At 63.2% G+C, this 57671-nt stretch carries 48 protein-coding genes (2 of these 48 running past the window's edge); 38 read left to right on the forward strand and 10 right to left on the reverse strand.

The window, feature by feature from the left end; genetic code table 11:
* The 6 genes in view from glyA to E3T27_RS14055 are tightly spaced (at most 33 nt apart) and all read left to right on the forward strand, a layout consistent with a single transcriptional unit that may run on beyond the window.
* Positions 1 to 69 carry the final stretch of a serine hydroxymethyltransferase gene (gene glyA, locus E3T27_RS14030; protein WP_134573448.1) on the forward strand. It extends 1260 nt beyond the left edge of the window, so only the last 69 of its 1329 coding nucleotides appear in the window; its start codon lies beyond the left edge, outside the window; its stop codon occupies positions 67 to 69.
* Positions 66 to 1286 carry a sarcosine oxidase subunit beta family protein gene (locus E3T27_RS14035; RefSeq protein ID WP_104196361.1) on the forward strand — a complete coding sequence of 407 codons (1221 nt, stop codon included), beginning with the start codon at positions 66 to 68 and terminating at the stop codon, positions 1284 to 1286. The genes glyA and E3T27_RS14035 overlap by 4 nt, the downstream gene beginning before the upstream one ends.
* A 33-nt stretch (positions 1287 to 1319) precedes the next feature.
* Positions 1320 to 1667 (forward strand): sarcosine oxidase subunit delta, encoded by a 348-nt coding sequence (locus tag E3T27_RS14040; RefSeq protein WP_104196360.1) that lies wholly within the window; start codon positions 1320 to 1322, stop codon positions 1665 to 1667.
* Entirely contained in the window at positions 1664 to 4612 is a 2949-nt protein-coding gene (locus E3T27_RS14045; protein WP_134573450.1) for a 2Fe-2S iron-sulfur cluster-binding protein, read from the forward strand. Before E3T27_RS14040 ends, E3T27_RS14045 begins: the two co-directional genes overlap by 4 nt.
* The gene (locus E3T27_RS14050) at positions 4605 to 5267 is read left to right on the forward strand and encodes a sarcosine oxidase subunit gamma (RefSeq protein WP_134573452.1); all 663 of its coding nucleotides are present in this window, start codon (positions 4605 to 4607) and stop codon (positions 5265 to 5267) included. The genes E3T27_RS14045 and E3T27_RS14050 overlap by 8 nt, the downstream gene beginning before the upstream one ends.
* Entirely contained in the window at positions 5258 to 6631 is a 1374-nt protein-coding gene (locus tag E3T27_RS14055) for an L-serine ammonia-lyase (protein WP_104196357.1), read from the forward strand. Before E3T27_RS14050 ends, E3T27_RS14055 begins: the two co-directional genes overlap by 10 nt.
* Here E3T27_RS14055 and E3T27_RS14060 read toward each other — a convergent pair.
* The 3 genes from E3T27_RS14060 to purU form a co-directional block, all read right to left on the reverse strand.
* Positions 6540 to 6935: a cyclodeaminase/cyclohydrolase family protein gene (locus tag E3T27_RS14060; RefSeq protein ID WP_233200619.1), complete on the reverse strand. Its 396-nt coding sequence runs from the start codon at positions 6933 to 6935 to the stop codon at positions 6540 to 6542. The genes E3T27_RS14055 and E3T27_RS14060 overlap by 92 nt on opposite strands.
* A 63-nt stretch (positions 6936 to 6998) precedes the next feature.
* On the reverse strand, positions 6999 to 9491 hold the full coding sequence (locus tag E3T27_RS14065) for a GcvT family protein (protein WP_104196356.1): 2493 nt from the start codon (positions 9489 to 9491) through the stop codon (positions 6999 to 7001).
* 58 nt (positions 9492 to 9549) lie between these two features.
* Positions 9550 to 10464 carry a formyltetrahydrofolate deformylase gene (purU, locus tag E3T27_RS14070; protein WP_134573454.1) on the reverse strand — a complete coding sequence of 305 codons (915 nt, stop codon included), beginning with the start codon at positions 10462 to 10464 and terminating at the stop codon, positions 9550 to 9552.
* A 120-nt stretch (positions 10465 to 10584) separates the two neighbouring features.
* Here purU and E3T27_RS14075 point away from each other — a divergent pair, with 120 nt between their 5' ends.
* Both E3T27_RS14075 and holA read left to right on the forward strand, forming a co-directional pair.
* Positions 10585 to 11268 carry a GntR family transcriptional regulator gene (locus tag E3T27_RS14075; protein ID WP_104196354.1) on the forward strand — a complete coding sequence of 228 codons (684 nt, stop codon included), beginning with the start codon at positions 10585 to 10587 and terminating at the stop codon, positions 11266 to 11268.
* Positions 11269 to 11360: 92 nt separating this feature from the next.
* A complete protein-coding gene (gene holA / locus E3T27_RS14080) occupies positions 11361 to 12416 on the forward strand; it encodes a DNA polymerase III subunit delta (protein ID WP_134573456.1) in 1056 nt (351 codons plus the stop codon).
* A gap of 29 nt (positions 12417 to 12445) precedes the next feature.
* On the opposite strand, the gene E3T27_RS14085 is transcribed toward holA, so the two are convergent.
* The 3 genes from E3T27_RS14085 to E3T27_RS14095 all read right to left on the reverse strand — a co-directional run bounded on the left by E3T27_RS14085 (position 12446) and on the right by E3T27_RS14095 (position 14488).
* Positions 12446 to 13072, reverse strand: coding sequence for a hypothetical protein (locus E3T27_RS14085; RefSeq protein ID WP_134573458.1), 627 nt, complete (start codon positions 13070 to 13072; stop codon positions 12446 to 12448).
* Positions 13073 to 13241: 169 nt separating this feature from the next.
* Complete coding sequence (gene rpsT, locus E3T27_RS14090; RefSeq protein ID WP_092339797.1) at positions 13242 to 13505, reverse strand: 30S ribosomal protein S20; 264 nt, start codon at positions 13503 to 13505, stop codon at positions 13242 to 13244.
* A 245-nt stretch (positions 13506 to 13750) separates the two neighbouring features.
* A complete protein-coding gene (locus tag E3T27_RS14095; protein ID WP_134573460.1) occupies positions 13751 to 14488 on the reverse strand; it encodes an alpha/beta fold hydrolase in 738 nt (245 codons plus the stop codon).
* 233 nt (positions 14489 to 14721) lie between these two features.
* Between E3T27_RS14095 and lepA the strand changes: the two genes are divergently transcribed.
* The 3 genes from lepA to hemW all read left to right on the forward strand — a co-directional run bounded on the left by lepA (position 14722) and on the right by hemW (position 18544).
* Positions 14722 to 16572 carry a translation elongation factor 4 gene (gene lepA / locus E3T27_RS14100; protein WP_104196351.1) on the forward strand — a complete coding sequence of 617 codons (1851 nt, stop codon included), beginning with the start codon at positions 14722 to 14724 and terminating at the stop codon, positions 16570 to 16572.
* A 5-nt stretch (positions 16573 to 16577) separates the two neighbouring features.
* Positions 16578 to 17228 (forward strand): DUF1990 family protein, encoded by a 651-nt coding sequence (locus tag E3T27_RS14105; protein WP_134573462.1) that lies wholly within the window; start codon positions 16578 to 16580, stop codon positions 17226 to 17228.
* A 92-nt stretch (positions 17229 to 17320) separates the two neighbouring features.
* Positions 17321 to 18544 (forward strand): radical SAM family heme chaperone HemW, encoded by a 1224-nt coding sequence (gene hemW, locus E3T27_RS14110; RefSeq protein ID WP_134573464.1) that lies wholly within the window; start codon positions 17321 to 17323, stop codon positions 18542 to 18544.
* Here the strand turns inward: hemW and E3T27_RS14115 are convergent.
* A complete protein-coding gene (locus tag E3T27_RS14115) occupies positions 18541 to 18948 on the reverse strand; it encodes a DUF4870 domain-containing protein (RefSeq protein ID WP_233200617.1) in 408 nt (135 codons plus the stop codon). The two genes, hemW and E3T27_RS14115, sit on opposite strands and share 4 nt — an antisense overlap.
* 463 nt (positions 18949 to 19411) lie before the next feature.
* Between E3T27_RS14115 and hrcA the strand changes: the two genes are divergently transcribed.
* The 10 genes from hrcA (at position 19412) to E3T27_RS14165 (ending at position 30663) form a co-directional block, all read left to right on the forward strand.
* The gene (hrcA, locus tag E3T27_RS14120) at positions 19412 to 20431 is read left to right on the forward strand and encodes a heat-inducible transcriptional repressor HrcA (protein ID WP_134573466.1); all 1020 of its coding nucleotides are present in this window, start codon (positions 19412 to 19414) and stop codon (positions 20429 to 20431) included.
* 79 nt (positions 20432 to 20510) lie between these two features.
* A complete protein-coding gene (dnaJ, locus tag E3T27_RS14125; RefSeq protein WP_104196347.1) occupies positions 20511 to 21617 on the forward strand; it encodes a molecular chaperone DnaJ in 1107 nt (368 codons plus the stop codon).
* Position 21618: 1 nt separating this feature from the next.
* A complete protein-coding gene (locus tag E3T27_RS14130; protein ID WP_104196346.1) occupies positions 21619 to 22359 on the forward strand; it encodes a 16S rRNA (uracil(1498)-N(3))-methyltransferase in 741 nt (246 codons plus the stop codon).
* A 19-nt stretch (positions 22360 to 22378) separates the two neighbouring features.
* Positions 22379 to 22756 (forward strand): HIT domain-containing protein, encoded by a 378-nt coding sequence (locus E3T27_RS14135; RefSeq protein ID WP_134573468.1) that lies wholly within the window; start codon positions 22379 to 22381, stop codon positions 22754 to 22756.
* Positions 22743 to 23846 carry a PhoH family protein gene (locus E3T27_RS14140; RefSeq protein ID WP_369831127.1) on the forward strand — a complete coding sequence of 368 codons (1104 nt, stop codon included), beginning with the start codon at positions 22743 to 22745 and terminating at the stop codon, positions 23844 to 23846. Before E3T27_RS14135 ends, E3T27_RS14140 begins: the two co-directional genes overlap by 14 nt.
* Positions 23843 to 24307 carry an rRNA maturation RNase YbeY gene (ybeY, locus tag E3T27_RS14145; protein WP_134548775.1) on the forward strand — a complete coding sequence of 155 codons (465 nt, stop codon included), beginning with the start codon at positions 23843 to 23845 and terminating at the stop codon, positions 24305 to 24307. The genes E3T27_RS14140 and ybeY overlap by 4 nt, the downstream gene beginning before the upstream one ends.
* On the forward strand, positions 24307 to 25638 hold the full coding sequence (locus E3T27_RS14150; protein WP_174722226.1) for a hemolysin family protein: 1332 nt from the start codon (positions 24307 to 24309) through the stop codon (positions 25636 to 25638). The genes ybeY and E3T27_RS14150 overlap by 1 nt, the downstream gene beginning before the upstream one ends.
* A complete protein-coding gene (gene era / locus E3T27_RS14155; RefSeq protein ID WP_134573470.1) occupies positions 25635 to 26552 on the forward strand; it encodes a GTPase Era in 918 nt (305 codons plus the stop codon). The genes E3T27_RS14150 and era overlap by 4 nt, the downstream gene beginning before the upstream one ends.
* Positions 26553 to 26979: 427 nt before the next feature.
* Positions 26980 to 27861, forward strand: coding sequence for a universal stress protein (locus E3T27_RS14160; protein WP_134573472.1), 882 nt, complete (start codon positions 26980 to 26982; stop codon positions 27859 to 27861).
* Between the two features lie 90 nt (positions 27862 to 27951).
* A complete protein-coding gene (locus E3T27_RS14165) occupies positions 27952 to 30663 on the forward strand; it encodes a cation-translocating P-type ATPase (RefSeq protein ID WP_134573474.1) in 2712 nt (903 codons plus the stop codon).
* A gap of 241 nt (positions 30664 to 30904) precedes the next feature.
* On the opposite strand, the gene E3T27_RS14170 is transcribed toward E3T27_RS14165, so the two are convergent.
* Together E3T27_RS14170 and E3T27_RS14175 are read right to left on the reverse strand one after the other, a co-directional pair.
* Positions 30905 to 31945 (reverse strand): hemolysin family protein, encoded by a 1041-nt coding sequence (locus E3T27_RS14170; protein ID WP_104196339.1) that lies wholly within the window; start codon positions 31943 to 31945, stop codon positions 30905 to 30907.
* Positions 31938 to 33305, reverse strand: coding sequence for a hemolysin family protein (locus E3T27_RS14175; RefSeq protein ID WP_134573699.1), 1368 nt, complete (start codon positions 33303 to 33305; stop codon positions 31938 to 31940). Before E3T27_RS14175 ends, E3T27_RS14170 begins: the two co-directional genes overlap by 8 nt.
* A gap of 863 nt (positions 33306 to 34168) precedes the next feature.
* Between E3T27_RS14175 and E3T27_RS14180 the strand changes: the two genes are divergently transcribed.
* The 4 genes from E3T27_RS14180 to leuA all read left to right on the forward strand — a co-directional run bounded on the left by E3T27_RS14180 (position 34169) and on the right by leuA (position 41606).
* Positions 34169 to 35389, forward strand: a complete 1221-nt coding sequence (locus E3T27_RS14180; protein ID WP_134573475.1) for a calcium:cation antiporter — start codon at positions 34169 to 34171, stop codon at positions 35387 to 35389.
* Positions 35390 to 35767: 378 nt separating this feature from the next.
* Positions 35768 to 37120 carry an alpha/beta hydrolase gene (locus tag E3T27_RS14185; RefSeq protein ID WP_134573477.1) on the forward strand — a complete coding sequence of 451 codons (1353 nt, stop codon included), beginning with the start codon at positions 35768 to 35770 and terminating at the stop codon, positions 37118 to 37120.
* Complete coding sequence (locus tag E3T27_RS14190) at positions 37117 to 39666, forward strand: DUF2156 domain-containing protein (RefSeq protein WP_241992260.1); 2550 nt, start codon at positions 37117 to 37119, stop codon at positions 39664 to 39666. Before E3T27_RS14185 ends, E3T27_RS14190 begins: the two co-directional genes overlap by 4 nt.
* A gap of 173 nt (positions 39667 to 39839) precedes the next feature.
* Positions 39840 to 41606: a 2-isopropylmalate synthase gene (leuA, locus tag E3T27_RS14195; protein ID WP_134573480.1), complete on the forward strand. Its 1767-nt coding sequence runs from the start codon at positions 39840 to 39842 to the stop codon at positions 41604 to 41606.
* Positions 41607 to 41706: 100 nt separating this feature from the next.
* Here leuA and E3T27_RS14200 read toward each other — a convergent pair whose 3' ends face one another.
* The gene (locus E3T27_RS14200; protein ID WP_198416537.1) at positions 41707 to 42384 is read right to left on the reverse strand and encodes a hypothetical protein; all 678 of its coding nucleotides are present in this window, start codon (positions 42382 to 42384) and stop codon (positions 41707 to 41709) included.
* Between the two features lie 772 nt (positions 42385 to 43156).
* Between E3T27_RS14200 and E3T27_RS14205 the strand changes: the two genes are divergently transcribed.
* From E3T27_RS14205 to E3T27_RS14260, 13 genes are all read left to right on the forward strand, one after another.
* The gene (locus tag E3T27_RS14205; protein ID WP_134573482.1) at positions 43157 to 44020 is read left to right on the forward strand and encodes a glycosyltransferase; all 864 of its coding nucleotides are present in this window, start codon (positions 43157 to 43159) and stop codon (positions 44018 to 44020) included.
* The gene (locus E3T27_RS14210; RefSeq protein WP_134573484.1) at positions 44017 to 45336 is read left to right on the forward strand and encodes a glycosyltransferase family 2 protein; all 1320 of its coding nucleotides are present in this window, start codon (positions 44017 to 44019) and stop codon (positions 45334 to 45336) included. Before E3T27_RS14205 ends, E3T27_RS14210 begins: the two co-directional genes overlap by 4 nt.
* Before the next feature lie 6 nt (positions 45337 to 45342).
* Positions 45343 to 46083, forward strand: a complete 741-nt coding sequence (recO, locus tag E3T27_RS14215; protein WP_104196424.1) for a DNA repair protein RecO — start codon at positions 45343 to 45345, stop codon at positions 46081 to 46083.
* A complete protein-coding gene (locus E3T27_RS14220; RefSeq protein ID WP_233200614.1) occupies positions 46080 to 46913 on the forward strand; it encodes an isoprenyl transferase in 834 nt (277 codons plus the stop codon). Before recO ends, E3T27_RS14220 begins: the two co-directional genes overlap by 4 nt.
* Positions 46914 to 46987: 74 nt before the next feature.
* Positions 46988 to 47686 carry a DsbA family oxidoreductase gene (locus tag E3T27_RS14225; RefSeq protein WP_134573703.1) on the forward strand — a complete coding sequence of 233 codons (699 nt, stop codon included), beginning with the start codon at positions 46988 to 46990 and terminating at the stop codon, positions 47684 to 47686.
* Entirely contained in the window at positions 47683 to 47823 is a 141-nt protein-coding gene (locus E3T27_RS16630; RefSeq protein WP_158251842.1) for a hypothetical protein, read from the forward strand. The genes E3T27_RS14225 and E3T27_RS16630 overlap by 4 nt, the downstream gene beginning before the upstream one ends.
* A 132-nt stretch (positions 47824 to 47955) precedes the next feature.
* Positions 47956 to 49134: a tRNA dihydrouridine synthase DusB gene (dusB, locus tag E3T27_RS14230; RefSeq protein ID WP_134573486.1), complete on the forward strand. Its 1179-nt coding sequence runs from the start codon at positions 47956 to 47958 to the stop codon at positions 49132 to 49134.
* Complete coding sequence (locus tag E3T27_RS14235) at positions 49127 to 50377, forward strand: deoxyguanosinetriphosphate triphosphohydrolase (protein ID WP_134573488.1); 1251 nt, start codon at positions 49127 to 49129, stop codon at positions 50375 to 50377. Before dusB ends, E3T27_RS14235 begins: the two co-directional genes overlap by 8 nt.
* Positions 50378 to 50505: 128 nt before the next feature.
* Entirely contained in the window at positions 50506 to 52371 is a 1866-nt protein-coding gene (gene dnaG, locus E3T27_RS14240; protein ID WP_134573490.1) for a DNA primase, read from the forward strand.
* A 220-nt stretch (positions 52372 to 52591) separates the two neighbouring features.
* Positions 52592 to 54220 carry an ABC transporter substrate-binding protein gene (locus tag E3T27_RS14245; protein WP_134573492.1) on the forward strand — a complete coding sequence of 543 codons (1629 nt, stop codon included), beginning with the start codon at positions 52592 to 52594 and terminating at the stop codon, positions 54218 to 54220.
* 96 nt (positions 54221 to 54316) lie between these two features.
* Positions 54317 to 55408 carry an ABC transporter permease gene (locus E3T27_RS14250; protein ID WP_134573494.1) on the forward strand — a complete coding sequence of 364 codons (1092 nt, stop codon included), beginning with the start codon at positions 54317 to 54319 and terminating at the stop codon, positions 55406 to 55408.
* 2 nt (positions 55409 to 55410) lie between these two features.
* On the forward strand, positions 55411 to 56490 hold the full coding sequence (locus E3T27_RS14255; protein ID WP_134573496.1) for an ABC transporter permease: 1080 nt from the start codon (positions 55411 to 55413) through the stop codon (positions 56488 to 56490).
* Positions 56490 to 57671: the 5' portion of a dipeptide ABC transporter ATP-binding protein gene (locus tag E3T27_RS14260; RefSeq protein ID WP_174722227.1), read on the forward strand. 516 nt of this gene lie beyond the right edge of the window; the window shows 1182 of its 1698 coding nt (coding positions 1-1182); its start codon is at positions 56490 to 56492; its stop codon lies off the right edge, out of view. Before E3T27_RS14255 ends, E3T27_RS14260 begins: the two co-directional genes overlap by 1 nt.

Below are 57671 nucleotides of genomic sequence, written 5' to 3' on the forward strand. Positions count from 1 at the left end.
CCGCAGCTGTCCGCCCGGCTTTCGCCCGAGCCTACAACCGCGACCGTCCTGAGTGGAGTCGCACAGTGAGCACCCAGCCTCTTCAGGAGCACCCGGAATTTTTGTGGCACAACCCCGAGCCCAAGAAGTCGTACGACGCCGTGATTATCGGTGGCGGCGGCCACGGTCTGGCGACAGCGTATTATCTGGCAAAAAACCACGGGATGACGAATATCGCCATCCTGGAGAAGGGGTGGCTGGCGGGCGGGAACATGGCCAGAAACACCACCATTATCCGTTCCAACTACCTGTGGGATGAGAGCGCAGCCATCTATGAGCAATCGCTCAAACTGTGGGAGATCCTGCCAGAAGAGCTTGAATATGACTTTCTCTTCAGCCAGCGTGGTGTCATGAACCTCGCCCACACTCTCGGGGACGTTCGTGAAAGCATCCGTCGAGTTGGTGCCAACCAACTCAACGGGGTCGACGCCGAATGGCTCGACCCGCAGCAGGTGAAGGAACTCTGCCCGATCCTGAACATCAGCGATAACATCCGCTACCCGGTCATGGGTGCCACTTATCAGCCGCGGGCAGGTATCGCCAAGCACGACCACGTGGCATGGGCGTTTGCCCGCAAGTGCGACGAACTGGGGGTCGACATCATCCAGAACTGTGAGGTTACCGGCTTCATCAAAGACGGCGACCGGGTCACCGGCGTGGAAACCAGCCGCGGCACCATTCACACCGGCAAGGTAGGACTGTGCGCGGCCGGGCACAGTTCATTGCTCGCCGAGATGGCCGGGTTCCGGCTGCCGATCCAGTCCCACCCGCTGCAAGCTCTGGTTTCCGAGCTGCACGAACCCGTGCACCCGACGGTGGTGATGTCCAACCAGGTGCACGTGTACGTGTCCCAGGCCCACAAGGGCGAACTCGTGATGGGGGCCGGAGTCGACTCCTACAATGGCTACGGCCAGCGCGGGTCCTTCCACGTCATCGAAGAACAGATGGCCGCCGCCGTCGAATTGTTCCCGATCTTCGCCCGGGCCCATGTACTGCGCACCTGGGGCGGCATTGTCGACACCACGATGGATGCCTCTCCCATCATCGGGACGACCCCGGTAGAGAACATGTACGTGAACTGCGGGTGGGGAACCGGCGGCTTTAAAGGAACACCAGCGGCCGGGCTGACCTTCGCCCACACCATCGCCACCGGGTCTCCGCACGCCCTGAACAAGCCGTTCTCGCTGGAACGTTTTGAAACCGGCGCCCTGATCGACGAGCACGGCGCCGCCGCCGTGGCTCACTAGAAACCGACCCATCAGAATCGTAAGGAGCACGCCATGTTGCTGTTTCCATGCCCCAACTGCGGGCCACGAAATGAAACCGAATTTCACTACGGGGGACAAGCCCACGTGGCCTACCCCGAGCATCCGGAGGAACTCAGCGACCGGGACTGGGCGGAGTACCTCTTCTACCGTCAGAACACGAAAGGGCTCTTTGCCGAGCGCTGGGTGCATGCTGTCGGCTGCCGGAAGTGGTTCAATATGCTCCGGGACACCGTGAGCTACGACATCACGGCCGTTTACCGTATCGGCGAACAGCCGCCAGCGCCGCGGCCGACGCGATCCATAACCGGCACCACCAGAAGCGCCGCTGTGCTCGCAGCATTGGAAGGAGCACAGCCATGACCCGTCAGTACGCCCAATCCAATCGGCTCAGCAGCGGTGGACGAATTGACCGCCGCACGATCTGCAACTTCACCGTGGACGGCGTTGAATATACCGGCCATCCTGGCGATACCGTGGCTTCCGCACTGCTCGCCGCAGGTCGCGTGACTGTCGGGAATTCCCTGTATGAAAACCGACCGCGGGGCATCATGTCCGCTGGCGTTGAAGAGTCCAACGCGCTGGTCAAGGTGGCGGGACGATTCCCGGGCCACGTCGCCGAATCCATGCTCCCCGCCACAACTGTGGCACTGGTTGACGGCCTCGAGGCTGAATTCCTTTCCGGCCTGGGCAAGCTCGACCCGAGCGATGACAAAGCGGTCTACGACAAGAAGTATGTTCACACCGACGTTCTAGTGGTCGGCGGCGGACCAGCCGGGCTGGCAGCGGCACGGGCCGCGGCCCGCACCGGTGCGCGCGTCATCCTTATCGATGACCAGCCCGAATTGGGCGGGGCGTTGCTTTCAGGCCGCGATGAGTACGTGGCGGAGGTGGACGCACTCAAGTGGGTCACTGACATTGCGGTCGAACTGGCCACCGTTCCCGAGTGCACGGTGCTGCACCGCACCACGGTGTTCGGCTCCTATGACAGTAACTTTCTCATCGCCGTCGAGAACCGCACCGACCACCTGCAGACGGCTCCGGCCGACGGCGTGTCACACCTGCGCATCTGGCACATCCGTGCCGAGCAGGTAGTGCTGGCGACCGGCGCGCACGAACGCCCGATCGTCTTTGAAAACAACGATCGCCCCGGCATCATGTTGGCTTCCGCTGCCCGCACTTATCTCAACCGCTACGGTGTGGCCGCCGGTTCCCGGGTTGTGATCAGCACCACGAATGACAGCGCATATCTGCTCGCCAGCGACCTGCGTGCGGTGGGGATCGAGGTGGCGGCGGTGGTCGACGCCCGGTCGGAGCCGTCGGCGCTCGCAACGCTCGTGGCCGCCGACTCGGGCGTGCGAGTTCTCTACGGCAGCGCTGTGGTGAACACCGCGGGTGAGGATCGCCTGGAGAGGGTCTCGGTTGCCTGCATCGATGCCGACGGCGTACCGGTGGGTGGCAGCGAGGAATTCGAGGCGGACCTGCTGGCAATCTCCGGTGGCTGGAGCCCCGTCGTGCACTTGCACAGCCAGGCCCAGGGCAGGTTGCGATGGGATCAGGACCTGGTCGGATTCGTGCCATCGACAGTGGTCCGCAACCAACAGGTCGTCGGCGCAGCTCGCGGCAGTTACGCACTGGCAGAGTGCGTCGCCGAGGGGGCTTCAGCGGGGGCGGTCGCCGCCGTCAACGCCGGATTCAGCACGAGCCACGCCGTTAATGCTGCCATCGCTGTACTAGCCCGCCCGGCTCGCCCGGCGCAGCCCACCGCACCGACCCGTGCCCTCTGGCTGGTCGGCGGGGTTGAAGGGACGGCATCCGACTGGCACCATCACTTCGTCGACTTCCAACGCGACCAGAGTGTGGCCGACGTCTGGCGGTCCACGGGGGCAGGGCTCCGCAGCGTGGAGCTGATCAAGCGCTACACCTCCATAAGCACCGCCAACGACCAGGGCAAGACCTCCGGCGTGAATGCGATCGGCGTCATTGCTGCGGCCTTTCGCCAGCAGGGCACTGCTGTCGACCCCGACATCGGCTCGATCGGCACCACGACGTACCGTGCCCCGTTCACGCCGGTGTCGTTCGTAGCCCTGGCTGGACGGCAGCGCGGGGACCTGTTCGAGCCCGCCCGCCGCACCTCCATTCACACCTGGCATGAACAACGCGGTGCCGTCTTCGAGGACGTTGGCCAGTGGAAACGGCCGAGGTATTACCCGCTGCCGGGCGAGGACATGGACGCTGCCGTGCTGCGTGAATGCGCTGCCGTGCGCGGTTCGGTGGGCTATATGGACGCCACGACTTTGGGCAAGATTGAAATCCGTGGTACCGGAGCGGGAGAATTTCTCAACCGGATTTACACCAACGCGTTCAAGAAGCTTGCACCCGGTTCGGCCCGCTACGGCGTCATGTGCACCCCCGACGGCATGATCTTCGACGATGGGGTGACGCTGCGACTGGATGACGACCGCTACTTCATGACCACGACCACCGGCGGTGCGGCGAAAGTGCTGGATTGGCTTGAGGAATGGCTACAGACCGAGTGGCCGGAGCTGGACGTGAGCTGCACGTCGGTGACAGAGCAGTGGACCACCATTGCCGTCGTCGGGCCGAAATCCCGCGCGGTGCTGGCCCGGCTCGCGCCTGAGCTCAACCTTTCCACCGAGGCCTTCCCATTCATGACGTTCCGGGAAACCGTGCTCGCCTCCGGCGTCGCGGCGCGAGTCTGCCGTATCTCGTTCTCCGGCGAACTGGCCTACGAGATCAACGTGCCGGCCTGGTACGGGCTCCAGATCTGGGAAGACGTGACCATAGCCGGAGCGGCGTTTGACATCACTCCGTACGGTACGGAAACCATGCACGTGCTGCGCGCGGAAAAAGGATACCCGATCGTCGGACAGGACACCGACGGCACCGTGACCCCGCAGGACGCGGGCATGGAATGGGTGGTCTCCAAGGTCAAGGACTTCATCGGCAAACGCTCGTACGAGCGTGCCGATGCGCGCTCGGAGGGCCGGAAACATTTGGTAAGCGTGATGCCCACAGACGGCACCATCCGGTTGCCGGAGGGCACCCAGCTCGTCGACGCAGATGTGCCCATCACTCCCGCCGCCGGCCCCGTTCCAATGCAGGGTTTCGTTACGTCGAGCTATCACAGTGCGGCTTTGGGCCGGTCCTTCGGGCTCGCGCTGATCAAGAACGGTCGAGATCGAATCGGCGAACGCCTGGTGGCTTTCGTCGGCACAGAGCTGGTGGATGTCGTCGTGGGGAATCCAGTACTTTTTGATGTCGAAGGGAAGCGCCGAGATGGTTGACACGATTGAAAGCACGGATGCCCAAACCTCGGCTGTCTACGAAACGCGCCCGGGCGCGCGCCGTCACAGTCCCGCGGAACACCTCTGGGCGGCTTTTGCTGAAACCACGGCAGGGGACGCCCAGGTCTCCCTGCGGGAAATACCCTTCCAAGCTATGGTGGGCATCCGTGTTGATCCGCTGTCTGCGAGCGGCCGCCGCATCGGCATCGTCACCGGCGGTCTGCCGACCGAATGTGGGCAGGTCGCCACCGGGGCCGACGCAACGGCCGTGCTGTGGTTGGGGCCGGACGAGTTTCTGCTGGTTGCCCAGGAGGAGGCCGTGGCTGGCACGCTTGCTGCCGAGCTGGCGGCAGCCCTCGGCGATGGAGCTGGACAAGTCGTCGATCTGTCCAGCAACCGCACCACTTTCGAACTTGCCGGTTCCGCTGCCCGGGCTGTGTTGGAGAAGAGCTGCGCGGCCGACCTGCATCCCCGGTCCTTCCAAACCGGCACGGCAATCGCGACCGTGATCGGTAACGTTCCGGTCGTCCTGTGGAAGACCGGCAATGAAACGTTCCGCGTATTCCCGCGAGCGTCTTTTGCCGACTACCTCGGTCGCTGGCTCTTGGACGGTATGCGTGAGTTTAAGGCAGCGAAGGGTAAACCATGGCGTTGAGCGTGTTGGACCTCTTTTCGGTGGGCATCGGGCCTTCCTCCTCGCACACGGTGGGCCCGATGCGCGCGGCCAAGCGCTTCGCCGAGGGGCTGGTCCGCGACGGACTGCTGGACGGCGTCGTGCGGGTACGGGTGGAGTTGTTCGGCTCGCTGGGTGCGACCGGCCGCGGCCACGGCTCGGACAAGGCCGTGGTTCTGGGGCTCCAGGGCCAGACACCGGAAACCGTGGACACTGCAACGGCGGACGACCGGGTGGCGGCGGCCGCGCTGGACGCGCGGTTGATGCTGGCTGGCCGGCACGGCATCGACTTCAACTTCACCGAGGATGTGCTCCTGCACCGGCGGAAGTCATTGCCTGCACATCCGAATGGCATGATCTTTCGGGTCATGAGCCACGACGGCGCTGTAGTGCGGGAGCGCACGTATTATTCCGTCGGTGGAGGCTTCGTCGTGGATGAGGAGGCCGTGGGGGTGAACCGGGTTGTTGTGGACGAAACCGTTCTGCCGTACCCGTTCACCACGGCCGATGAGCTTCTGGCTATCTGCGCCCGGGAGGGACTGGGTATCTCCACCGTGATGCTGGCCAACGAGCTCACCTGGCACACGGAGGTCGAGGTGCGAGCGAAGCTGCTGAACATCTGGTCCGTTATGCAGGCATGCGTGGCGGACGGGTGCGCTGCAGACGGTATTCTACCCGGCGGCCTGCAGGTCACTCGCCGGGCACCGGCGCTGTTCCGTGCTCTACAGGCGCCGGAGGACCCCGCTGACCCTCTGCGGGCGATGGAATGGGTCAACCTTTTCGCTCTTGCGGTCAACGAAGAAAATGCGGCAGGCGGCCGGATCGTCACGGCGCCCACCAACGGGGCGGCCGGCATTATCCCGGCTGTGCTGCACTATTACCTGAAGTTCGTCCCCGGGGCCGACGACGACGGCGTCGTGCGTTTCTTGCTGACAGCCGCGGCGATCGGAATTCTGTTCAAGCTCAACGCGTCTATCTCCGGCGCGGAGGTCGGATGCCAGGGTGAGGTTGGATCAGCCTGCTCTATGGCCGCTGGAGCCCTCTGTGAAGCGCTGGGAGGAACGCCCATCCAGGCGGAAAACGCCGCGGAAATCGGCATTGAGCACAACCTGGGTCTGACCTGCGATCCAGTGGGTGGGCTCGTACAGATCCCGTGCATCGAGCGAAACGCAATTGCCAGCGTCAAAGCCATCAACGCCGCACGGCTGGCCCTCTATGGGGACGGCAGTCACAAAGTGTCACTGGACAAAGCCATCAAGACCATGCGCGACACCGGCGCCGACATGATGACCAAGTATAAGGAGACGTCTCGGGGTGGCCTCGCCGTGAACGTGATCGAGTGCTGAGATAAGTTCCCTTTCTGTCCGGCAGACACCGGGAAGGGTCCACTACATCCTTACCGGGGACTGCGCGGCATCTTTGATTGCCACCACGTTGATGTCGATGTTCACCCGGGCTGCGGTGGTGGCCCACCAGCGCGTCCGCAGCGCTGATGATCCTTTGGACGAGTTTGGCGTACTGTTCGTATTTCGAGCCGGCGGTGTACCTGCCAACCCTGGCAACGAGTGCCGCCCCCTGAGCGGCGTGGATGGCTGCGCCGCCGCCGCCGGGGGTGGGCTCGCGTGAGGCAAGGCCTGACGAGGTAGCCATTGATTGTTTCTGAACTGATCATGTGTCTTGCTGAATATCAGCCCGGAATGGTCCGGCGGGGTGTTAGCCGCGCAGCCTGGTCATCGTGGGGTCGTACAGAGGATCTGCGGTGACCGTGGCCTGGATGCGCCGACCGAAGTACTCGATCTCAACCGAGTCCCCCACGCTGACAGCCGCAGGAAGGTACGCGTAGGCGATCGGTTTGGCGACGGTGTAGCCGTAGGCAGCGCTGGTGATGTAGCCGACCGTCTGGTCTCTGTAAAAGACCGGTTCTTTGCCCAGGACGATGCTCCGGCCGTCGTCGACCGTCAGGCAGCACAGGTGCCGCGCGGAGTTTTCCTCGCTCCGGCCTTCCAACGCTGTCTTGCCGACGAAGGATTCTTTGGCCATCTTCACAGCGAACCCCAGTCCGGCTTCCCAGGGGTCGTGCTCGGTGGTCATGTCCGTGCCCCAGGAGCGGTAACCCTTTTCTAGGCGCAGCGAGCCGAACGCTGCACGGCCTGCCGCGATGACACCGTGAGGCTGGCCGGCTTTCCACAGCGCATCCCAGAGGCGCTGCCCATTGTCTGCACTTGTGTAGAGTTCCCAGCCCAGCTCGCCGACGTAGGACAGGCGCATGGCCGTGACATTGACGCCGCCGATGACTACCTCTTTGGCGCGGAAGTAACGGAGACCGTCATTGCTGAAATCGTCACTGCTGACGGTGCTGATCAGGTCCCGGGCGAGGGGGCCCCAGAGGCCAATGCAGCACGTGCCGCCCGTCGTGTCGCGCACCTGCACCCAGTCGCTGGCGCTCCCGCTTTCAGTCTGATGACGGGCTGTCCTCTCAAAGTAGGCAGTGTCGATGTTTCCGTTTGCTCCGAGCTGGAAGGTGTCTTTGCTCAGCCGGGCCACAGTGATGTCGCTGCGGATGCCGCCGGTGTCGTCCAGCAGGAGTGTGTACGTGACTGCGCCGGGCTTCTTGTCCATGTCCGCGGTCGTGAGTTCCTGCAGCAGCTTCAGTGCTCCCGGGCCGGAGACCTCGAGGCGCTTGAGCGGAGTCATATCGTACATGGCCACTGCCGTGCGGGTCTTCCAAGCTTCAGCGGCGGCGATGGGCGAGCTGAACATCCCCGACCAGGCGTCGCGAGCTGGCGGCAGCCAGCTGTCCGGCATTTCTTTCAGCAGCTCTGCGTTAGCTTCGAACCAGTAGGGGCGTTCCCATCCGCCGCTCTCCAGGAAGAACCCACCCAACTGCTTGTGGCGGGCGTGGAACGGACTCACACGGAGGTTGCGGGGGGAGAGCTTGGACTGGAGTGGGTGGAGGACGTCGTAGATTTCCACGAAATTCTGCTGTGACGTCTCGTTGACATATTCCGAGGTCAGCTGGACCTCTTCAAAGCGATGAATATCGCAATCACCCAGATCAATCTCTGAGCTGCCGGTGGTCAGCAGTTCGGCAACGGCGCGGGCTATACCAGCAGAGTGAGTCACCCACACGGCTTCGGCGACGAAGAAGCCGTCCAATTCCTTGGACTCGCCCACCAGGGATCCGCCGTCGGGGGTGAAGGAGAAGATGCCGTTGAAGCCATCCTCAATGTCGCTTTCCTGCAGCGCGGGCAGGATCCGTTTGGTGGCTTCCCACGCCGGAAGGAAGTCCTCCAAGGTGAAATCCAGCCGGGAGGGCATGTTGTGTTCGTTGATCGCGGCGGGCTCAAAGGTGCCGAGTTCGTCAAGGTCAACGGGCATGGGGCGGTGAGCGTAGGACCCGATGCCGTAGCAGTCGCCGTGCTCGCGGTAGTACAAGTCCTGGTCCTGGTGTCGCAGAATGGGTAAGGAGGCCCCGTTGGGCAGGTCGTTCTTGCCCTTCAACGCCAGCACCGGAGTGGTTTTGACGTACTGGTGGGCCAAGGGCAGAAGAGGAACGGACATGCCGATCATTTCGCCGATCTTGGCACCCCAGAAGCCTGCGCAGGAAACCACGATGTCCGCTGGGATAACACCTCCGGACGTCTGGACGCCCGTGACGCGTCGGCCGGACTGTTCAATACCCGTCACCGTGGTCTTGCCCCGGTACGTGACGCCCGCGGCTTCCGTGCGCTTGATCAGCAGCTGAACGGCGCGGGCGGCGTCGGCCAGACCGTCGCTGGGGACATGGAGTCCACCCAATATGTCTTCCTCGTTCAGGAGGGGATAGAGCTCCATGCACTCTTCACGCGAAAGCATCTTGCCGCTAATTCCATACGATGCTGCGTATCCGAGCTTTCGCTTCAGGTCAGCGAGACGCGTCTCGGTGGTGGCGATCTCGAGGCCGCCGACCTGGTTGAAGCAGTTGACGCCGTCCTCGGTCAAGGACAATAGCTTCTCCACCGTGTACTTGGCGAAGAGTGCCATGGACTTTGAGGCGTTGGTCTGGAAGACAAGACCGGGGGCGTGGGACGTCGACCCCCCGGGCATGTTCAGTGGCCCTTGGTCAAGGACAGTGATGTTGTTCCAACCCCGGGTAACTAGTTCATCGGCCAGGTTCGTGCCGACGATTCCAGCTCCGATAATGACAATGCTTGGCGTCGATGCCATGTGGTTTCTCCTACTGGTATTCGTGTGTGACTATCTCTGCTGGTGTGGTGGCTTCGATTTACCGAAACACGACGGTGCTGGTCCGATCCAGGAGGACACGGTGTTCGCAGTGCCAGCGGACGGCCCGGGAGAGAGCCAGGGCTTCGGCGTCCTGTCCGACTATTGAAAGAGCGGTCGGTCCATAGCTGTGATCGACCCTGATGACTTCCTGTTCAATGATTGGACCCTCATCCAGTTCCGCAGTGACGTAGTGGGCCGTGGCGCCCACCAGCTTTACGCCACGGTCGTAGGCCTGGTGGTACGGGCGCGCACCCTTGAATCCTGGGAGGAAGGAATGGTGGATGTTTATGGCGCGGCCTTCTAAAGAGCGGCAAAGATCATCGGACAGTACTTGCATGTACCGGGCAAGTACGACGAGGCCGATGTCGTGCTCGCCCACCAGTTCCAGCAGGCGTTGCTCGGCGTCTAATTTGGTTTCGGGAGTCACCGGGAGATAAATAAAGGGGACGCCGGCGGCCTCAACCATGGACCGGTGGGTTTCATGATTGGAAACCACAAGGGCAATATCGCCTTTGAGGCTTCCGCCTCGCCAGCGGAAAAGCAGGTCGTTGAGGCAGTGCCCGAATTTGGACACCATTACAAGGATGCGTTGTTTCGTCTCGTCATGAAAGCTAAATTTCATGTCGAAGCGGTCAGCAATCGAACGGAATTCTTCCTCGAGCCCGTCCGGGGTGTTGACAGAGGGACCTGAGAATGCGGTGCGCAGGTGCAGAGTTTCACGGAGGCCATCATCGAACTGCTGGTGTTCTTCAATGTTGAAGCCACGCTCAAAAAGAAACGTGGTGACCGCGTGGACAATGCCTGCGCGTTCGACGCACGACAATGTAAGAACGAACTTTTTCGACTGGTTTTCCCCAGTAACCTCCGACTGAGGCAGGGTGCTGGTAGATGAGTCTGCCGCCATTAGCGTCATGTCTCCGCCTTTAGATATATTCCAAGAATAGCCACTGATATATTAGATTTAGGTGCGAGCGTATACTGGTCGGGGATAGAGGTCAATAGTCTTCCTACTTGAATTGAAAGAGGTCCACGGATGGCTGTCGAAGCCTGGGTGAGTGCTGGTGACGTTGCCGCAAAGAGGTCGTTGGCGGATGTAGCCTACGAACGCATTCGGGACCGGCTGCTGATGCTGGACATCAAGCCCGGTGGTCTACTTCATGATGATGAGCTGGCCAAGGACCTTGGCATCGGGCGGACACCGGTGCGCGAAGCTTTGAAGCGGCTGGAGCTCGATCGCCTTGTTGTCTCCTACCCGCGCAGAGGAACTTTCGCGACGCGAGTGGAGGTGACTGACCTTGCGTTCATTTCCGAAATCCGAATGCAGCTTGAACCCCTTGCCGCTTCCCGGGCTGCCCGCGTTGCTACGGCGTCTGCCAGGGAGCAACTCCGGAGTGTCATGCGCGCCGTTGAGGCATTCGACGCGAACGCAGCATCCGTTGTCGAAACACTGCGGCTGGACGCCAGCGTGCACCGAGGCATCTATGCCGCCGCCGCCAATCCCCACCTCGAAGATGTCCTGATCCGCTACGACAATCTCGCGACACGAATTTGGTGCATGGTCTTGGATCGCCTGCCCGACCTGACCAGGCACGTCCATGAGCATGTGGACTTGCTCCGTGCCGTTATTGACGGAGATGAGGCCGGAGCCGCTAACCTCGCGCGGATCCACGTCGGTGGCTTCGAGCACGCGGTACGCGAAGCTCTTTTTGCCGCCTGAGGAAGGCGTCGCCGAGCAAGAAACTCGAGCGCAGGCGTCAGTGGTGCGGGTTAGGCTGGTTTTAGACCCGCACCAAATTCAAGGAGATCGCTTTGGCCGTACGACCCGCCACGACCGGATCCCGCACCGGCAAGGCAGCGCCCGCGCGACCGAATAAAGGCACCGTCATTCCCCAGCTCGGCTGGCATGAGGTACGTCCGGCCCCGATCGTGCTCGTCTCCGGCACCGAAACGTTCCTCGCCGAGCGAGCCATCCGGCAACTGCGCGACTTTCTCAAACGCGAAGACCCGAGCCTTGAAATCAGCGACGTGCAGGCCGATAGCTACGCGCCGGGTGAGCTGCTCACCCTCGCAAGCCCGTCGCTGTTCGGCGAGCCGCGGCTGATTCGGGTCAGCAATGTCGAAAAATGCAGCGACATTTTTCTGGCCGAGGCGCTGGACTACCTGGAGAACCCAGCCGAGGATACCTACGTCGTGCTGCGGCACGGCGGGGGAGTGCGTGGCAAGAAACTACTCGACACCATCCGCGGCGGTCGTGGCGGCGCGATCGAAGTTGTCTGCAGCGAACTCAAGAAAGACACCGAGAAATACGAGTTTGCGTCGAACGAATTCAAGGCGGCCGGCAAACGCGTCACGGTCAGTGCGCTCCGCCAGCTCGTCGCAGCGTTTTCTGACGACCTGGCCGAACTCTCCGCGGCCTGCCAGCAGCTCATCTCTGACGCGACGAGCGAGGTGACCGAAACCACAGTGGATCGGTATTACGGTGGCCGGGTCGAAACGAACGCGTTCAAAGTAGCCGATTGGGCCATCGCTGGCCGCAACGGTGAGGCCCTGGTGACTCTGCGTCACGCTCTGTCTTCGGGTGCCGATCCGGTGCCCATCGTCGCGGCGTTCGCCATGAAGATTCGCACCATGGCCAAGGTGTTCGGTGCCCGTGGCGGGTCAGCGCAGCTCGGCGCACAATTTGGCCTGGCCCCGTGGCAGGTGGAACGCGCGCAAAAAGACCTGCGCGGCTGGAGTGACGAGGGCCTGGCCCGCTGTATCCTCGCGCTGGCCGAAACGGATGCCGCGGTGAAGGGTGCCGGGCGCGACCCGGTGTTCGCGCTGGAACGTCTGATCGGCGTGATCTCTCGGCGTGGCGAGCACTAGCGGTTGCCGGTGCATCGTGGCACCAGATTTCAGCGGTCGCCGGCGTCGGCAACCGTGATGCTTGCGCGGTTCAGGTAGAGCCACACTCCATGCTGAAAACTCGGATTGCCACACACCCGGGTGGCCACCCAGACCGGCAGCAGGGTCGACGAACTGGCCAGATCGGTCGGCCTGGCCAGGGCCTCGAACGATGACGGCAGGCCCGGGCAGTATTCGAGTTGCACTCGCCCACTGATCTCGGTGAACTGCACCGACACCGGCCGTTCGGCGGGCGGCACCAGAATGCGTAGTGCTCCGAGCGCGGCGACGGCCAGCAGGGCGGCGACGGCGAACACCGCACCGAGCCTCGAGAACGATCGGACGTGGCGAGAAATGCGCGCAGGCCGCCCGGGTTCGAAGTCTTCCGGGTCGTGCTGTCCCGTTGCGGCTGCACTGAGGTAGAACAAGGTTCCAATGATTAGAAGCACGATCGAAGCCAGCGAGATCAGCAGCTGGTCGCGCGTACTGCCGGACACTGCATCGTTTGTGTTGACAGCCAGCCACACCGCGATGGCGAAAGCTGCGGCGCTGAGCAACGCGGCGACAAAACGAGCGTGCGCCCGTCGATGCTGGGCGCTTTCGGCGGTGCTGAAACTTGCCGGTGGGGTGCTCTTCACCGCGTCAGTCTAGTGGGGTTGCCGGCCCCGCGAGGCGGACCACCGAGTCGTGCCGGGCCTCACATCAAGAACAAAAAAACCCCCGCCAATAAGGCGGGGGTTTCTGTGTGACGAGGGGCGTCATCCGCTCGCTGGGAGCCGAGACAATCACCTCACGTGCGGGTGTCGATTAGACGAGTGCGGAAACGGCCTTCGCGATGGCCGACTTCTTGTTCGCAGCCTGGTTCTGGTGGATGACACCCTTGCTGACGGCCTTGTCGAGCTTCTTGGAAGCAAAGGCGAGACCGACGACGGCCTTGTCCTTGTCGCCGGCGGCAATCGCGGTACGAGTCGCGCGAATCGCGGACTTGAACTCACTCTTGACGGCCTTGTTGCGCTCCTGGGCCTTCTTGTTGGTGCCAATTCGCTTGATCTGCGACTTGATATTTGCCACGTTGTTTACGCTTTCGTTAGGTTCTAGTACGGACAGCCGCTGAACGGGTAGAGGGCGCTCAAGCGGCGAAAATCGTGCGGGGTGGGACCCGACACGCAAGCCAACCACCAACAGTACCAGTAATCACCTGCACTCCCAAACGCGCCCCAGTCGCCTGAGAGATGGCCGCGCCCGATATCGGCGGGCGCTACGCCGGTGATCGCGGCGCCCCAGTCGTATCGGGCACGCACACGGATGCCGCGACCTCAGACCGGCCGCGGCCGCGCCGTCACCTGACCGGCAACCCGCAACAGGATCGTCGTGAAACGCTCGGGCTGGGCCAGGCTTGCCAGATGCGTCGCGCCGTGCACCACGACGACCTTCCCGTTGCGGCAGGCGGCGAGGAAGCGCCGCTCGTTCAACCGAAAATGATCGAGCGCGCCATTGACCAACCAGATCGGCCCCGGATACGCGGCCAGGCTGGCCAGCGGAGTCAGTGTCGAGGTCGCGCGCAGCCCGGAATCCATCACGTCGAGAGCGGCGCCGCCCGCGAGTACGTCGTGTGCCCCGGCGGAAGGCAGCATGAGGTGCACCATGGCCTCGTGCAGCCATAAGCCCCGATCGGGCAGGCGATGAATCCAACGGGCCAGCAGTCGATACCCCTCGAGCAACATTCCCTTCGGCACGGCGCTACAGCCCGCAGCCACCAGCCCGGCCACTCGATCAGGGTGCTCTCCGGCGTAGGCCACGGCGTAGTAGCCGCCGAGCGAGAGCCCGACCAGTAGCACCCGGCCGCCGAGGTCCGCCACTCCGTCGTCGATGGCGGCGAGCGCGGCCGGCACCGTGAACGGCTCGCTCATCCGCTGCCCGTGTCCCGGCAGATCAATCGCGAGCACGGGATACCCGGCCGCACGCAACCGCTCCTCTTGAAAACGCCACATCGTGGCCGAGGTGCGGATGCCGTGCACGAGCAGAACCGGCACGGGGGCCTCGGGAGTCGCCATGCCCGTGAGCCTAGCCAGCCGCGGGGCCAGTCAGCTGGGCGTCCGCCCCGGGCTGCGCCACACCTGTTTGATTCGCCCGGAAGGTTGACCCAGACGACAGCACGCTGGTGACCCTCACGAGGCGCAGTCCACGCCTGGCGGGGTGAGCAGGCTGGTGCAAAGTTGCCCTCCCGTTCGATGCCACCAGTCGCGTCGAACCTCAACGTGCACCGAGCGTGGAAGAATGGGGAACTATGTCACCTCGAGCCCTTCACGCGCTGGAACCGGCCGCCACAGCCCCCGAGTTCATCCGCAACTTTTGCATCATCGCCCACATCGACCATGGCAAGTCGACGCTCGCCGACCGGATGCTGCAGATCACCGGCGTCGTCGACGAGCGTTCCATGCGGGCCCAGTACCTGGACCGCATGGATATCGAGCGTGAACGCGGCATCACCATCAAGAGCCAGGCCGTGCGCATGCCGTGGGAGCTGGACGGCGTTACCTACGCGCTGAACATGATCGACACCCCCGGCCACGTCGACTTCACCTACGAGGTCTCCCGCAGCCTCGCTGCCTGCGAGGGTGCCATCCTGCTCGTCGACGCGGCCCAGGGCATTGAAGCCCAGACCCTCGCCAACCTCTACCTCGCCCTCGAGAACGACCTCACGATCATTCCGGTGCTGAACAAGATCGACCTGCCGGCCGCCGACCCCGACAAGTACGCCCGCGAACTGGCGAGCCTCATTGGGGGCCGGCCCGAAGACGTGCTGCGCGTGTCCGGCAAAACCGGCGCCGGGGTGCAGGAACTGCTTGACCTCGCGACCACGATGATTCCGGCCCCGAAGGGCAACCCGGATGCTGCCGCCCGCGCCATGATCTTCGACTCGGTCTACGACAGCTATCGCGGCGTTGTCACCTACGTGCGCATGATCGACGGGCACCTGAAGGCCCACGAAAAAATCCAGATGATGTCGACCAAGGCGACCCACGAGATCCTCGAGATCGGCGTCATCTCGCCCGAACCGATCGAGAGTAAGGGACTCAAGGTCGGCGAGGTCGGCTACCTGATCACCGGCGTGAAGGACGTTCGACAGTCCAAGGTCGGCGACACCATCACGACCGCCCTGCGCCCGGCGACCGACGCGCTGCCCGGCTATAACGAACCGCAGCCCATGGTGTTCTCCGGGCTGTACCCCATCGATGGCAGCGACTACCCGGCGCTGCGCGAGGCCCTCGACAAGCTCAAGCTCTCCGACGCGAGTCTCGGCTACGAGCCGGAGACCTCCGTCGCCCTCGGTTTTGGGTTTCGCTGTGGCTTCCTCGGCCTCCTTCACCTCGAGATCATCACCGAACGCCTCGAGCGTGAATTCAACATCGACCTGATCACGACGGCGCCAAGTGTGCCGTACGAGGTGACCACCGACGATAAGCGCACCGTCACGGTGACCAACCCGAGCGAATACCCCACCGGAAAGATCGCCAAAGTGCTCGAACCCATGGTCAAGGCCGCCATCCTCGCGCCCAAAGACTATGTCGGCGTCATTATGGAGCTGTGCCAGAGCCGCCGCGGCACGCTTCTCGGTATGGAATACCTCGGCGAAGACCGCGTCGAGATTCGCTACACGATGCCGCTGGGTGAGATCGTGTTCGACTTCTTCGACATGCTCAAGGGCCGCACCGCCGGCTACGCCTCACTCGACTACGAGCCCTCCGGCGAGCAGGAAGCCGACCTGGTCAAGGTCGACATCCTGCTGCAGGGCGAGCAGGTTGACGCATTTTCTGCCATCGTTCACCGGGACAAGGCCTATGCCTACGGCGCTCTCATGACCGGGCGCCTGCGCAAACTTATTCCGCGCCAGCAGTTCGAGGTGCCCATCCAGGCCGCGATCGGCGCCCACATCATCGCCCGCGAGAGCATTTCGGCGATGCGTAAAGACGTGCTCGCCAAGTGCTACGGCGGTGATATCTCGCGCAAGCGCAAACTGCTGGAGAAGCAGAAAGAGGGCAAGAAGCGCATGAAGATGGTCGGCCGGGTCGAAGTTCCCCAGGAAGCGTTCATCGCGGCACTGTCGGGGGACATTGAGACGAAAGACAAGAAGTAAAACAGATGCGCAGGGCTACTTTCACCGACGCCGCCGTCAGCTACGCTGCCATCGGCGGCACGCTGGCGCCCGATCTGATGAGCTATCCGCCCAAGGGTTACCGCCCGATGGAACAGAGCGTGAAGCTGGGCAGTTCCCACGAACGGTTCGCAGCCGCGACCAAGTTGCTGATGACGTGGGGAATCCAGCGCGGCAGCGGTATGGAGGTGACCGATCTTGAGAACGGTACCGGCGTGCAGTACACCCCGGTCACCTTTCAAGCCGACGGCACCCCGGCAGTCGGGCAGCAGCATCCGGTCAATGAAGCGACTTTCGCAGACGACGGCACGCCATATATCGCCAACGGTATGACCGCGACATTGAAAATGAAGGTCTGGCTCTTCGCCGTGACCGCGCCGGTGCGCGTGGTCTACGTTATCGACGAGGCCGCCCGCATCGGGTTCGCGTACGGAACTCTGACCGGTCACCCCGAGAGCGGCGAGGAATCCTTCATCGTCGAACACCGGGACGACGACTCGGTCTGGCTGACCATCCGCTCCTTCTCACGGGCCAGCACCTGGTACTACCGCCTGGCCTGGCCGGTGCTGCGCTTTCAGCAGGCGAAATTCACCAAGCTGTACCTGCGGGCCCTGCATCCCGTCGGCGCGATCAAATAACGCGCAACAAATAACGCGCATCAAATAACGCGCATCAAATAACGCGCATCAAATAACGCGCATCAAATAACAAACGTACTGGAGCTCTATCCATGGCCGGACCCCACCCCGTCGGCGACCCAGCACCCGACGACGGACTCCTTCCCGCGTCAGCGGCCGTCAGTGCGGCCGAACGCGATTTCGGTGTGTACCTGCACGTGCCGTTCTGCCGGGTGCGCTGCGGCTACTGCGACTTCAATACCTATACGGCGACCGAACTACGCGGCGTCAAACAAAGCGACTATGCCAGCCAGGCCGTGCTCGAGGTCGATGCGGCCGCCCGCATCCTCACCGCGTCCGGCGTGCCGGCACGCGAAGTCGCCACGGTGTTCTTCGGGGGAGGTACGCCGACGCTACTGCCGGTGACCGACCTGACCCGCATGCTCGCTGCGGTGCGCGAGCAGTGGGGTCTGGCAGACGGCGCCGAGGTCACCACCGAAGCCAACCCAGACTCGGTCGACGCCGCCTACCTCGGTGCCCTCGCCGACGCTGGATTCACCCGGGTGTCGTTCGGCATGCAGTCTGCCGTGCCGCACGTGCTCGCCACGCTGGAGCGCACCCACGACCCCGAGCGGGTGCCGCTCGTCGTGGAGTGGGCCCGCGCCGCCGGGCTCGACGTGAGCCTCGACCTGATCTACGGCACGCCGGGGGAGTCCCTCGCGAATTGGCGCACGAGTCTCGAACAGGCGCTCAGCCTGCAGCCCGACCACCTGAGCGCCTATTCGCTCATCGTCGAAGACGGTACCAAGCTCGCCCGGCAGATTCGCCGCGGCGAGATCGCGCCGACCGACGACGACCAGCAGGCTGACTTCTACGAGCTGGCCGACGAACTTCTCGCTGCCGCCGGGTACGACTGGTACGAGGTCAGTAACTGGGCGACGAGCGACGCCCACAGATCCCGACACAACCTCGCCTACTGGACCGGCCAGGACTGGTGGGGCGTCGGCCCCGGCGCCCACAGCCACGTCGGCGGCGTGCGCTGGTGGAACGTCAAGCATCCGGCCGCCTACTCCGAACGGATGCTGGGCGGCCTGTCACCGGCCGCTGGTCGCGAGACGCTGGACGCGCCCACCCGCGAGCTCGAACGCATCCTCTTGCAGAGCCGGATCCGCACCGGAATCCCGGTCGCATCGCTGTCGGCGGCGGGGCGCGTCGAGGTGGCCGGTCTGATCGCCGACGAACTCATCAATGCCAGAGCCGCCCTGACCGGAACAGTGGAACTGACCCTACGCGGGCGACTTCTGGCCGACGCCGTGGTGCGGCGCCTCAGCGATTAGCTAAAGAATTTGATGGTGAGCGGGTAGGCGTAGCCCTGGCCGCGATTGGCTGCCAGCGCGGCCAGGATCGAGAAAATGATGCCGAGGGCGAAGGCGACCGGCAGAATCAGGTATCCGATCAGGATGCTCGTCAACGCGGTTGCCACCACATAAACGATCGTCAGGGTGATCTGAAAATTCAACGCCGTTGCGCTGTGCGCCCGAATGAACGGACCACGATCGCGCAGCATGAGGTAACCGATCAGACCGGGTAGAAAAACGAGCAGAATGCCGCCGACGTGAATCAAAGTCGCCCACATCTTCTCGTCCGCCGGGCTCATCGGCCGGCGAGGGATATTTTGCGAGTAAGGATTTTGCGGCGGGGTGGATTCATAGGGATTCGTGCGCGGATCGTTCTCGGACATGTGGTCTCCTGTTCGAGTAAGTTGAACTGGTCGTGGCGCTTCCGGCGCTTAGTCGCCGGAGCCACTCATACAGTCGTGCAGTGGCCACGCCTGCCCCCTCCAGACTAACCGTGCCAATGGTGAACTGACCGGAATCGACCACGGATATCGGTAGTTTCGGCCGTCCCGCGGCTTTTTCGACCTTCGGTTCACGATTGTTTGGGCCGTTCAAAGATTGTGACTGTGGATCGCTCATGATCGTCCCCTTCACCATACGTGTTGGGCAGAATACGCGTAATTAAACCCTCGCTTCGAACTGCTGGCAATGGGTCTGTTCAGGCAGCCGCGATATGATTAGCAGTCAGTGGATGCGAGTGCCAACGATGTGCTGGCAAACGTACCTTCCCGTGTGACCCTTAGAGCGCGCGGTGAGCGGCATCCGCAGAACTCAAGCTGGACCTCACGAATCAGGAAGGTGGGCGCAATGGTTTCCGACCGTGGCCTCGATGTGTTGCGCGTCATCGTGCAGGACTACGTTGCCTCTCGTGAACCCGTCGGCTCAAAATCCATCGTTGATCGCCACGCCTTCGGCGTCTCCGCTGCCACCATTCGTAACGACATGGCTCTCCTCGAAGAAGAAGACCTGATCGCAGCGCCGCACACCTCGTCGGGGCGCATCCCCACCGATAAGGGCTACCGAGTTTTCGTCGACCACCTCGCTGATCTGCGGCCACTCACGCCGGCGCAACGTCAAGCCATTGAAACCTTTCTGGGTCACGCCGCCGACCTTGACGAAGTGCTCGTGCGCAGTGTGCGACTGCTCTCCCAGCTCACTCATCAGGTCGCGCTCGTGCAGTATCCCTCTGTGTCTCGCGCCAAGGTACGGCACATCGAGTTCGTGCCCCTGACCGAGACGCGCATCCTGTCGGTGCTGATCACGGATTCCGGCGGGGTGGAACAGCGCGTGATCGATTTGCCGCGGGCGCTCGATGAGCAGACCCTCTTAGAAGTGCGCGCCCGACTCAATGTCGCTGTCGTTGGACTCGGCATGGCCGAGGCCAGAGCCGCCCTCGCCGCGAGCGTGTGGCCGGGCGCGCCGATGCTGCAACCGCTCATCGACCTCATCACGAGCACCCTCGCCGACCAAATCGGCGCCAACCGCCAAGATAAACTCGTCATGGCCGGGGCAGCGAACCTTGTGCGCACCGAGGAAGATTTCTCCGGCAGCATCTACCCGGTGCTCGAAGCCATCGAAGAGCAGGTGGTACTGCTGCGACTGTTCGGCGAGATGGAGACCGACCAACACGGAGTTTCGGTGAGCATTGGCCGGGAGAACGCGGCGTTCGGCCTGCCCGAGGCAAGCGTGTTGACCAGCGGCTACAGCGCGAACGGCAACCTCGCCCGCCTGGGCGTGCTTGGTCCCACGCGCATGGATTACTCCAATAACATGGCGGCGGTGCGCGCCGTCGCTCGCTATCTCTCCCGCCTGCTCGGCGAGACCTAAATCTGTTGCCGCCTCGGCGGCAGAGACCACATCACCAGAACCAGAATCATCATCATAAAAAACTCAAGGAGAGCCACCTTTGGCTGACCACTACGAAGCTCTCGGCGTTGACCGCGACGCAACCACCGACCAAATCAAAAAGGCCTATCGACGCCTTGCCCGTGAACTGCACCCCGACGTGAACCCCGGCGCTGAAGCGTCGGAACGGTTTAAAAGCATCACCCATGCTTACGACGTGCTGAGCGACGCGAAACAGCGTCAGAAATACGACCAGGGTGGCGGTCAGAACGGCGGGTTCGACGGCCAGAACTTCGGTAACTTCGGCGACATCTTCGAGACCTTCTTCGGCGGAGGAGGCGGCAGCAGCCGCGGCCCGCGGTCCCGCCGCGAACGCGGCCAGGACGCCCTTATCCGGGTTGAACTCGACCTCGATGAGGTCATCTTCGGCACGCACCGCGACCTCGAGGTCGACACCGCGATCGTTTGCGACACCTGCAAGGGTTCCTGCTGCGCCCCCGGTACATCACCGATCACCTGCGACATCTGCCACGGTACCGGCAGCATCCAGCGCGCCGTTCGGTCTCTGCTCGGCAACGTGATGACGTCGAGCCCGTGCGGCTCCTGCCGCGGTTACGGCACTATCATCGCGACGCCGTGCATGACCTGTTCCGGGCAGGGCCGCGTGCGCGCCCGGCGTACGGTTCCGGTGGACATTCCGGCCGGAGTCGACACCGGCCTGCGCCTGCAGATGCCCGGCAGCGGAGAGGCGGGTCCGGCCGCCGGTCCGAATGGTGACCTCTACCTCGAGATGAAGGTGCGCCACCACGACGTGTTCAGTCGCGACGGCGACGACCTCATGTGCTCGCTCGACGTGTCGATGACGAACGCAATTCTTGGCACCAACGTCACCGTGAAAGCGCTCGACGGTGATATCGAGGTGGAGATTCGCGCTGGTTCGCAAAGCTCAGAAGTGCTCACGATCAAGGATCGTGGTATCACCAAGCTGCGCGGCAGCGGGCGAGGCGACCTGAAGATCGGCATCCACGTGCTTACGCCCACCAAGCTCGACCACAAGGAACGCGACCTGATCGAGCAGTTCGCTGCCCGTTACGCCGCGCCTGCGCCGACCCTGAGCCAGTACCAGCAGGGCTTGTTCGCGAAGCTGCGCGACCGGTTCCTCGGCTGACGTGGCACATTTCTATCTGCAGGAAACGCTCCGGGCGGCGCAGTGTCGCCCGGGGGAGGTCGTTTCCGTTGATGGCGCCGAGGCACGGCACGCGGTCACGGTCAGCCGGGTTCGTCCCGGAGACCGGCTGCGCTTAGGCAATGGAGCCGGGTTGCTGGTGCAGGGGACGGTGCTGACAGCGGAGGCTACGGTGTTGACCCTGCGCGTGGATGACGCGAGCGAGACCGCGGTGGCGACGCCGCGCATCCGTCTGGTACAGGCCCTCGCCAAGGGTGATCGCGACGAGCTTGCCGTTCAAGCCGCCACCGAACTCGGTGTCGATGGCGTCATTCCCTGGGCCGCATCCCGTTCCATCACCAAATGGGAGGGCCCGAAGATAGCCAAAGGCCACGAACGCTGGGTCAGCATTGTGCGCGAGGCCAGCAAACAGTCCATTCGGGCCTGGTTGCCAGAGGTCGCGCCGCTCGCCAGCACCAAACAACTGGCCGTGCTCGCCGCCACCACACGGATGCTGCTGCTCGAGCCGACCGCGAGCGGTCGCCTCACCGAGGTGGCCGCGCCCACCGACGACCGCGACATTCTGCTCGTCGTTGGGCCCGAGGGTGGAATCTCCCCGGCCGAGCTACTTCTGCTGGAACAAGCCGGCGCGACCCAGGTACGCCTCGGTGACACCGTGCTCCGCACGTCGACCGCCGGTCCCGCTGCCCTCGCAATCCTCAATGCGACCTTCGGCCGCTGGTAGCGCCGCTTAAGATAGAGGCATGTCTTCTTCCGGTTTTGAACCGACCATTTTCAGCCGCATCATCGCGCGTGAGATTCCAGCGACGATCGTCGCCGAGACCGAACACATCATCGCGTTCCTCGACATTGCCCCGAAAGCTCCGGTGCACGTCGTCATCACCACCAAAGACCCGCAGTATCAGAACGTCGTCGAACTGGCCGCAGGCAACCCGGCCCTTTTGGCCGAACTCGTCTCGGTAGCCGAGCGCATCGCTGCCGAACGAACCAACGGGCAGTTCCGCCTCGTTTTCAACACCGGGGCGGCCGCCGGCCAGACCGTGTTCCACGTACACGCCCACGTGCTGGGCAGTCAGGAACCGACCGAATACCTTGGGGAGGACTCGCTTGGCGCCCTCTGAGCCCCACAACGCGAAATCCGGCAACTCCGCCGCCAGCGTCACCACCGAGTTGCGCTTCACCATCGATGGCGTTGCCATGGTGCGCCTGCTCGGGCCCGAAGATCGCTACCTGAGTACCATAGAGGCTGCCCACCCCAAGGTGGACGTGCACGTGCGCGGCAACGAGGTCACCCTGAGCGGCTCGGCTGGCGAGGTAGCGGCAGTGCGTCGGCTGATCGAGGAACTGCAGCTGGCACTGCGCACTGGCCATGATCTCGGCGAGGCCGAGGTCGCCACGTCAGCGCGGATGCTCGCTGCCGACAGTTCGGTGAGTCCATCCGCTCAACTGGGCGCTCCCATCCTCACAGCACGGAACAAGAGCATTCGGGCCAAGTCGATCGGGCAGAAGGACTATGTCGATGCGATCGACGACAACACGATCGTATTCGGTATCGGCCCGGCCGGAACGGGCAAGACCTATCTGGCCATGGCCAAAGCGGTGCGGGCGCTGCAGAACAAAGAGGTCGAGCGCATCATCCTGACTCGCCCGGCCGTGGAGGCTGGGGAAAGACTGGGTTTTCTGCCTGGCACCCTCACCGACAAGATCGACCCGTACCTGCGCCCGCTCTACGATGCGCTCGGTGAAATGCTCGACCCGGAGCTCATTCCCAAATTACTCGCTGCTGGCACGATCGAGGTGGCACCGCTGGCCTACATGCGCGGGCGCACCCTCAACGCGAGCTTTGTCGTGCTCGACGAAGCCCAGAACACCACGCCGGAGCAGATGAAGATGTTCCTGACCCGCCTGGGGTTCGGCTCGAAGATGGTCATCACCGGAGACGTCACCCAGATCGATCTGCCGGCCGGCACGAGCGGCCTGAAACTGGTCACGCGCGTGCTCGACGGGATCGACGATATCCACTTTGCGTACTTGACCAGCGCCGATGTCGTGCGGCACTCGCTTGTTGGGCGCATCGTCGATGCCTACACCGAGTACGACGCGCAGAAGCAGGCCCTTCGCCAAGAGACGGCTGAAGCCCGAGAATTTGCCACCCGTGGCCCCCAGCGCACGAGCGCTTCGGGCCGCACCCCGAAACGGAGTTCCAGTTGAGTATCGAAGTTAACAACGAGTCGGCTATCCCGGTCGATGAAGCCGCCATTTTGCGCCTCGCTGCCTTCGCGCTCGACACCATGCACGTGCACGCCGATGCCGAGCTGGCTATCGTGCTCGTCGATGAGGGCGCCATGGAACAGCTGCACGTGCAGTGGATGGATGAACCCGGCCCCACCGACGTGCTGAGCTTCCCGATGGACGAACTGCGCCCCGGTACGGAGGAGGAGGAAACCCCGCCGGGTCTGCTCGGTGACATCGTGCTCTGCCCGCAAGTCGCCAAGGAGCAGGCGGAAACCGCCGGCCACAGTACTCTCGATGAACTGCTGCTGCTCACCACCCACGGCGTGCTACACCTACTCGGCTTTGATCACGCGGAACCGGCCGAGGAGAAGGAGATGTTCGGTATTCAGCGCGATATCCTCATCGCTTTCGCCATGCAGGAACGACAACGCCACTGATGCACATCGTCTGGTTCATTTACCCGGCCGTGGTCCTGGTCGTTTTTGCCGGACTGATGGCCGCCGTTGACGCCGCGATCATGACTCAGTCCCGGGCGGACATCGCGAGCATGGTGGCGCATCATCGCGCCAAACGGTCGTTACAGGCCATCGCCGACGATGCCGGCGCGCACCTGAACGCGATCAATTTCATTCGGATCACCGCCGAGACCACAGCCGCCGTCCTGGTCACCCTGGTCTTCGCGACCACGATCGAGGCCGTGTGGCTCGCTTTGCTGCTGTCGGCGCTCATCATGACCTCGGTGTCGTTCGTGCTCGTCGGTGCCAGCCCGCGCAGCGTCGGACGGGCCCACCCGGTCGGCTTGCTGGCCGCGACTGCGTTGCTCGTGCACGTCGGACGCGTTCTGCTCGGACCCATCGCGAACGCCCTCGTCGCCCTCGGTAACCGGGTCACGCCCGGGCGCACCAAGCTCGCGACATTCACCTCCGAAGACCAGCTGCTCAGCATGGTGGACGAGGCAACCGAGCTTGATGTGATCGAAGAAGACGACCGCGAACTCATCCACTCCATCTTCGAGTTCAGTGAGACGGTCGTGCGTGAGGTGATGATTCCGCGCACCGACATGATCACCATCGACGCCGACGCCAGTATCGACGCGGCGATGGGCTTGTTCCTGAGCAGCGGCACGTCGCGCCTGCCCGTGTTGGATGGTGAGGTCGACGACGTCGCCGGCATTCTCTACCTTCGCGATGTGGCCCGACTGGTCTTCGAGCGGCCGATCAACGCGCTCCAGCTCACCGTGGCCGACCTGGCTCGGCCGGCCGTGTTCGTGCCGGAGTCGAAGAAGGCCGACGACATGCTGCGGCAGATGCAGTTGGAGTCCAATCACCTGGCCATGGTCGTCGACGAGTACGGTGGAATCGCCGGACTGCTCACCCTCGAAGACCTGATCGAGGAGCTCGTCGGCGACATTTCCGACGAGTACGACCGTGACGTGGTCGAGGTCGAAGACCTCGGTGATGGGCATTTTCGGGTGAGTGCTCGACTGCCGGTCGACGAACTGGGGGAGCTGTTCGATCTCGAACTCGACGATGACGACGTCGACTCGGTGGGTGGTCTGCTGGCCAAAGCCCTCGGGCGACTTCCCGTTGCCGGGTCGGTCGCTTCGGTCAGTGGGCTCAACCTCACCGCCGAGCGCACCGAAGGCCGCCGCAAGCGCATCAGCACCGTGCTGGTGGAGCGAGACCAGGCGTTGATCAATGCGCAAACAGCATTCCTCACGGTAACGAACAACAGCACAGTTTTTGATGATGAAGGAGAACGGTCATGACCGGAGCAACCGAGCCCCACCCGAGCGGGTACCGAGCAGGATTCGTCTCGTTCGTGGGACGTCCCAACGTGGGTAAGTCCACCCTGACAAACGCGCTGGTGGGCGAGAAAGTTGCGATCACCTCATCGAAGCCGCAAACCACCCGCCGCGCCATTCGCGGCATCGTGCACCAGAAGAATGGCCAGCTCATTCTGGTGGACACCCCCGGTATCCACCGTCCGCGCACCCTTCTCGGTGAACGACTCAACAGCCTCGTCACCGCGACCCTGGCCGGCGTCGACGTGATCGGTCTCTGCATCCCGGCCAACGAGCCGATCGGTCCGGGGGACAAATTCATCAACGAGCAACTGGATGCCTTCCCCCGTGCAAAAAAGGTCGCCATCGTCACCAAGATTGATGCGTCCTCCAAAACCAACGTCGCCAACCAGTTGCTCGCTGTTTCGCAGCTGCGGGACTGGGAGGCGATCGTTCCGATTTCCTCCACCAGCCGCATCCAGCTGGACATCCTCGCAACCGAACTACTGCGCCTGCTGCCGCACGCGGATGCCCCGCTTTACCCAGCCGACGCCGTCACGGACGAGACCCTTGAGTCGCGCATCTCGGAGTTCATTCGTGAGGCAGCCCTCGAGGGAGTCACCGACGAGCTGCCACACTCGATCGCCGTGACCATCGACGACATCATCGAGCGCGACGACCAGGAACTCGTCGAAATCTACGCCAACCTGTTCGTGGAACGGGACAGCCAGAAGGGCATCATCATCGGCAAGTCGGGCAGCCGGCTCAAGGACGTCGGTACCCGCGCGCGCAAGCAGATCGAGCCCCTTGTCGGTAAGCGCGTCTTTCTCTCGCTGCGTGTGAAAATCGCCAAGGAATGGCAGCGCGACCCGAAGCAGCTCGGGCGCCTCGGTTTCTAGCGCGCAAACTGGTCACTTTGGGTGCTGCCCGAAATCGTCATCTCGTCTTAGCAGCCTGACCAACCTGGCCACAACGTTCGAAAACCATGGTGCCGGTTACCCGGTCTTGGATCGGCCCCGTGAGGCTCGTTGCGACCGCTATCCCAAAACGCACGGCTAGTCAGGGTTGCCCGTTCGCGGCCTCCACTCTGGAAAGCCGTGTCCGTTGCAGCGGAGGCCTGTTCAGGCAGGTTGATTGTCAGGTCGTCGGCGACAGACCCCGACACCGCATGTTCAGGCAGTGCCGGCATCCTTGTCGGGTTGCTGTGTGACGCCGCAAATCGGGTTACACGTATGTATCGTTTTTTTTCGGTAACTGTGTTTTAGTGAGATCGTGAAGTGATAGCCCGGGCACCAATTCTCCCTGAGATCGAGGAGAGCAAACGATATGACCGAGACAATTGTTCTCGCAGTAAACGGCGGCACGGGAAGTCCCGCTGCGCTCGACTGGGTGATCGAGCGTGCCCGTACTACTCAGGTATCCCTGGAACTCACCACCGTTATTGATCTGGCCAGATTGCCGCCGACCATTACGAAGGACCGGGTTCTTCCCGCTTACGAGCAGATGTTGATGGATGCCGCGAATCGGGTGAGTCGCGACGCGCCCGCCGTGCAGGTGATGACGTCGGTACGACGAGGCGCGCCGCGCCATGAGCTGTTGATTTCCGCCGCGGATGCCGATCTGATGGTTATCGGTACGCGTGAGGCCGCAGGCTCCCTCTATGGAACATTGCGCCACCAGATCGCAGCGGGTGTGACCTGCCCCCTCGTTATCGTGCCCACAGATTGGACGCCTTGTAACGGTGCCATCGTCGTCGGCGTGGATGACGATGAAACCTCTCACCTTGCGGTGGACTTCGCCGCTCGGGAAGCTGAGCGGCTCGGCCGTGAACTGTCGGTCGTGCATGCGTGGCGCATCCCCACCCTGCTCGCTCTCGGATGGTTGAGCGCTGGTGCTAGTCCTTATGACGAGATACGGATGGCACACGCTGCAGTTTTGACAGGAGTGGTCAAACGGGTTCGCGCCGAGCATCCGACCGTGATGGTTCGAGACACCCTCGAACACGGATCTGCTGCTGTGGTCCTCACCAACGCGGCTGAGGACGCTGACATGGTCGTGGTGGGAACCCACGGACGGGGGATGATGACGGGGCTGTTACTCGGCTCGGTCGTTCACGACCTGCTGATCAGTATGCCGTGCCCGGTCGTGGTCATGCCGCACCTAGCCGACATACCTCCGCTCGTACCGAACGGCAACCTGGATAAATAGCAACTCCGCCGGAGCGGTTGGGTCGACGTATCGAATTCCTAGATCATTCACCCGGGTTTCGACGCGAGGCCCCTACGAGACGGTGCTTTCATGAGCGTTACATCCCAGACGGAGACGCTTTTGCGGGCGCATGATCCCTATGCGCGCCCGGTAGAAAAGGTTCTCGCGGATCTCGACTCGACGCCGCAGGGCTTGAGCGTCAGCGCTGCAGAGAAACGGCTGGCCGCCTATGGTGTGAACCTGCTGGCTGCCCCACCGACCAAAAATCCGGTTCTACGGTTTCTGGCTCACTTCAACGACGTGCTCATTTACGTGTTGCTGGCCGCTGCCGTGCTGAAGTCGATCTTTGGCGATTGGATCGATGCCTCGGTCATTTTCGCCGTAGCGGTGATCAACGCGGTGATTGGTTTCCTGCAGGAGGGCCGGGCTGAGAAGGCGCTGGACGGTATCCGCCGGATGCTGTCCTTGCACGCGTATGTTCGCCGCGATGGTGTGTGGGTTGACGTCGATGCGGAAGCGCTCGTGCCCGGCGATATTGTGCGGGTTAAATCCGGGGACAAGGTGCCCGCCGATGCGCGACTGATCGAGGCAACGACACTGCGTGTGGAGGAGTCTGCGCTCACGGGCGAGTCGGTTCCTACTGAAAAGAAGACCAGCCCGGTCCTTGCTGATTCGGGAATTGGTGACCGGCACAGCATGCTCTACTCGGGCACAATCGTTACCACCGGTCGGGGAATCGGCGTCGTCACCGGCACCGGTGTCGACACGGAGATCGGCCGTATCCAGTCCATGCTCACCGGGGTGCACAGCCTCGCTACGCCACTAACTCGGCAGTTGGACTCGTTCGGCAAGAAGATAACACTGCTCATTCTGGGCGTAGCCGGCATCATGCTCGTGATCGGGCGTCTGCTGCACGATCAAAACGCCAATGATCTGCTGTCGGCAGCTATCGGGTTCGCGGTAGCGGCTATTCCCGAGGGCCTGCCGGCTCTTGTCACTATCACCTTGGCCCTCGGTGTACAGCAGATGGCGAAACGTCGAGCCATCGTGCGCAAACTCACCGCGGTCGAAACGCTCGGCTCGGTCACCACCGTCTGCTCCGACAAGACCGGCACACTCACCCGCAACGAGATGACGGTGCGAAGCGCCGTCACCCGAGCCGCTCACTACCGCGTCACCGGCATCGGTTACGAGCCCGTCGGCACGGTCAGTGTCGATGACGAACCCGCCTCGCTCGATACCCGTCCCGACTTGACCGAACTCGTCACCGTCATGGCTCTCTGCAACGATGCCTGTGTTACCGAGGCGGACGGCCACTGGAGCGTTGTCGGTGAACCGACCGAGGGCGCACTGCGAACTCTCGCCCTCAAGACCAACTTTGATGCCGCCGGCTGGAAACGAATGGCGGTCATACCGTTTGAGTCCGACAACAAATTCATGGCCACGCTCGATAAGGGCCCCGACGGGAAGGTGCAGATTCTTCTCAAGGGGGCCCCGGGAGAAGTGCTCGAGCGAAGTAGTCTGCAGCTCGGTGCTGACGGAAACCTAGAACCGATCGATGCGGCTTTCTGGGATACCTGTGTCGATGATCTCAGCGCGCAGGGCCTGCGTGTGCTTGCCGCCGCACGCGGCGCCGCAACCGACGGGATGGTCGATTTAAACATCGAAGATATTGGCAACGGAATGCTGTTTCTTGGTGTGGTCGGCATCGTCGACCCGCCCCGGCCAGAGGCGATCACAGCGATCACGACCATGCATGCTGCTGGTATTCGGGTAAAGATGATCACTGGCGACCATGCGGGCACTGCGCGCGCCATCAGCCGTGAGATGGGCATCACCCCCGAGGCGAACGCGCGGGTGATTACCGGCGCCGAACTGCAAGCGATGAGCCAGGACCAGCTCATTCGGGTCGTGCGCGACGTCGACGTGTACGCCCGCACCAGCCCTGAACACAAGCTACGCATCGTCAAGGCTTTACAAGCCCATAAGGAGGTCGTCGCGATGACGGGCGACGGCGTCAACGATGCCCCCGCGCTTACCCGCTCCGACGTCGGGGTCGCAATGGGGATCAAAGGAACAGAGGCGACCAAAGAGGCCGCAGATATCGTTCTCGCCGACGACAACTTCGCGACCATCGAGCGGGCCATTGAAGAAGGGCGCCGCATCCGTGACAACCTGCAGAAGTCGATCGTTTTTTTATTGCCCACCACTGCCGCACAATCATTGGTCATCCTCGTCGCCGTGCTCTTCGGATTCACCTTGCCTCTTCAGCCAGCGCAAATCCTCTGGGTCAACTTGATCACTGCCGTCACCCTCTCGCTCGCCCTTGCCTATGAACCCGCCGAGCCCGGCATAATGCTGCGTCAGCCCCGCAAACCCGGTGGATCCCTCATCGGGCAGGCGTACCTGGGCCGCATCCTCTGGGTGGCTTTGCTCATCAGTGGTGCCACTATCGCGGTTTTCTTCCTGGAGCTTTTCATTGGGTCACCTCTTGGGCGAGCGCAAACCACCGCGGTGACCATGCTCACTCTCGGCCAAGTCGTTTTTCTTTTCAACTCGCGTTTTTTGCATGCGTCCAGTTTGAATTTTGCCGTGTTACGCGGTAACCCGGCGATCTGGATCTCGACGGGTGCGCTTCTGATACTGCAACTCATGTTCGTGTACACCCCCTTCATGAACCTCTGGTTCCGGTCCGCGCCAATCGGTGTGCGCGAGTGGGGGTACACCCTCGGCCTGGCTGCTGCGATATTCCTGTTCGTCGAACTGGGCAAGGCGATCGAACGGGTGCAGGCGCGGCGTTAGGCGTCTCCGGCCCGCTAGAGATAATGCCGTGCCGCGCAGCTGTGGCGTCTGGCAGGCCGAACCTCAAACTGGATACGTGTTCGCCGCGCTTGTTTCCACGTTCACGTGGCTGGCAGTTGGGTGCAAGCCGACCGGTCACAGCGCCTTCTGCCGAGCCGCCGGGACCAGGTCCGGAGTGAGTGACGTGAAACAGGCACCGGTCCCTGGTTCGCGTCTCACTGGTGCAAAGACCTTCCCGTGACTAAACCGTCGTGGCGTCTTCGATTTCGCCGATGAGTTCCTCGATGATGTCTTCGAGGAATAAAACTCCGGTGGCGACGCCGTCCGCGTCGAAGGACGTGGCCACGTGCGCTCCGAGGCGGCGCATGGCTGCCAGGGCATCCTCTAACTCGCTGTCCCGAAAGACGGATGCCAGGCGGCGGATGCGTTTGCCGGGAACGGGCCGGGTGAACGCGTTTCCGTCGGTGAGGTCCATCACATCCTTGAGGTGCAGGTATCCGGTGGGTTGCCCGTCCTTGTCGGTAAGGATATAGCGGGAGTATCCGTGCTGGGCGACAGCTTGTTGAATCTCGGACGGAGACGCCAAGGCCGGAAGATGAACCATCGAGGACAGGGGCACCTCCACGTCGGAGACGCGTTTCGAGGTGAACTCGAACGCAGCCGAGAGGGTGCCCGAAGCATCCTTCAGCATTCCTTCGCGTGTGGACTCTTCCACGATGCCGGCAACCTCGTCGAGGGTGAACGCACTGGTCGCCTCATTCTTGGGCTGCACTTTGAACAGGCGCAGCACCCCGTTCGCCAACCAGTTCAAGCTGCCGATCACGGGGCTGAAGATGCGGGCGACGAGCACCAGCGGCGGCGCCAGGATGAGCGCTGCACGGTCGGGAACGGAGAAGGAAATGTTCTTGGGAATCATCTCGCCAAATACCACGTGCAGGAAGGTCACCAGCGCCAAAGCGATACCAAAAGCGATCACGCTGATCGCGGCGTCGGAGAGTCCGGTCACGGCGAGCGGGTACTCCAACAGGCCGTGAATGGCCGGTTCGGACACGTTCAGAATCAGCAGCGAGCACACGGTGATGCCGAGTTGGCTGGTGGCCAGCATTAGAGTTGCGTGTTCCATCGCCCACAGGGTGGTCTTCGCGGCCTTGCTGCCGCGTTCGGCGAGCGGTTCGATCTGCGAGCGGCGGGCCGAGATCACGGCGAACTCGGCGCCGACGAAGAATGCATTGACGATCAACAGCACGACGAGCCAGATCAGGCCCGGCCAGTACTCACTCATGGGTTAGGTCCTTCTGGATCTGGTTGACGATTCGGTCGTGTCTGGTGGCCAGACTCGGGTCGTGCTCCAAGTCGGACGGGGTGTAGCGCACGCGTTGAACCTGCACGCCATCCACCCGGTCGATCCGCAAGAGCCCTCCATTGATAGGGACCTCGTCGCCCACCTCGGGAATACGGTCGAGCTGGTCGGCGATGAACCCGGCAACGGTTTCGTAGTCGCCGTCGTCGGGAACGGTGACACCGGCACGGTCGAACAGTTCGTCCGGCCGCCAGCTGGCGTCGAACACCACGGACCGCCCCGAGCGGATGACGCCAGTTTTCGCTCGATCATGCTCGTCTTCCAGCTCGCCCACGAGTTCTTCGACGAGGTCTTCCAGCGTGACGATGCCCGCCGTTCCGCCGTATTCGTCAGCGACGACAGCGATCTGGAAGCCCTGCTTACGCAGCAGAGCCAGGAGAGTGTCCACGGCCATCGACTCGGGCACACGCAGCGCATCCACCTTGAGCTCGTTCGCAGTAATCTGCCCGCGGCGGTCAAGATCGACCGCGAAGGCCTGCTTGACGTGTAGGACCCCGACGATGTCGTCGGAGTTTTTATCGATGACCGGAAAACGCGAGTAGCCGGTGGCCGTGGAGAGCCGCACGATACTCTCGGCCGTATCAGCGACCTGCACGGAGGCCATCCGCACCCGAGGTGTCATGACGTCGGCGACCGTGTGATCGGCGAACCGGAGCGTGCGGTGCAGCATCGCCGCGTGATCGGTGTCGAGCACGCCCTCCAGGGCCGACCGCCGCACCAAAAAGCTGAGCTCTTCCGCGGTTCGCGCCCCTGATAGTTCTTCCTTGGGCTCGATGCCCACCAGACGGATCAGTCCGTTGGCGGTGTTGTTGAACAGCAAGATGATGGGTTTGAACATCGCGGTGAACAGTGCTTGCGGGGGCACGACGATTTTGGCCGTGGCCAACGGCACGGCTAAAGCAAAGTTCTTCGGCACGAGCTCGCCGATCACCATGGAGAACAGCGTCGCCACCGAAATGGCGATGATGGAGCCGAGCACGGGGATCAGGCCGTCGGGTACACCGACTCCCGCCAATGGCTCGGTCAGCAATGATGTGATTGCGGGCTCGAACGTGAACCCGGTCAGCAGTGTTGTCAGGGTGATGCCCAGTTGCGCACTCGACAGGTGCGTCGACGTGATCTTCAGCGCCTTGATGGTCGGTCCGAGGCGCTTTTCGCCGCGGTCCTGACGGGCCTCAAGGTCGTTGCGGTTCAACGTGACAAGAGAAAACTCGGCCGCAACAAAGACACCCGTACCCACGGTCAGAAGCAGGCCTACCCCTACCATCGCCCACTCAAACAGCATGTGGCCCCCTCAAAATTGGAGACGTTGTGCGAGGAAACGATGAAAGGGGCGAGGGTTTATCGGGGTCCATTGTGTTCACCAGAGTACCAAAGGCACTCGGAGCAGGCTGAGAAAAGTACCGCAGCCATCCGTTAGGCGCCGATTCGACACCCCGGCGGCCACCGCCACGCCCGGGCCCACAAACACTTGCAAACGGAACCTCGGCGCTCAGCCGTCGAATGGTACAACCGTGCCGCTGACTTCCACTGCAACATGGTTCCCTGCGTTACTGAGAGGGCGATGGTTCCGTTAGACCGATCCGCGAAAATGCCCGGTGAAGGAGGGGCGGATACGAGACGGACCGGTGGCGATTTCATATGCGATATGGCCGACGGTCACATGCAGGCTGGCTGCGCACTTGAGCGATTCATCCAGCACGACTCAAGCCTGGATCACAACGTCACCACGTTGGAGAAGAGCAATCGCGTCATGGTCTCCAGGAGACAGACGGGCCGTCGCACTCAGACTTGGATTTTCGTGACCTCCACCAGAACGACAGCATTCGCCCGACACCTCGGATGGCGGCGCGCCGTCGCGGAAATTTTACGTCCGCTGAAAGTGACTACCGCCGCAGCGAAGTATGTCGGTTGCAATCCGGTCGATTCCCGATGTGTCTCGTAACCAAAGCGTCTTGTGACACAGGGGGTATGAGACCCGCGCGTTGCGAGACGCTTCGGGAGCACATCTGCACCCGGTGATCTCCGGTGAAAACCACGCTTCTGGTATCGTCTCTTGGGTGAATGCACGCTGTGTTCATGCGTCACGGGACGACCTCGGATGCCGCGGTTTGTAGGGGGACGGCCTCCGATTAAGGCAGGCTCATGCCCATCAAGCGCCATGCGCATTCTCACACCCCGACCGAGGTCCGCTCGAACGATGGATGGCGGGTGTTGCTGAGCCGATCAACGACGATGACCCTCGCGATCGCATGGCTGGTCTCGATCGGCGTGCTGACAGTCGGCCATGATCTTGTCGCCCACCCGCCGAGTGTGGCAGTCGCGGTGGGCGTGTTCCTGATCATCCTCGCGGCGATCATGGTCGCCGCGTTCGGAGTCGTCCACCAGGCTGAGGCGCTGGCCCGCAAGCTGGGAGAACCATTCGGTACGTTGGTTCTGACCTTGACCGTCGTCATCATTGAAGTCGTCCTCATTTCCTCGGTCATGCTTGGGCCGTCGGGATCGTCGACGATCGCACGCGACTCGGTGTTCGCCGTCATGATGATCATCATCAACGGAGTGATGGGTCTGTCCCTGCTCCTCGGCGGCATGAAGCACGGCCCGCAGCGCTACAACATGGAAGGCGCGTCGGTCTACGTTGCGATGATCGCCGTGTTGTCGCTGTGCACGCTCGTGCTGCCAAACTTTACGGTGTCAACGTCCAATGGGAGTCTGGTGCCCGCGCAGGCCATCGCCGTCTCGGTGCTGGCGGCGGCACTCTACGGGTTCTTCATCTACTTGCAGACGGGGAAGAGTCGGGCGTTGTTCACGCAGCCCAGTCACGCCCAGGCGATCTTTGGAAGCGTCACCACCGCCGATATTCCAAAACCCCGCCCCGACTCTCGTTTGGCCACTGTCGTCGGCGTGGGCAGGGGCGAGCTGGTTCGGCGGGTCCTCCTGCTGGTCGGTACCGTCCTGCCGATCGTGCTGCTCTCCCACGACCTGGGGATCCTGGTCGAGGCCGGTATCGCGGCCACGGGCGCTCCAGTCGCGTTGGGCGGGGTGATCATCGCGATCATCGTCTTCACGCCAGAGGCGATGACGGCAGTTCGGGCGGCGCTGGCTGACGAGGGCCAACGTACCCTCAACCTCGGACTCGGGGCGTTCGTGTCCACGGTCGGGCTCACCATCCCGACCGTACTGATCATCGGCTTAGCGACAGGCCAAGAAGTCATTCTTGGAGAATCGAGCGCAAACATGGTGCTCATCGCAGTGACACTGGCAGCAAGCATCATCACCTATTTCTCGCCGCGTACCACTGCCCTCCACGGCGCTGTCCACCTGGTGTTGTTCGGCATGTTCGCCGTACTGCTCTTTGCCCCATGACTCTCTTTGCCCCATAACTCCGCGATCTCAGTCGAGCGAAATTCCCGACACCATCGGGATGGAAGCCGGGCGACACGATGATCACGCCCGGCATCTGTGCTCCCAGTTGTGCAGGCACCTCACGCAGGTCAGCCTGCACGTACGGCACTCCGAGCACCGTGAGCAGGTCGAATCGTTCGTCGGGCCCGGTTGACGCCAGCACGAGCACGTCGGCGCCGAGTTCAGCGAGGGTGTCAGCGGCGGCGAAACCCGGCATCCGGTCAACCCCTGTGCGTGGGATGTCACTCGGCTATGACTTGGCCGGGTGCCGGCTGGTAACTCAACGATGCCCGCCCATGAAACGTGCGGGTGGTGTCAAAGTGCTTCCGGAGGCTCTCAATGAACTCGTTGTTTTCGGCTTTCAGCCCGCTTGATATCAGTCTTATCGACGCGCCCGTACTTGGAACGCTCTACGCAGTCACCGGACTCACGCTGCTGCTCGTGCTGCTCGGACCCACCGGCGTGCGTCGCGCCGTGATCACCGTCATTGGCGCCGTCGTCGGTGCGTTCGGTGGTTGGGCCCTAGCTTGGTTTATCACCGATGTCTGGGACCCGTGGGGTGTCTCGTTCTCGACCGGAACCGGTCTGTGGACCGCTGCCCTGGGGGCGAGCCTTGCCGTGGTCGTGCTAAATCTCAGCGGCCAGGTGCGGTGGCGCCGCGGCGTCGCCGTTGGCGCGATCGGACTCTGTCTGCTCAGCGCCGCGGCGGGAATCAACGCAGATGTCGGTGAATTTCCCACTCTGCGTGTCGCCCTCGGGCTCGCAAGCTACCCGCCCCTTGACCCGGCCCTCGCAACCGCGCAGGCCCGCGCTGCCCAGACTCCAGCCGTGCATCCCGACCCAGCGAATGTGGCCAACAACACGGCATCCAACGAGTCCGGCGTCGTCGGCACGGTCACCATTCCAGCTACCAGCTCGGGTTTCGTCTCCCGCGACGCGCTGGTCTACCTGCCGCCGGCGGCGCGTCGCGCGAACCCGCCGGCCCTGCCGGTGGTCGAGATGCTCTCCGGGCAGCCGGGCAGCCCGAGCGACGTGTTCACGTCCGGCCGGCTGGCGGGCATTCTCGACACGTACGCGCGGGCGCATTCCGGTCTCGCCCCCATCGTTGTCGTTCCCGATCAACTCGGCGCGCCGGGCCGCAATCCGATGTGTGTCGACTCAGCGCTTGGCAGTTCGGCCAGCTATCTCACCGTCGACGTTCCGGTTTGGATCAGGTCGCACCTGCACGTCACGGCCCAACCCTCCGGGTGGACCATCGCCGGTTTCTCTCAGGGCGGCACGTGCTCCATTCAACTCGGCGCTGCGCACCCGGAGCTATACAGTACGATCTTGGACATCGCGGGAGAGCTCGTTCCCAAAAATGGAAGCGAGGCGCATACCGTGCAATCGGGTTTTGGTGGCAGCGCTTCCCTCTACGCCGCGGCTGCGCCCTCCGCTATTCTCGCCGCCCAGCAACCCTACGCCGAGCTCGGTGCCATCTTTGTGGTCGGCGACGACGATATACGCTTTCTGCCGGGGGTGCACGCGGTAGCGGATGCCGCCCAGCGCGCCGGCGTCGTTACCCACCTGTTCGAGTCACCCGGTACGGCCCACGATTGGCGAACGGTTGACTATGCCTGGACCACGGCCCTGCCGATCATCGCCGCACGTACCGCATTGCTCGCGCCGACCGTGATTGCGACGACGAGGTGACCACCAACGACATCATGAGCGACGCAACCGCCCTCGACCCGCCCGGGCGCGAACCCGCGAGGGGCTCCGCCCTGCGATCGCTTTACCGATGGTCCAGCCAGCGATCCTTCGCTGTCTCCTATGCCGTCGCACTGCTCGCGGTGGGCCTCGCAACGGGAGTAGTCGCCGGACCGGCGCGCGGTATCCGTCTGCTGTTCGGCACCGGCTACGAGTCGGTCATTGAACGCGGGCATTGGTGGTCTCCGCTCACCTCGGTGTTCTTTGTCGACAATGGCGGCGAACTGTTGTTGGCGCTGGCCGGCGCAGTGGTTCTGCTGGGTTTCGCCGAACGGCTGATGGGAACCCGCCGCACCGTCATCGCCTTTCTGGTGACGTCGATTCTCGGTGCCGCAATCGGCCTCGGCGCCCAGTACCTCGGTGTCGCCGGGGGCGAAATGTGGTCGCGCGGCGTGGTCGAGTTGTGGGCCATCGACCCCTTCACTCCCATGTTTGGCAGCGCCATGGCAGCCAGCTACTTCGTCGGCCCGCTCTGGCGGCGCCGCATCCGCGTGCTCGGGCTGTCGACGGTGCTCGTGCTCGTGCTCTATTCCGGCCAGCCCTCCGACCTCTACCGCCTGCTGGCCGCGGTTGTTGGGCTTGGTGTGGGGTGGCTCTGGCGCCCGTCACTCCGGGTGGCGTCGTGGCGGCGCAGTTCCGACCACGAAACCCGCACTCTGCTGGCCGCCATCGTCGGTATGGTTGCCGTCGGTCCGGTCGTCACCATCTTTTGCGGCGCCCGTTTTGGGCTGCTCGCACCGCTTGGGCTGCTGCTCACCCAGGACGTACCGAGTGCTGGGGAGGTCATCGACCGCTGCCGGCTGGACGATATTACCCGACAGTGTGTGCAGGAACTCAGCCTCGAACGTATCGGCGGGGCCGGCCCTGTGCTGGTCAGCCTGCTGCCGCTGCTCACCCTCGTGGTGGCAGCTTTCGGGCTGGCTCGCGGACGGCGATTCGCCGCGTGGCTGGCTATCACGATCAACGTTGGATTGGCGATACTCGCCGCCTGGTACTACGGGCTGCTGCCGATTTTCGGGCAGGCCTACGTATGGCAGTGGCAATCCGGCCGGTACTTCGAAGTCACGCTCATCCTCGCCGTGTCGGTGCTCGTGCCGCTCGCCGTGGCCGTTGTCATCCTCGGCAATCTGCGCCACTTTCCGGTGGCCTCTCGCACGGGCATGCGTCGCCGATTTCTGCTCGTCACGGCTGGAAGTCTCGCCGCACTCGCCGCGTTCTATCTCGGGATCGGATGGCTGCTCCGCGATCACTTTCGGCCCGCGGTGACTCTGCTCGACCTGCTCGCGGACGTGCCTGAACGGTTCATTCCGGTCGGTTTCCTGCGCCTGGAGCGAGTGTCTTTTCTTCCGACCGACCCTCTCTCCACCGCCTTGTATGACGGTGTCGGCGCTGCATTCTGGATCGTCGTCTTCGTGGGGGCGATCGTCTGCCTGCGGAGCGCCTCCGTCGGCCAGACCGCCGATGCACCAAGTCGACTGCGCTCGCTCCTCTCTGAGCATGGCGGCGGATCGCTCGGCTGTATGACCACCTGGGCCGGCAATTCGCTGTGGTTCACCTCGAGCGGACGTACGGCCATCGCCTACCGGGTGGTCAACGGCATCGCCATCACGACCTCCGAGCCGGTCGGACCACGCTCCGAGGCCGTTGCCTCCGTCGCTTTCTTCGCCCGCATGTGTGACGACAACGGCTGGGTTCCGGTTTTCTACAGCGTGCACGAGAACTGGCAGGATGTTTTCGTCTTGATGGGTTGGCCGAGCGTGCAGGTGGGGGAGGAGACGTTGTTGCGGCCGAACAGGTGGAGCACGACGGGAAAGAAATGGCAGGACATCCGCTCGTCGATCAATCGCGCCGACCGCGCCGGGGTACGAGCGGAGTGGACCAGCTACCGGTCGCTCTCGTTCGCGGCAGCTGCCCAAATCGCCGAAATCTCTGAGCAATGGGTTCAAGAGAAGGAACTCCCCGAACTCGGGTTCACCCTCGGTGGCCTTGACGAATTGCGGGACCCGGTGGTGCGCCTCATGATCGCCGTCGACGCTGAAGACCGCGTGCACGCCGTGACGAGTTGGCTGCCGACCTACCGGGACGGTGAAATCGTGGGCTGGACCCTCGACTTCATGCGGCGCCGTCCCGACAGTATCAACGGCGTCATGGAATTTCTGATCGCCCAAACGGCTGAGCGCATGCGGGAACGCCCGGAGATTGAGTTTCTCAGCCTGTCGGTCGCGCCGCTCGCTCCCTCATCCGGCCCTCGGCAGGGCGGTATTGCCACTGGTCTGCTCGAGTACCTTGGTCGCACGCTCGAGCCGGTATACGGATTTCGATCATTACTGGCCTTCAAAAGCAAGTTCCAGCCCGAGTATGCGCCGGTCTTCATGGCGTTCCCCGACTCGGTCGCGCTGCCGGAGATTGGGCTCGCCCTCGCCAAAGCCTATCTGCCCAGTCTGTCGATGCGAGAAGTGGTCACTCTGGTGCGCGGACTCGGCCAATAGCATCCGCTTGCCGGGGCCTTCGTCCACGTGGTCGCAACCGTGCCAAACGGTGCTAGCCTGAAAATGTGTTGAACGGTACGCTCCTCCTTAGCTGCCGCGACGAGTCCTAATCTAAAGGCCTCCCTCGTCGCGGCGTTTGTCGTTGGCTGTACGACACCACGAGGAACAGGATCATGAAGAACAATCAGACCGCATCCACCCTGCCGATCCACCGCTACCGCCCGTACCACGAGCAGTTCGCCATTGAACTGACCGACCGTACCTGGCCGAGCAAGCACATCACGAGTGCCCCGCGCTGGTGCGCGGTCGACCTGCGGGACGGCAATCAATCACTCATCGATCCGATGAGCCCCGAGCGCAAGCGCATCATGTTCGACCTGCTCGTGCGCATGGGCTACAAGGAGATCGAAGTCGGTTTTCCGTCGGCGAGCCAGACCGACTTCGACTTCGTACGCAGCCTCATCGACGAGAACGCCATTCCCGACGACGTCACGATTCAGGTGCTCACCCAGGCGCGAGAGCACTTGATCAAGCGCACGTATGAGTCCATCACGGGCGCCAAGCAAGCCATCGTGCACTTTTACAATTCCACAAGCATCCTGCAGCGCGAGGTTGTTTTTCGCGAAGACAAGCAGGGCATCATCGACCTGGCCCTGTTCGGGGCGCGTCTGTGCAAGCAGATGGAAGCGACCATTCCCGGCACGACCATCTACTACGAGTACTCCCCGGAAAGCTTCACCGGCACCGAGCTTGACTTTGCCGTGGACATCACCAATCAGGTCGTCGAGATCCTCGCGCCCACCCCGGAACGCAAAGTCATCGTCAACCTGCCGGCCACCGTCGAGATGGCCACCCCGAACGTGTACGCCGACTCCATTGAGTGGATGAGCCGTCACCTGACCCAGCGCGAGAACATCCTCATCTCGCTTCACCCGCACAATGACCGCGGTACCGCCATCGCCGCCGCCGAACTCGGCTACCTGGCCGGCGCCGACCGCATCGAAGGCTGCCTGTTCGGTAACGGAGAGCGAACCGGAAACGTCGACCTCGTCGCCCTTGGCGTCAATCTGTTCACCCAGGGCATCGACCCGCAGATCGACTTCAGCAACATCGACGAGATCAAGCGCACCGCGGAGTACTGCAACCAGCTGCCGGTTCCGGAGCGCAACCCCTGGGCTGGCGATCTGGTCTTCACCGCCTTCAGTGGATCGCACCAGGACGCCATCAAAAAAGGCTTTGAAGCCATGGACGCCGACGCGGCCAAACAGGGCTGCACCGTCAACGACCTGGTCTGGGCCGTTCCCTACCTGCCGATCGACCCGAAGGACCTCGGCCGTAGCTACGAAGCAGTGATCCGGGTCAACTCGCAGTCCGGCAAGGGCGGCGTCGCTTATCTGCTCAAGACCGACCACGCCCTCGACCTGCCCCGCAAATTGCAGATCGAATTCTCTGGCGTCGTGCAGGCCAAAACCGACGCCGAGGGCGGCGAGGTGACGAGCGAGCAGATCTGGGACATCTTCAACGACGAGTATCTGCCGGCCACGATCAAGAACCCTGAAGCGAAGTGGGGCCGGTTCGAACTGCACTCCACCCGCACGTCGAGCGACCTGTCGGGCACGGTCGACCTGGCGGTCGAACTGCGCGACGGTGACACCGTGGCGCCAGCCACCGGTTCCGGCAACGGCCCGATCAACGCGTTTCTTGGGGTGATGGCCGAGCGTGGTATCGCCATCACACTGTACGACTACGTGGAGCACGCCCTCTCAGCCGGCGGCGACGCGCAAGCGGCCGCCTACGTCGAGCTCGACGTGAACGGCAAGCGCTACTGGGGCGTCGGCATCGACGCGGACATCTCTACCGCGTCGCTCAAGTCGGTCGTGTCCGCCGTCAACCGCGGCATCCGTGCTGAGGTCGATGACCTGGAACTGGCCGCAGTCTGACGCCGTAGCATCCGTTTTTTCGCACACACGAAAGCCCAGTCCCGCTAGTACGGGGCTGGGCTTTCGTTGCACCATCCGGGTGCGGTCGGTGGGCCGGTGATCAAGCCAGCGCGGGCAGATGCACCGTTCGGTCGGCGCGCTTTGTTCCCAACAGCACGGTGCAATCGTTGATCGCGTGTTCGAGCAGGGTATACAACCGCGCGTCCGGATCGCCGATGCAGGCCTCTCCGATGCCCTGCACGGCAACGCGAATGATCGTGTCGGCGGTACGCGCCGTGAATTTGGAGCGCGTCCACGAATGCACACTACCGATGAAGCCGCGTGCCCAGTGCTCGGCATCGGTCGCTTCATCGAGGGCGGCCCGAATAAGGGGGCGCATCTGCTCGGCCAGCGCCGGATCAAGAACGGATGCGGTGCGCTCGCAGGTGAGCACACCCACCGCGAGCGCGCGCTGGCGTTCCAGGCTGGCCACTGGAAGCGCTTCGCAGCCAGCCCGCAGCGCGATCACGACTTCAACCCGCTTGTCGGAACCGGTCAGGCCGATAACCGACGGAATCAGCAGTGCCAGTCGCGACCTGGCGTCGTCTGAGCTGCAGTCGTTGACCATGCGCGCCAGCGAGGCGAGCTCCGGATGGGTACATGCTGGGTGGTCGCTCCAGGACTCGCCAGCGAGGTAGGAAGCGAACTCCATGAAGCACGCTCCGCTTTTGGGAGTGCGATGTTTGCCACGTGAAAGCACGGGCATAATGTCGGGCAGGCTGCCCTGGACTGGTTTCATGAAAACCTCCATACCACGGGGACTATGTGCCCTCAAGTCTCCCCCCGTCCGGTCTGAAACACCAGACCCGAACCGACTCCGCTAGTAAATTATGAGCATATATTATGTCATGCCTGCCCACTCCCCGGATGGGGGCTGCCGGTTCGGTCGCTGACGCGTCAAGATCGTGCGTAAACCCACCTTGACCCTCGTGCGGCGCTCACCCGAAACGTTGCATTCTTTGCCCCAGGACCCGAAGACCTGACAGGATTCCATGCTCCGCGCCACCCCCCAGTCGTCTGGCCAGCGCATGATGACGACCGCTGTTTTTGTGCGGGCCGTCGATAGGGGCGGTCCCGGGCGCACCCGTGAGAATCGGCTTGGCCGAGATCGAAGCGTGGACACCCGGATAGGGCGACTGCGTCGCAAACCGAGTCCGCTGCATCGATAGCCGCCCAGCAGGCCCCCACGTACCGAACCGTCAGCGTTGCCGGTAACGCAGTACAGCCCCGTGATACCCGCACACCCCGACAGGATCCCATGCACCGCGTTCCCCCCGTTTCAGCTGACATTCCAGCACTCGTCACCCCAAGCTCGGTGTCAGGCGATCTTCCGGAGGCTTCAGCGTTGCTCGCCTGTGTGATCCTGGCGCACACCGATCCCGTGCACGTGCGGCGGCTGATCGACGCGCTTGATCCGTTTCCTGTTTTTCTGCACTGCGATTCTCGGGCGAACCCACGCGTCTTTGCTGCCATGACTACTGACCTTCCCAAGCGCTGCACGGTAACTCCGTGTGATTCCCAATACCGAGCGTCAGGGGTTGTCGGGAGCGCGTAATACCGGGGTTGCCGCGGCGCGGGGCCGGATCGTTGCGTTCCTCGACGACGATGCCGCTGCCGCCGACGACTGGTTGAGCTGGTTGGTGCAGCCGTTCGCTGATCCCGACGTTGCCGCAGTCGGTGGCCGAGCCGATCCCGTCTGGCCACACGCACATGCGCCACGAATCCTCCCACCGGAACTGTTCTGGATCGTCGGCTGCAGTTATCTGGGCCTGCCCACCACGCGATCGGATGTCCGCAACGTTATTGGCTGTTCAATGGCCTTTCGGCGCGAAACCCTGATCAACCTCGGCGGTTTCAACGTCGATACCGGCCGGGTCGGCCGGGTTCCGCTTGGCTGTGAGGAAACTGAACTGTGTATCAAGGTTCATCAAGCGGATGCGAGCGCGCGTGTCGTTTATGAACCGCGCGCCGTGGTGCGTCATCGGGTGAGTACGGACCGCACCGGCTGGTCGTATTTGATTCGGCGGAGCTTCTTCGAAGGCATCTCCAAGGCCGTACTGAGCAGGCACCTCGGTTCGAGTGATGCCCTCGCGTCGGAGACGTCGTACACAATACGGGTTCTCCCGCGTGGAATCGTTCGGGAACTCGGCAGTGTCGGCCGGGGTGGCGCTTCCCGCGCAGCGGCCATCGTCCTCTCGCTCATGGCGGCTGGTACCGGGTATCTCCGTGGCACCCTGGGCCACCACAGCGGCACGGTGCTCGCACCGACACCTGCTCGTCCAGCCCCGAGCGCCCTGGTCGTTGGAACACCTTCAGCCGTCACCCCCAGCAGTCCTGAAGCATCAGTTATTCGGTCGCGCGAGGCTGCACGATGAACCGGCAGGTACTCCAGCCGGCCATGGCAAGCAAGCAGGGGCCGGACTGGCCGGGGGCCGTCTGGGTCGGAGAGATCGACGCGGCGACGATTGCGGCGGCCGACGCGGCGGCATCCGTTCTGCTGGCCTGTTCTGCGGGATACTCCCGGGCGCGTTTGCTCGTGCGTGACGGTGCCCGAATTCGTGGATTTATCGACGTGCCGATAGAACAGGGGAAGGTGGGCTTTGACGTCATGCGCGACCGTATCGCCGATCTCGCGCCGGCGCCCGACGTCTGGATTCCCCGCGCGCTTCCGACCTTCACGGTGGTGGTGTGCACCCGGGATCGCCCCGCGATGCTGCGCGAGGCGCTCCGCTCCATCGTGAAATTGGACTATCCGCATTTCTCCGTCATCGTGGTCGACAACGCCTCGGCCACCAGCGCAACCCAGGATCTGGTCGCCCAAGAATTTCAGTCGGGTCTCGTCACGGTTGTGGTCGAGCCGGTGCCGGGCCTGTCGCGAGCGCGCAATGCCGGACTCCGACACGCCACCGGAGAATTTGTGGCCTATACCGACGACGATGTAGTGGTGGATCGGAACTGGCTGCGCGGACTGGCGGCCGGCTTCGCACGCGGCGATGACGTCGATTGTGTCTGTGGGCTGGTTCCAAGTGGTGAGCTGCGCACCGAGGTGCAGTTGTACTTCGACGGCAAGGTCACCTGGTCGCGCAACCTACGCCCGCGAAAGTTCAACCTCGCGAGCCCACCGATCGACCTCCCGACCTTTCCGTTTTCGGTCGGAGAGTTCGGCACCGGGGCGAATTTTGCGCTGCGCCGCGTCCGCGGCCTGGCCCTCGGCGGATTCGACACGGCCTTTGGCGTGGGAACCCGCACCGGCGGCGGCGAAGACCTCGACCTATTCACCCGGGTGTTGTTTTCCGGGCGCAGCCTGGTGGTGGAACCGGCAGCGATTGTCTGGCACCGCCACCGCGACGACCTTGCCGCGCTGCGCATCCAGGCGCGTGGCTACGGAATCGGCCTCGGCGCGTGGTTGACGAAGGTAGCACTGAACTCACGAACGGCCGTTCTGGCGGTGGCCCGATGCCGATCGGCTTTTTCCGTTCTGCACGCGAAAGCTCCCCAACGGACACCCGACTCCGGTGTGCAGACCCTCGCGGGAGTCGGCTGGTACGAGATCACCTGCATCGCGCAGGGCCCGTGGCAGTACTTTCGGCAACGCTGGGCCGGTGAAGGCGTGCTGCCGGTCGAGCTGCGATGCTCGGCGCACGACACCGAGCTCGCGCTGCGCCGGGAAGGAGTCACAACAGTGGGATAATTGGGTGTGCCTGTCTACCGAGATGAAGCCGTCGTGCTGCGCACCCACAAGCTGGGTGAAGCCGACCGCATCGTCACCATGCTCACTCGGCAACACGGCAAGGTGCGCGCAGTCGCCAAGGGGGTGCGGCGCACCGGCTCCAAATTCGGGGCCAGGCTCGAGCCGTTCATGGTCGCCGACGTGCAGCTCTATGAGGGCCGCAGCCTCGATATCATCACCCAGGCGGAGTCACTCGGCTCGTATGGCGCCCTGATCACTGCCGATTACGGCAGCTACACCGCCGCGAGCGTGATGGTCGAGACCGCCGACAAACTCACCGAATCCGAGGGATCGCTCCAGCAATACCTGCTGCTCGTCGGCGCGCTGCGATCGCTGTCCCGACAGGAACACGGTTCCCACCTCACCCTCAACTCCTACCTGCTGCGTGCCGTGTCGATGGCTGGCTGGGCACCGAGCTTTCAGGACTGCGCCCGGTGCGGCGCGCTCGGCGAGCTCAGCGTGGGAGGTCAACACAGCGCCATGGTCGTGCAGATGGGTGGCATCGTCTGCGATGAGTGTGCCGCACCCGGATCGCCCCGGCTCGATGCGGAGACCATCGACCTGCTGAGTGCATTGCTGACCGGCGATTGGGAGCACGCCGCCGAGTCGCCCGAACGCGCCCAGAGCCAGGCGGCCGGCGTCGTCGCCGCCTACACCCAGTGGCACCTGGGCCGCGGGCTGCGCTCGCTGGAACACGTCGCTCGATGATGGCGAGTCTGTTCGGTCTCAAAGGTTCAGCGCACGCCCCGTTCACCCACCGAGATGCTGTCGCGTTCAAACCGCTCGACTGGACCGGCCTGTACCCGCCCGAGCTGCCCCGCAAGGTTGTGCCGGAGCATGTCGCCGTCGTCATGGACGGCAACGGCCGCTGGGCCAACGGGCAGGGCCTCACCCGCATTGAGGGGCACAAGGCCGGCGAGGCCGCCCTGCTTGACGTCGTCGCCGGGGCCATCCAGATCGGCGTCAAACATCTCAGCGTGTATGCCTTCTCCACCGAGAACTGGAAGCGTTCGCCCGAGGAAGTACGTTTTCTCATGGGCTTCAACCGCGACGTGCTGCACCGCCGCCGCGACCAACTCAATGAGTGGGGCGTGCGTATCAGGTGGGCCGGGCGCAAACCGAAGCTGTGGGCATCCGTTATCAACGAACTGCAGTTCGCCGAGCGGCTCACCGCCGGCAACGATGTGCTCACCCTCACCATGTGCGTGAACTACGGCGGTCGCACCGAACTAGCGGATGCCGTGCGCGCTCTGGCCGAGGACGTCGCCGCCGGCAGGCTGAAGCCGTCCGGTATCACCGAGAAGGCCATCGCCCGGCAGTTGTACGTGCCGGAACTGCCCGACGTCGACCTGTTCGTGCGCAGCTCGGGGGAGCAGCGCACGAGCAACTTTCTGCTCTGGCAGAGCGCCTACGCGGAGATGGTCTTTCTCGACACGTTATGGCCCGATTTCACTCGGGTCGACCTCTGGCACGCTATTGAGCTCTACGCTTCGCGCAACCGGCGCTACGGCGGCGCAGTCGACACTCCTACGGCCTGAACGCCGCCGGCAATAGTTTGAACGGGAATACGAAGTCACCAGCCCCCGTTGTGCTGAAAGTGACTGACACGAATATGAGCGCTGCGACCGCATCCACAACAAGCCCACTAACCGGCGTCGACCCCATCAAGGTCGACATCTGGTCGGATGTGCAGTGCCCCTGGTGCTACATCGGTAAACGCAAGTTCGAGGCGGGCGCAGCCCAATTCGACGGTACCGTTGAGGTGGAATATCACAGCTTCGAGCTTTCGCCCGACACCCCGGTTGACTACGCCGGCACACCGTCTGATTATCTGAGCGAGGCAAAAGGCATGTCTGCCGGCCAGGTCGCCGAGATGCTCGAGCGTGTCACCGGCATTGCGAAGAGCGTGGGCCTGCATTACGACTACGACTCGGTGCACCAGACCAATACGGTCATCTCCCACGAGTTGTTGCATTACGCCAAGGCACACGGTCGCCAAATCGACATGAAAGAGCGTCTGCTGAAGGCATACTTCGTCGATGGGCGTCATATTGGCCGAATCGAGGATCTAGCCGATCTGGCCGCGGAAATCGGCCTTGATCGCGCGGACGTCGTGCGGGCGCTGACCGCGCACGAGTTCCTGGCCGACGTGAAAGCGGATGTCGCGCTGGCTACTGAATACGGCATCCAGGGAGTTCCGTTTTTCGTCATCGATGGCAAGTACGGCATCTCCGGCGCGCAGGATCCTGCTACTTTTACCCAGGCTCTCAACCAGATACTCACCGAAAGATCAGAGGAGAAAATCGCATGAGCGACACCAACACCGCCATCGTCCCGCCGGTAGACACCGAACCAGCCGGTCGACCCACCATCCAACTCCTCGGACAAACCGAAGCGAACACCGACGAGGCCGCCGGCTCGTGCTGTGGTGGCGGCTGCTGCAGCTGATCTAGACCCAGCGCGCACAGGCGCAGCTGTCGCACGGTCCATTCCCTGCGGCAGCTGCGCTTTTGTATGCCGTGTGGCCCGCCGCCGCCGCCGATTCGCGGATCCTCCGCTTTCTGGGAGAATTGAACCAACATGACTTTACGCACCCCAGCAATCGGTGAGCCGGCGCCGTCAGCGGTCGAACCGCTGAGAATAGGCCCACTCACGCTCGACGTGCCCGTGGTGCTCGCGCCGATGGCCGGTATCACCAACACGGCGTTCCGCCGGTTGTGCCGCGAATACGGTGCCGGACTGTTCGTCAGTGAGATGATCACCTCTCGCGCACTCGTGGAGCGTAACGCCGAGACGATGCGGCTGATCACCCACCACGAGACCGAAACGACCCGGTCCATCCAGCTGTACGGCGTCGACCCGAAAACCGTGTCCGAGGCCGTGACCATGCTCGTCGCGGAGGACCGCGCCGATCACATCGACCTCAATTTCGGCTGCCCGGTACCCAAGGTCACCCGCAAGGGCGGGGGAGCGGCCCTGCCCTGGAAGATCGGTCTGTTTCGCCAGATCGTCGAAGCTGCCGTCACCGCGGCCGGCCCGATTCCGCTGACCGTGAAGATGCGTAAGGGCATCGACGCTGACCATCTGACCTATATCGAGGCCGGCAAGGCCGCTGCCGGGGCCGGCGTGTCATCCATCGCCCTGCACGGGCGCACGGCAGCCGAGTTCTACTCCGGCCACGCCGACTGGTCGGCCATCGAGAAGCTCAAGAATGCCATCAGCGACGTGCCGGTACTCGGCAACGGCGACATTTGGTCAGCCGACGACGCCCTGCGCATGGTTCGTGAGACCGGATGCGACGGCGTCGTTGTCGGGCGCGGATGCCTGGGCCGTCCGTGGCTGTTCGGCGACCTCGCTGCGGCGTTCCGCGGCCAGCAACTCAAAGCCGAACCCGGCCTCGGCCAGGTCATCAACGCCTTCCGCCGCCACGCTGAACTGCTCACCGAATACTTCGATAGTGAAGACCGCGCCTGCCGCGACATCCGCAAGCATGTTGCCTGGTATTTCAAGGGCTACCCGGTGGGCGGCGACCTGCGCGCGAGTCTCGCCGTGGTGCAATCCCTGGCGCAGCTCGACGACCTGCTCGGTACCCTCGACGCCTCGTTGCCCTACCCGGGCGCCGATGTCGAGGGGCCGCGTGGTCGCGCGGGAACACCGAAGAAACCGTCGCTGCCCGAGCATTGGCTCGAGTCGCAGGATCTTGTCGGTGCGCAACGACTGAATCTGACCGAGGGCGAAGGGGATACCAGCGGTGGCTAACAAAACCGGATATGGCGAGACCGACGAGGCGCGTTGGCTTCCCGAGGAGCATTATTCGCGGCGCAGCGACTTCGCGCGCGACCGGGCACGCCTGCTGCACTCGAGCGCGCTGCGCCGCCTCGCGGCCAAGACGCAGGTGCTCAGTCCAACGGCGGGGCTGGACTTCGCCCGAAATCGGCTCACCCACTCGCTCGAGGTCGCTCAGGTCGGGCGAGAAATTGCGTCGCGCCTCAACGTCGACCCCGACATCGTCGATACAGCCTGTCTCGCACACGACATCGGGCATCCGCCCTTTGGGCACAACGGCGAGAAGGCACTCAGCCTGTGGTCCGAAGACATCGGCGGTTTCGAGGGCAATGCCCAGACCCTGCGTCTGTTGACCCGGCTGGAACCCAAGGTGTTCGGGCCCGATGGTCACAGCTACGGCCTCAACCTCACCCGAGCCAGCCTCGACGCGAGCTGCAAATACCCCTGGCCCGAGAGCTCCTCGGTCTACGACCCGAGTGGGCGCGCCAAGTTCGGGTTCTACCAGGACGACATCGCCGCGTTCGAGTGGCTGCGCGCGGGAGCGCCCGACCGCCGGCTCTGCATCGAAGCACAGGTGATGGATCTCTCCGACGACATCGCATACAGCGTGCACGACTTTGAAGACGCAATCGTCAACGGCTACGTCGACGTGGCCGCCCTGAGCAGTCGCACCGATCATGACGAACTCCTCGCCACCATGTCAGAGTGGATCGGCGACGCCACCAGCGCCGACGACCTCGCCACCGCATTCAACCGCCTCGACTCTCTCGATGGCTGGATGGAGTCGTGGACCGCCGGACGCCGCGACCAGGGTCGCCTCAAGAACCTCACGAGCCAGCTCATCGGTCGTTTCAGCGGTGCAGCTGTGCACGCCACCAAGGAGGCGCACCCCGGCGCGAATATGCTGCGCTTCGGGGCTAACGTGGTCGTGCCGCGCGAGATCCAGGCCGAAATCGCGGTGCTCAAAGGCATCGTGGCGGCATTTGTGATGACCCGCAACACCCGCAAGCCCATCTACGTGCAGCAGCGCCAGGTGCTCACCATGCTGGCTGAAACCCTGCACCAGTCTGGCGACGAGCACCTTGACCCGGGCTTTCGCGAAGACTGGCATGCTGCCACCGATGATGCCGCCCGAAAGCGCGTCATCGTCGACCAGGTCGCCAGCCTCACCGACCAGTCAGCACTGGCTTGGTACGAGCGCCTGGTGCAGGGCTAAAACACCCCCCTGTGGACGGGGCCCGGGCCCGGATCGCGGGCCCAGTCTATAAACTGGGCCCGCGGTCCGAACATGGGCCCGGGGACCGGGCGACGGAGCCCGTCGCCCCGGGACGATAGAATTTAGGCATGGCTGGACTGATTCGACAAAGTGATATCGAAGAGGTCAAGGCCCGCACCAATATTGCCGACATCGTCGGTGATTACGTCACCCTGAAGTCCGCGGGTGTCGGCTCGATGAAGGGTCTCTGCCCCTTTCACGACGAACGCAGCCCGAGCTTTCACGTACGTCCCCAGGTGGGTTTCTACCACTGTTTCGGTTGTGGTGAGAGCGGTGATGTTTACTCCTTCCTGCAGAAAATGGACCACGTCAGCTTCAGTGAGGCCGTCGAACGCCTGGCCGGTCGGGTCGGCCTCGACCTGCACTACGAAGACGGTTCCGGCGCAGCTCTCGACCACGGTAATCGTGCCCGACTGCTCGCTGCCAATCAGGCAGCATCCGATTTCTTCAGTGAGCAGCTCGGCAGTGCGGGTGCCGAGGTCGGCCGCGCCTTCCTGGGCCAACGCGGATTCGACGCCAACGCCGCAACTCGATTCGGGGTTGGGTTCGCCCCGAAAAGTTGGGACGAATTAACCAACCACCTGCGTGGTCGCGGGTTTACCACCGAAGAACTCACGCTCTCTGGCTTGGTCTCCAGTGGCGACCGCGGCATCTACGACCGCTTCCGTGGTCGCCTGGTATGGCCGATTCGAGACATCACCGGGCAGACCATCGGCTTCGGCGCGCGCAAGCTGCTCGAGGATGACAAGGGCCCCAAGTACCTCAATACGCCCGAGTCTCCCGTGTACCACAAGGCCCAGGTGCTCTATGGCCTCGACCTGGCCAAACGTGATATATCGCGCAGCCACCAGGTCGTGGTTGTCGAGGGCTACACCGACGTCATGGCCTGCCACCTGGCCGGAATCACCACGGCCGTCGCTACCTGTGGCACCTCATTCGGTGTCGACCACATCAAGGTGCTGCGCCGTGTGCTCGGTGACGATTCGGGAGTTGGCGAGGTCGTCTTCACATTCGACCCGGATGCCGCCGGCCAGAAGGCCGCGATGCGCGCCTTCAGCGAAGAGCAGCGGTTCTCCGCCCAGACCTATGTGGCCGTCGGCCCGGAAGGACTCGACCCCTGCGACCTGCGGCTGCAACGCGGTGATGACGCCGTACGGCGGCTGGTCGACTCGAAGAAGCCCATGTTCGAGTTCATGATTCGGCAGATTCTCTCGCAGTACAATCTCGACACCGTTGAGGGCCGAACGGCGGCCCTGCGTGCCGCGGCCCCCGTGGTCGGCGATATTCGCGATCCAGTGCTGCGCCCCGGCTATACCCGTGAACTCTCCCGCATGCTGGGAGTCGACATGGGCGAAGTGGCCAAGGCGGTGACGAACGCCCAATCCGGGGCACGCGCCGCGGCGAGCGGCGCACCGAACGCGCCGCGCCACGCCGGCACGATCGAAGTCCTGCCTGAGCGCCCGTTCTCGCTGGTCGAATTGCCCGGTGACCCGGTCACCCGGCTCGAGCGCGACGGCCTCATGGCGATGCTTCAGCGACCGACACTGATCGGCAGAGACATCCTTGACAGCGCGGTGCAGACATCTTTTGCGAACACGTCGCTCGCGGTCGTGCGCGATGCCATCGCCGCGAGTCTCGCTCATTTCGACGCGCCAGACTGGCTCGAGCGGGTGGTCTCCGAGGTGCCTGACACCTTCAAGAACCTCGTGCAGGAGCTCGCCATGGCGAATCTTCCCGAGCGCACCGAGAAAGATGTCGCCCGTTACGTTCGCGACATCACGATCGTGCTCATTGACAAAGATCTGCTCAGGCTCAAGGCAGAATTGCTCGGGCGTCTCCAGCGAGCGGATGCCGCCGACACCGAGATGTACCGCGCTCTTCAGCGCGAACTCGTGCGGGTCGAGGCCGAGCGCCGCGCCCTTCGCGAAGAATGACTGTGCAACCGGCATTTTTCGCATCCTCGCCAGCAAATCGCAACAAGGACCTTCACCCTGCAACACGTGAGGCCGAGTTTGTTGCAGATCTGTAAAGAAGCTGCGACAGATCGTTGCTATCTGCTACTTCTGTGCTACCTCTTGGCTAATAGCAAGGAACAGCTGCGCTCTTTTCGAGCGTTCCTGATCTAAGAACTTCTAGAGGAAGAGGACGACGGATATGACATCCGCATTCACTAACGGCAAGCGCGCTCTCGCTGCCACAGCCGGACTGACCGCTGCGGCGCTCGTTCTGGCCGGCTGCGCTTCGGGCGGTTCTACCCCCAACGCCGGGGGCACCATCATCCTCGGTACGACCGACAAGGTCACCACCCTCGACCCCGCTGGTTCCTATGACGCTGGATCGTTCAATGTTCAGCTGCAGGTGTTCCCCTTTCTCATGAACACGCCGTACGGCAGCTCTGAAGTCGAACCCGACATTGCCACCAAGGCGGAGTTCACCTCGCCGACGGAATATACCGTCACCCTCAAGCCTGACCTCACCTGGGCCAACGGCAATGCCCTCACCTCATCGGACGTGAAATTCAGCTTTGATCGCCAGCTCGCGATCGCTGCCGATAACGGCCCGTCATCGCTTCTCTACAACCTTGCGAGCACCGCGGCCGTGGACGACACCACGGTTGTTTTCACCCTCAAGGCTGCCAACGATCAGATCTTCCCCCAGATCCTGTCGAGCCCGGCCGGTCCCATTGTCGACGAAGACTCCTTCTCGGCCACGGAACTGACCGACGACGACGACATCGTCGCCGCCAAGGCCTTCGCCGGACAGTATGAAATCGCGAGCTACGACTTCAATAACATCATCTCGTATAAGAAATTCGAGGGGTACCAGGGGCTTTGGGGCGCCGCGAAGAACGACGGCGTCAACGTGAAGTACTTCACCGACTCGTCTAACCTCAAGCTCGAGGTTCAGGAGGGCAGCGTGGACGTCGCCCTGCGCAGCCTGTCAGCTACCGATATTGACGACCTCCGCGGCAACGACAATGTGTCTGTTCTGGACGGCCCCGGTGGTGAGATCCGGTACATCACCTTCAACTTCAATACGCAGCCGTACGGAGCGACGACCGCCGAGGCCGACCCGGCTAAAGCACTGGCGGTGCGTCAGGCAGTGGCAGATATCGTCGACCGCGGCGAGCTCGCCGACCAGGTCTACAAGGGCACATACACCCCGCTGTATTCCTATGTTCCCAATGGCTTGACCGGTGCGAACGAGTCCCTCAAGGGCCTCTACGGCGACGGATCGGGTGCGCCTGACCTCGACAAGGCTAAAGCGACCCTGGAGGCCGCCGGAGTCAGTGTTCCAGTCGACTTCAGCCTGCAGTACAACACCGACCACTACGGTCCCGGATCGAGCGATGAGTACGCGCTGATCAAGGATCAGCTTGATTCGTCCGGCCTGTTCAACGTCTCCCTGCAGTCGACCGAATACGTGCAGTACGTCAAGGACCGTACCACTGACGTGTACCCCGCGTACCAGCTCGGTTGGTTCCCGGACTACACCGACGCCGACAACTACCTGACACCGTTCTTCCTGACCAACAACTTCATCAAGAACCACTACAGCGACCCGGAAGTCAACGACTTGATCCTGAAGCAGGCCGTCACGGTTGACCCGGCAGAGCGCACCGCGCTCATCAGTGAGATCCAGGACAAAGTCGCAGCCCAGCTGTCGACTCTCCCGCTGCTGCAAGGTTCACAGGTCGCGGTGACCGGTACGGACATCACCGGCACCAAGGACACACTCGACGATTCGTTCAAGTTCCGCTACGGAGCGCTCTCCAGGGGATAATCGGCACGTCGGATAAAGTTCAATAGTCAGACCACCGGGGGTGTTCAGCGCGAATTCGCTGGATGCCCCCGATTCTTTTGCAATCGTGAGGTAGTTATGTCCACTGTGGCTCTGAAGCCATCCGCGCCGACCGGCGGACGCGCTTCGAAGAAGAAGACCAGTCAGGGCGGCGGAATCGGTCGATATCTGCTGATTCGGTTTCTTCTGATCATTCCCACGATATTCATCCTGGTCACCATGGTGTTCTGGCTCATGCGCGCAACGGGCGACCCCATCACTGCTGCTCTTGGTGGCCGTCTTGCGCCTGATCAGCTCGCCGAACGCATCCACGAGGCTGGCTACGACCGCCCTATCCTGGTGCAGTATTTCGAATACCTCGGCCACATCTTCACCGGCAATTTCGGCACCACGATCAGCACCAACCGGCCAGTCTCCGAGGTTCTCCTCACCTACGGGGCGGCGACTGCTGAGCTGGTCTTTTATTCCCTCCTGGTGGCACTCATCGTCGGAATCCCGCTCGGCATGGTCGCGGCTTACTGGCGCGACAAGGCACCGGATGCCGTCCTGCGCGTGTTCGCCATCCTCTGCTACGCCACACCGGTATTCTTCGCCGGACTCCTGCTCAAGCTGGTCTTCGCCGTGTGGCTCAAGGTGTTACCCGTAGCAGGGAGAGCAACGACCGGCTCCGAATTGCAAATGGGGTTCCTGCCCGATAAGACCGGTGTCTACACGATCGACGCTCTGCAGACCGGCGACCCCGCGGTCTTCGTGGATGTTCTGGCCCACGCTGTACTCCCCGCGCTGGCCCTGGGGCTGCTGACGGCCGGAGTGTTCCTCCGGCTCGTGCGCACCAACGTCATCGGCACTCTGGGCACCGACTATGTGGATGCCGCCCGCTCGCGCGGTGTCAATGAATTTCGTCTGGTGAGCAAGCACGCCTACCGGCCAGCCCTCATCCCCATCATCACCGTCATCGGCCTGCAGATCGCACTACTGCTCGGTGGCGCAGTACTGACCGAAACCACCTTCGAGTGGAAGGGACTGGGATTCATCCTCATCGAATTCATCAAGGCTCGCGACTTCGTGGCCGTGCAGGGCATCGTCGCACTGCTCGCCGTCATCGTTGCCCTGTCCAACTTCATCGTGGACATCATCGCCGCGCTCATCGACCCGAGAGTGCGGTACTGACCATGACTGTTGAAACCACGCGCCCCAAAGCTCCGCTCTGGACCCGCCTGCCCGTCGTGCATCAACTCCGCCAGAGCGTCGGCCTGCAACGCGGCATGCTCGTGGCCGGCCTCGTCATCACCGGCGTCTTCATTCTGACCGCAATCTTCGCGCCACTGCTCGCGCCGTACGGCTACAGCCAGCTGCGCGATGACAGCGGCCCCTTCGGCGCCCAGCAGGCGCCCGGCGGCGCACACCTGCTCGGTACTACCGTCGGCGGCTACGACGTGTTTTCCCGTGTTATCTGGGGCTCGCAGACCGCGATCACCGTGATGGTCATCGCCATCGTGCTCTCGATCTTCGCCGGCGTAGCCCTCGGCCTCGTCTCCGGTTACTTCGGCGGATGGCTCGACCGGGTGCTGGTCGTCATCTGCGACGCCGTTTACGCCTTTCCGGCGCTGCTGCTGGCGATCGTCATGGGAATCGTCATATCCGGCGGCCGCTCCGGCCTGTGGGGTGGAATCTTCGCCGCCGCGATCTCGATCACCGTTGTCTTCATTCCGCAGTACTTTCGAGTGATTCGCGCCGAAACCGTGCGCATCAAGGCTGAGGCCTACGTGGAGTCGGCCCGGGTGCTCGGTGCGAGCAACGGACGCATCATGTTTCGCCACGTTTTGCGCAACGCCACGCGAACCTTGCCCCTGATCTTTACGCTGAACGCTTCCGAGGCGCTGTTGACATTGGCGGGCCTCGGCTTCATCGGCTTCGGCATCGAGCCATCCTCGGCCGCCGAGTGGGGGTACGACCTGAACAAATCGCTGTCCGACGTCTCAAGCGGTATCTGGTGGACCAGCCTGTTCCCGGGGCTTGCGATCGTGCTTGTCGTTCTCGGCATCACCCTGGTCGGCGAAAGCCTGAACGACCTCGCCGACCCACGACTGCGCAGTCGACGTGCTCCAGGCAAGACCAGCGGCGGCGGCGCTGCCACCAGTGTCGTCCTCGGCGGAACCCTCAATGCCGGACCTGGCGGTATCGGCGGGCTTGAGGCCCGCTCGCCGGCTTTCGACCAACACCAGAACGACGACCCATTCGAGGCCAAATAATGAGCTCCCTGCCCGACGTCGTCCGCATCGACAACCTCAATGTGACCTTTGCCACCGATGGCGGAGCGGTCACGGCCGTCGACGGGGTCAGTCTGCGCGTCGCCCCCGGTGAGGTTCTCGCCATCGTGGGGGAGAGCGGCAGCGGCAAGACCGTTACCGCCAAGACCATTCTGGGCCTGCTCCCGGAAACGGCGATCGCCCATGGTGCCGTGATCCTCAGCAGCAAGGACGGCTCCACGTTCAATGACGTGCTCTCCGTGAGCAAGCAGAAGCTGCGCCAGCTGCGGGGAACGGATGTCTCCATGGTTTTTCAGGAGCCGTCTACAGCGCTGAACCCCGTGTACACCGTCGGCTGGCAGATCGCGGAGGGCATTCGGGCCCACGGTGAGTTCAGTCGCAAAGAAGCCCGCACCAAGGCGATTGAGATTCTCGGCCGGGTCGGAATCCCCGACCCGGACAGCCGCGTCGACTACTATCCACACCAGTTCTCGGGCGGGCAGAAACAGCGCGTGGTCATCGCCATGGCCCTCGTGCTCGACCCCGGGCTGATCGTCGCCGATGAACCGACCACGGCCCTCGACGTGACGGTGCAGGCCGAGATTCTCGACCTGCTGCGACGCTGCCGCGACGAGTTCGGCAGTGCGATTGTGCTGATCACCCACAACATGGGCGTGGTCGCCGACCTCGCCGACCGCGTCGTCGTCATGTACGAGGGCAAAATTGTCGAAGAGGCCCCCGCTCAGGCTCTGTTCTCGAATCCGCAGCACGAGTACACCAAACGACTGCTCGGCTCGGTGCCGCACGTCGGTCAGGGCACAGCGCGGGCTACCGCAAGGCTTGAGGCTCGCGAGGCTGACTGGGCAGCAACTAAGCCGGTCGTTGTCGCCGACAACCTGAAAATTCAGTACCCAGGTCGGCTCGGCAAACCTGGTTTCACCGCCGTCGATGGAGTGAGCTTCACTATTCGTCCCGGCGAGGTACTCGGCCTGGTCGGTGAGAGCGGATCGGGCAAGACCACGATCGGTCGCGCCATGGCCGGACTGACCCGGGTGACCGGTGGATCCCTCACCGTGCTCGGCCATGAGATGAATGGGTTCAAGGAACGCGCCTTCAAGAAGGTGCGCAGTGACATCGGTTTCGTCTTTCAGGACCCGGCATCGAGCTTCAACCCGCTACTCACG

This window comes from Cryobacterium lyxosi (genome assembly GCF_004403345.1).
Classification (GTDB): Bacteria; Actinomycetota; Actinomycetes; order Actinomycetales; family Microbacteriaceae; genus Cryobacterium; species Cryobacterium lyxosi.

What these genes read in the sequence shown, in the direction of transcription:
- E3T27_RS16630 (WP_158251842.1), top strand. Translation starts at nt 47,683, where the DNA reads ATGAGCGACACCAACACCGCCATCGTCCCGCCGGTAGACACCGAACCA.
- E3T27_RS14050 (WP_134573452.1), top strand. Translation starts at nt 4,605, where the DNA reads ATGGTTGACACGATTGAAAGCACGGATGCCCAAACCTCGGCTGTCTAC.
- hrcA (WP_134573466.1), top strand. Translation starts at nt 19,412, where the DNA reads ATGGTTTCCGACCGTGGCCTCGATGTGTTGCGCGTCATCGTGCAGGAC.
- E3T27_RS14180 (WP_134573475.1), top strand. Translation starts at nt 34,169, where the DNA reads ATGCCCATCAAGCGCCATGCGCATTCTCACACCCCGACCGAGGTCCGC.
- E3T27_RS14040 (WP_104196360.1), top strand. Translation starts at nt 1,320, where the DNA reads ATGTTGCTGTTTCCATGCCCCAACTGCGGGCCACGAAATGAAACCGAA.
- E3T27_RS14150 (WP_174722226.1), top strand. Translation starts at nt 24,307, where the DNA reads ATGCACATCGTCTGGTTCATTTACCCGGCCGTGGTCCTGGTCGTTTTT.
- E3T27_RS14255 (WP_134573496.1), top strand. Translation starts at nt 55,411, where the DNA reads ATGACTGTTGAAACCACGCGCCCCAAAGCTCCGCTCTGGACCCGCCTG.
- E3T27_RS14160 (WP_134573472.1), top strand. Translation starts at nt 26,980, where the DNA reads ATGACCGAGACAATTGTTCTCGCAGTAAACGGCGGCACGGGAAGTCCC.
- E3T27_RS14060 (WP_233200619.1), bottom strand. Translation starts at nt 6,935, where the DNA reads ATGGCTACCTCGTCAGGCCTTGCCTCACGCGAGCCCACCCCCGGCGGC.
- E3T27_RS14075 (WP_104196354.1), top strand. Translation starts at nt 10,585, where the DNA reads ATGGCTGTCGAAGCCTGGGTGAGTGCTGGTGACGTTGCCGCAAAGAGG.
- E3T27_RS14045 (WP_134573450.1), top strand. Translation starts at nt 1,664, where the DNA reads ATGACCCGTCAGTACGCCCAATCCAATCGGCTCAGCAGCGGTGGACGA.
- E3T27_RS14115 (WP_233200617.1), bottom strand. Translation starts at nt 18,948, where the DNA reads ATGTCCGAGAACGATCCGCGCACGAATCCCTATGAATCCACCCCGCCG.
- E3T27_RS14225 (WP_134573703.1), top strand. Translation starts at nt 46,988, where the DNA reads ATGAGCGCTGCGACCGCATCCACAACAAGCCCACTAACCGGCGTCGAC.
- E3T27_RS14170 (WP_104196339.1), bottom strand. Translation starts at nt 31,945, where the DNA reads ATGAGTGAGTACTGGCCGGGCCTGATCTGGCTCGTCGTGCTGTTGATC.
- E3T27_RS14200 (WP_198416537.1), bottom strand. Translation starts at nt 42,384, where the DNA reads ATGAAACCAGTCCAGGGCAGCCTGCCCGACATTATGCCCGTGCTTTCA.
- dusB (WP_134573486.1), top strand. Translation starts at nt 47,956, where the DNA reads ATGACTTTACGCACCCCAGCAATCGGTGAGCCGGCGCCGTCAGCGGTC.
- E3T27_RS14095 (WP_134573460.1), bottom strand. Translation starts at nt 14,488, where the DNA reads ATGGCGACTCCCGAGGCCCCCGTGCCGGTTCTGCTCGTGCACGGCATC.
- purU (WP_134573454.1), bottom strand. Translation starts at nt 10,464, where the DNA reads ATGACGCTAATGGCGGCAGACTCATCTACCAGCACCCTGCCTCAGTCG.
- leuA (WP_134573480.1), top strand. Translation starts at nt 39,840, where the DNA reads ATGAAGAACAATCAGACCGCATCCACCCTGCCGATCCACCGCTACCGC.
- dnaG (WP_134573490.1), top strand. Translation starts at nt 50,506, where the DNA reads ATGGCTGGACTGATTCGACAAAGTGATATCGAAGAGGTCAAGGCCCGC.
- hemW (WP_134573464.1), top strand. Translation starts at nt 17,321, where the DNA reads ATGGCCGGACCCCACCCCGTCGGCGACCCAGCACCCGACGACGGACTC.
- E3T27_RS14135 (WP_134573468.1), top strand. Translation starts at nt 22,379, where the DNA reads ATGTCTTCTTCCGGTTTTGAACCGACCATTTTCAGCCGCATCATCGCG.
- E3T27_RS14105 (WP_134573462.1), top strand. Translation starts at nt 16,578, where the DNA reads ATGCGCAGGGCTACTTTCACCGACGCCGCCGTCAGCTACGCTGCCATC.
- E3T27_RS14055 (WP_104196357.1), top strand. Translation starts at nt 5,258, where the DNA reads ATGGCGTTGAGCGTGTTGGACCTCTTTTCGGTGGGCATCGGGCCTTCC.
- E3T27_RS14220 (WP_233200614.1), top strand. Translation starts at nt 46,080, where the DNA reads ATGATGGCGAGTCTGTTCGGTCTCAAAGGTTCAGCGCACGCCCCGTTC.
- E3T27_RS14185 (WP_134573477.1), top strand. Translation starts at nt 35,768, where the DNA reads ATGAACTCGTTGTTTTCGGCTTTCAGCCCGCTTGATATCAGTCTTATC.
- E3T27_RS14250 (WP_134573494.1), top strand. Translation starts at nt 54,317, where the DNA reads ATGTCCACTGTGGCTCTGAAGCCATCCGCGCCGACCGGCGGACGCGCT.
- lepA (WP_104196351.1), top strand. Translation starts at nt 14,722, where the DNA reads ATGTCACCTCGAGCCCTTCACGCGCTGGAACCGGCCGCCACAGCCCCC.
- E3T27_RS14165 (WP_134573474.1), top strand. Translation starts at nt 27,952, where the DNA reads ATGAGCGTTACATCCCAGACGGAGACGCTTTTGCGGGCGCATGATCCC.
- era (WP_134573470.1), top strand. Translation starts at nt 25,635, where the DNA reads ATGACCGGAGCAACCGAGCCCCACCCGAGCGGGTACCGAGCAGGATTC.
- E3T27_RS14245 (WP_134573492.1), top strand. Translation starts at nt 52,592, where the DNA reads ATGACATCCGCATTCACTAACGGCAAGCGCGCTCTCGCTGCCACAGCC.
- E3T27_RS14210 (WP_134573484.1), top strand. Translation starts at nt 44,017, where the DNA reads ATGAACCGGCAGGTACTCCAGCCGGCCATGGCAAGCAAGCAGGGGCCG.
- E3T27_RS14065 (WP_104196356.1), bottom strand. Translation starts at nt 9,491, where the DNA reads ATGGCATCGACGCCAAGCATTGTCATTATCGGAGCTGGAATCGTCGGC.